We start from the raw sequence: 57671 nt of genomic DNA, 5'->3' as shown, positions 1-57671 counted from the left end.
GAACTTTACCGACAACCGTAAAGGCACCGCCCCGGTATACACCCTTCCCGAATTTTTTTGGAGCGATTTCAAATCCAACCTCACCCAGGACCAAAAAGAAATGCTCATGGCCGCCATCCAAGAAAAAGCCGCCAGTCCCAAGTTTGAAGGCGCGATTTTTGTCCTCGGCACCATGTGTACCGCCCAACCTCCCGAAAGCTTAACCGCGCTGCGACCGCAAGACTTACACATGCTTCAGGACCAATTGGGCAGTGATGAGTGCGATCTTAGTGCCGCCTATCAGGAGGCGATGGGGCCGGAGGTCGAGAATTGCGAACAGTACCGCAACGAACCACGAGCGTTGCTCGCCACCGTGGGCGACATGCTCAACGCGCGCCTCGACGCGTTAAACATCCCCCGCGATACGCCACCCGAAAGATTAGGCGAATTCAATTTCAATCGCGAACAAGAGTTGGCCACGATTGTTGAGACCGTTAAGAAAATGGCCACCCACCGCGACGCGCTCAAAACACTGGCATTCATGCCCAAGGGGAGTTACCTCAGCTCATCTAAAATAGAAACTTTCCGTCAAAAAGTCGCCAAAAAGGATTGGCCGGGCGCCCGTAAGCTACTCAAAAAAGGCCTGGCACCGAGTTTCAAACAAAAGGACCTCGACAATCTCATCAGTAAAGATCTCCGGGCCATCAACGACTTCTTCCAAACCTTCGGTTCTAGCAAGAGCAATTTCTCCAAGCTGGCGAACACCTTTCGCAAGTTCTATTATCCCAACTCGGCGACCATGCCCGAACGAGAGGTTTACGAGGAACGGGTAAGCCGCCAAGAGGCCAAGGCTCAATCCATACTCAGAATGCGTTCACCCGGCGACATGTACAAGCTAACGGAAAACCAATCGATGGTTATTGAAGGCGGCAAAGGCGGCAAAATGGAAACGGTCACCAAACTGTTCCCGTCCAAAGCCGACACCCCTTCCTACTTTTCAAACCGTTTATCCAACCTGCTCATCCCGGAAAAGCTCCAAAGCTCAAGCATCAAAGCCAACCCCGAACAGAACAGCAGCGATCTCGGTGACCAAATCAACGAAGCGGGCATCACCGCGGATGATTTTGTGTTCGACAGCCCCAAAACGGGCGTCAAACTCGGGGTCGTTATTTGCAGTGACTACACCAACCAGGTTTACAAAGCGTTTTTCGACGAGGACAACAAAGACCGCATCGACCACCTCCAAATCGTTGCCGCCGGCGTCCCCAGCCTCAAAACCGACATTGGCTCGTCCAAAACCTCCATCGGCTTAAACGACGGCGCGGACGGCAGCTCGCAGTTCATCCGCTCGGACTCCGAAATCAACAACAAACGCGACATTTCAACAGACGTGGTCGAATACAACCCCCAAACCCAAGAATTTACCATCTTTTCCCAATCTCAAGAGTTCACCAAAAAACCACTGGATCTGGAGAACAAGAGCTATGCCGTCGGGGTAAGCCAACCCATCCACCTCAGTGACGGCGATGAATCGTCCATTGGCTCTTTCGACGAAAACACCAACAAAGGAACCATCAACTTGATGGAAAAACTGATCATAGACAGCGAGACCTCCATCAGCCTTTGGCAAGAACAGTTGGCCGAGGTCGACGGCTTACTTGAGCGCATGAAAGAACCCATGTCTGTCATTGAACCCAGGGAAGAGTTAATCGACAAGGATAACTTCCAGAAGCAGAAGTTCCTGAAACAGAACGAACAGGGCATCTGGGAGTCCAAGGTCGATCACGAAAAGTTGACTCAAGAAATGGTCAAACCCCGTGAACTCATGGCGGACATCATCGGCGTCGTGAACCAGGACGTGTTTTTATTGAGTGGCAACAACAACCAACCGTTCAAACCAAACGAACGCCTCGAAGTCCGCACGAGGTTGCAAGAGCTCAAACACACACTTGAGGCCAACATCGACGACAGCTTCAAGGTGATAGAGCACAACAAAAAAATGCTGGATCGCATTGATGTAGATCGCATCCGCGCCAAGATTCATCAAAACGATTTCGTCTAATCAACAGACGCAATTCAACGCCCCTCTCTCCCACGCCGGCTTTTCACGCCGGCGTGGCCGGACCCACCGACCTCGCCGGGATCACGAAGCGGCAGCACCACCCTCGGACTTTTTAAACCGAGACCCGCCGCGGGCCCCGCCATGCCCAAAGAACCCCGCCGAGCCTATCGGGCCTAGGAACAAACCGCGCACCAAATCAAGGTTCGCATCAGCCCCGCCCCGGGTTTTTTACAGGAGAAGTTCCCATGCAAGCAGCAGTCGAAACCGTGAATCAGTGGTTGGTCAACATGAGTCGCGATTGGGAGACCCCCGTTACCTTAGACGAAGAAGGCGCTTGTGCGATCAGCGCCGCCAACGGGTTCACCCTCGAACTCTACGTTGTTTCCGCCATGGAACGTTGTTTTATGAACCTTCACTTAATGGACATGCCTATCGAGAATCGCGAGGGTTTTTATGAACAGGTTCTCGCCATGAACATGCACCAACAAGAGACCCACGGCGCCACCCTTGCCGTTGACCCCAAAAACAAAAGCGTGCTGTTGTGTTATTCGCAAATGGTCGCCTCCTTAACCGCCGAGGACTTCCAAAACCTGCTGCAAAACCTGCTCAGCACCGCCGAAACCTTGGTATCCCAATTAAAAACCTTCCAAAGAGAACAACCCCAAGCATTCACCGAACCTCACACACGTTCGGCAACAGCACCCCGGCCGGATCACCCGACACCGGCCCAACCGGCCCCTTTCTCCCAATTCATGCAGTTGGTCTAACCACCGAAGCGGCCCCGCGCCTGCCAGGTCGCCACCCTTCTTCCAACAGCACCCACCATTGGCAGAATCCCCCGGTTCGTCTAAGATCGCCGGGGGGTTCCACACTTCATGTCGCCAAAGATTTTGAAATTTACCGTGCTTGCCGTCGCCGTAATCATCAGCATCGCGGCGATGGTTTCGACAGCAACCAAAGCGCAAGGCACCCAGCAACGCGATGACCGCATGAAGGTCAAAGCCGGCGACGACCTCAACTGGAAACACCCCGATTTTGATGACGGCGATTGGCTCGGCTACCGCGCCTGGCAAATCAAAACCGGGGCATACCGCGGCAACCTCTGGGTGCGACAAACCCTCGCGTTGGAACCCAACAGCGACCGCGAGGTGTTCGTGCTGGCCGCCACCGGCTCAAGCGAAATTTATTTCAACGGCGAATTGATCGGCCGCAACGGCGTGGTTGGCGACGACGCCGCCGAGGAAGAACCCGGTTCCCTGCTCTTCCATTGCACCATCCCCAAGCACCTCCGCCAGGCCGACAACCAGATCGCCATCCGGTTTTCAAACCACCGCGGGGTGGGTCGCTTTTACCTGCTTGGCGGCGGTGTCGGCAGTTTGCCCGACGTCCTTGCCTTCACCCGCATTTCAATGTTCCCGTTCCTCTTCCTCGCCGTGTTCATCGTCATCGCCATTTATTTTGCGGTACTCTGGATCCTCAACCGCGACCGACCGTCCTACGCCGTTTTTGCCGCGATCTGCGCACTCACCGCCTGCTTGCTCTTTGCCGAAAGCCTACGTGCCCTGGGTTACCCATACCATTGGCACGGCTACCGGTTACGCCTGATCGCCACCCTCTCGGCGGGGCTTGCCGCCCTGCTTCCGTTGTTGTTCATCCTGCGCCACGACCTGGCGCGATATTGGCTCCTCGGCATACCGCTGGGGATGGCCGTCGCGGCCGCGCGCTTCCACCGTCATCCCGACGAATTCGCGTTCGGCCAATTCATCGCGGCCCTCCTCTTTGCCCAACTCGCCGTGTGTGTCGCCTACCACCGCGGCAAAACCAACGCGCTCCTCGGCGTCATCGCCGTCAGCCAAGCCCTCTTGATTCTGTGCCTGACCGGTATGTCTTTTATGGAGCAGGGGCTGTTTGTCAGTATCACCATTCTGATCGTAATCATCTTGATTTCGCTTGGGCTGCAAATCAGACGCGAACGCGTGTTGTACCAGGAAACCCGTTTGCGTTCCGCACGCCTGCAAATCGAGCTGCTCAAAAAACACCTGCAACCCCATTTCATGCTCAACACCTTAACCGCGGTGATGGAATGGCTTGAGCGCGAACCCAAAACCGGCGTGGCCTTCATCGCCTCACTCGCCGAGGAAATGAAGATGCTCAACCGCATGGCCGACCAAACCCTGGTCAGTCTGGAGGACGAATGCCTGCTGTGCCGCCGCCACCTCGATCTGCTGACCTACCGCACCGGCGAATGTTATGCCTTTGAAACGGATTACCAAAACCCCGATTTGCAGATTCCGCCCGCACTGCTGCTGACCCTGGTGGAGAACGGGATCAGTTATGCGCTGGACGAAGGCACGGTGCGTTTTGAATTGCATCAGCGCCTCACCGAAACGCGCACCATCGAAATGATCTTCCGGGCCGTCGGGGTCACCATCAACACGGAGGCAAACGACGACGGGACCGGCGGCAAATACATCAAAGCCCGTTTGGAAGAGAGCTTCCCCGGACGCTGGCAGCTCGAAGCAAGCGGTCAAGACCAAACCTGGACCACGCACATCACCCTCAAAGGAGCCCCATGAACATCCTCATCGTGGAAGACGAACGCATCATCGCGGAGCGTTTGGCCCGTTTTGTCAAAGCGGAATTGGGCACGGCGCGCCACCATCTCGACATGGTGCCCAGCCTGGCCGCGGCACGGGCCCGCACCCACACCCAGCCCTGGAGCCTGGTATTCCTCGACTTGAACCTCAAAGGTGGCGACGGTTTCGACCTGCTCAAAGACGCGGTGGCCGCTTCCTTCCACACGGTGGTTGTCTCAGCCTATACCGACCGCGCCTTCGAGGCGTTCCAATACGGGGTGTTTGATTTCATCGGCAAACCGTTTGATCAAGCCCGAATCGCCAAAACCCTCAACGCGTTCACCACCAACCAGCGCGGTCAAGCCGACACCCGCGTGCTGGCCGTCAAAAAAGGCCGCGAACTGATCCTGGTGCCGTTGGAAGAAATTCGCTTCATCAAAGCCGCCAACAACTACAGCGAGCTGCACCTGGTTTCCGGCGCCGAGGAACTGCACAACAAGCCATTGGAACAACTGGAACGCTTGTTACCCAAGGCCTGGCTACGCGTTCACAAATCCTACATCGTGCCCAAACACCGCATTCGCGCCTGGCAATCGGTCGCGAGCGGTACCCAAGTCGAACTCGACGACGGCGAACGCATTCCCGTCAGCCGCCGCCGCTACCTCAAATTCAAACAAGCGTGGCTAACCTAACCCCGGCCGGCATACCGCCGCGAGACCAAACCGGCCGCGGATTCGTAGGAACGGTGGCCGGTGCCCCTCCTGGGCACACCGAGGGCGGACGGCGGTTTCATCTGTGAAAAGAACGCCGTTTGATTTCCTCGCCAGACGGTAAGGCTTGGACAACCGCTTTTACCTTTCGCGAATCCGCCTTTTCATCAGGCGGGGAAACCCATTAGCTGGGTGGGAACCGTGTCGCTAATTCGTCGATGATTTCTTCAATGACGTCGAATTCATTATCGGGAATACCACCTTTAATCAAATCATCCAGCCAGTTACTTCTTAGGGCCTTCCCTTCATTGACTTTACTAAAAGCCTCTAACCGCAACTTGGACCAACTGGTTGCCCCCAGCTTTTCATCAATCATGTTTATTAGGGCTTCCATATAAGGATCGTCGCCCGGCCGCGCCTGCTCCGCCTTCAACCAGGCCAGGTTATCCCCTTCCACCGTGTCCATGCGATTGCCTTGGCCGCTTGGTTCCGTAAACACCGTATCCTCAAAGGACATATGGGACAACAGGCAGTTGGTGAACACGGGTTTGACAAAACGGCAGCCGCGAAACATCAACGACAGCCTTCGCTTGTCCATTTCACCAATTTCGGGATACGGCCACAGCTCGCTCATACGGTTGCGAATCATGCGGTTGCGCCGGTTTGGCTGCACGAACAAGGCCTCCAGCTTCACGTTTTCAAACGTACAGTTGATGAATAGGGTTTCAGCCGGATTGTAGCGTTTCAGCGTGACGTTTTTAAAACGACAGTTTTCGAAACGATTCTGCGGTGAGATCATTTCCTCAAGCACCAGATCTTCAAACACACAATCCTTCCACAAGTTGGAGGCGCCCCAAAAATGGTGTTTCGCCTTCAACTTGCGGAAAACACTTCGCTCAAAAACGCATTCGATGAAATCGGGGCGAATGCGTGTTCCGGCCAGGACAATATCCTCAAACCATAGGCCGGCCAACACCTCCCGGCGCTTAGACCAGTTGTCAGCGCTAATATCGGTCGGTCCATCCGAAAGAGGCGGCAGAATCTCGCGGACCCTGCCTTCGTGATTCAAAAACTGATCAATCATTTTAAACGCAACCTGTAATAAAGTGGCACCGGTGTGAGGCCGGTGGTGGAGGAGATATCCAGGAATTGACTGGTGTTATCATAGTGACCTTTGCTGTTTTTAAAAGGCTTGATGTCGTAAAAGTTTTGGTATCGGCTGTTGCGACCAAAAGCATAATCCGGTTTCCTGAAATTCACCAAACTCCGCAGCGGGGCGGCGATTCGAGGTTCAATGTCCAAATTCCTCAGGAAACCGCCGGCCTTGGCCTGCTTGACAAAGTGGAAATTTAGGCTGTGGAAACGTGTACCGGCCGCGGCTCGGTTGCCTTGGTGCAAGCGGTGCCGCGTCATGCGTACCTGATTGCGCACGTAATCGCTGTTGCCGGTCACCTTACCGCGAACCAAACGTTCACCGTGGCGACGAATCGATTTTAGGATGGCGACATCAGCCTGGGTCGCCTCACCCAAACTGTTGATGCGTTTGTGCAGCGCACTGGCGCGCGGCGAAGGTCGCGAAAGATTGAGGTCGTAACGCGGCGGCGGTATCCTCGGTCCGGCGGGCCGGACGGCGTTACCCCTACCCCCACCCAAAAAGTTGAGGTAATAGAAGGGATCGGTAAGGGCTTCGCCCCAAGCATCGCCCAGGAATGAGAAATACTCGGACAGGTTGCCGCTAAACAGACTGTTGGAAGCCATCCATGTACTGACTTCCCAGTCGGCCGCATAAGCCGGGTCGAAAAAGGGATCGATCGTCAGCGCCAGACCGGCGGCTTTAAAGGCTTCCAAGCCACCGTTTTCCGGCGTCACCAACCAGTCGATGGTGCGACGCTGGGTATTAAAAACGGTGTAGAACAGCAGTTGGCCGGTGCGTTGGTCTCTGTTCTGGTACAGGCGATAACCGTAGCGTTCAAACCATTGGTCGGCCAAGGGCGTGGGCAGGGTCAGAATCTGGTGACCCTTCTCGCGCAGATACTCGCTTAACTTGTGAGAACCCGCCCCGGGAACCACGTCCCGACCGTCGGGATCACTAAAACGGATGGGGTTGGCGGCCGCATAGGCGTAGGGCTCGTCGAAACTACTGGGATCGAACAAGTCCAGCGGGCGCGTATCGGTGTTGAGAAAATGGCCCAAACGCGGCTGATAAAAGCGGTTGTGCATGTAGACCAGGCCGGTCTCGGCATCCGCCACGTGGCCGGAAAGGCCTTGAACGGGCAGGTCCGCCACCTGATCCGGCGGCAGTTGAAAGCCGAATTCGGGTACTTGACCGGAACCACCGTGCGGGGGACCGCGCGACGGATGGGGCGCCAATAACTCACCCCAAGGGTTGAAGGGCGTGTAATAGGTTCGGCCCGTATCGGCCTGATGGTAGGCGAACGGCGTCCCCAAGTGGTCGGCCAGAATGAAGTAGTCAAAACCGGATCCGGTCAAATCCTTGACGAAGGCGGGTCCGAGCGGGCCGTAGCCAAAGGCGTGGGTCCACACGGGGTTGAGCCCGTTTTCCAGGTAACCCGCGGCAACCACGCGCGAGCCCTGATAGACGTAAATCAGATCACGCGCGGGTTCACCGTTGCCGCGAATGCCGCGTTTCACACGACGGTCATAGACGTCGTAGGTGAAGGTTTCGGTATAGTTACCGGCTTCCGGGTTACTGATTTCACGTAACTTGCGGGTATTGTCGTAGGCGTAGGTTACGTTCTCACCAAAAATACCGCTGGTTGCCTGCAAGTTGCCGTCACCGTCGTAGCTCAGGGCCAAGCTTTGACCATCGCGCTCCAGCGATCCGGTCCTGGCGGTCATGGCCGCGTCGGCGTTGTTGGTTTGTTGCAATACCGGGGTGCCGTCCACGGATCGTGACATCCCGCCAATCAGGCTTTCAGCCAAGTTGCCGTAGGACTCCACAATGGTTTGCAGCGAACAGTCGGAACAATCTCCGTCGGAAACCCCGTCCCCGGCGGCACGTTCGATTTGAATCGATACCAACTGATCGTTCTCGTAAGTGGGTGTCAGCACTTCGCGGAATCGCGGCCCTTGACGCAAAACGCGGTCGATTTGGTCCAACGCGGCGTCGGGTCGCTGGGACCAATCCAGTTCCAGCGCGTAACCACCGCCGCGCAGGCCGGTCAAGCGATCTTGATCGTCCCATGCCGCAATCAGCGGATCCAGGTCACAACCGTCGCATTGCCACTGAACCTGTCTCGGATTGCCGCCGTTGTAATCGCTGTAATTCACGCGAAGATCGTCGGCCTGGACGTAGCTGGTGCGACCTTCGTTGTCGTAACCATAAACCAGCGACGGCCCACCTTCCACTTCCAAGCGGGTGACATTGCCGTCGGCATCGTAGCTGAAATGCTGCACCACGCCGTTGGGGTCGGTGTACTGCTTAATGCGGTTGGTTGTGGTGGTGGCGGCTTTGGCGGTCACGTCGTCCGAGGTGTATTCAAACGACGAATCGCCGTCTAAATTGCTGCTGACTTGAGCAATGCGCTGCTCGCCGTCGTAAGCCACGTCTTTTTGGTCCGACCAAGGGCCGGGCGCCGGATCGATTCGCTCCAAACGACCGTTTTCGTAGACGTAGGTCTCGCGCGGCAGGTTGTCGCGCAGAACCCGCGTCAGGCGCCCCATGGGATCGTATTCAAATTGATAGTCGGCCAAGCCGGGACGACGCACCTCGGTCACTTTGCCGTTTTGGTTGACATCCATCGAAACGCCGTTGGGCATTTCCAGAACGGCAACCTGATCACCAGAGAACAAGTTCAATTCAGGGCCGCTACCCAAGCGCATGGTCGCCGGTGCACCCCACTTATTGGGTTGGAAATGAACCATCGCCCGATTGCCGGTGCGGTACCCGGTCAGGTCACCTTTGGCGTCGGCGGTCACTTCAATATCCGAGCCGCCGAACCGACTGGCGGTGACCGATGCCACGCCGCCACGCGGGTGATAAGCCAGCGAAAGCGAACCGAAACCGGCCAAGCTGATGCGGCCGGGCTGACCGTAGGCGTTGTGCTCGGAAAGCGTCATCGCGTGGGGACCGCCGGTAATCCGCGTCAGATTGCCGCCCTCGTAATGGTAGCGGTACGACTGCTGATCGTTATCAACTTGGGTCACGCGGAAATCGGCGTCGCGCCGCACCGACAAACGCACCAGACCGTTCTCGCGAACCTGACGAATATGGCCCATGGCGTCATAGGAAACGCTGTGGTTGCTCCCCGCAATGTCCACCGACATGGTGTTGCCCGCGTTTTGCGCCTGGTAGGTCGCATTTTCACCGGTCATACTGGTGGCTTGATCGGCCAACCCGGACGCGGCCTCTTGTTGATAACCGCCGCTCGCATCGCCCTGCGCCAGGGTGTACGAAACGTCCTGGGCGGTGGTATCAACCGTTACCGAATCGCCCAGCCAGGTGTTCAAGCGGGTTTTGCCTTCGCCCTCGGACTTATCAACCACCACAACGCTGTCGCCGCCGGCGGTATTCTCGCCGTCCATGGTGAGGGTTCGCGGCATGGGTGTGCCGGAGAAGTAATCGACGTTGTAATCCTGATCGTGGATGTTGTTGCCGCCAATGACCCGTCCGTAAATATCGTAACGGTATTCGGCCACGGTGCCGTCGCTGTCTTCGGTCCGCGTTTGACGGCCCAGGGTGTCGTAGGTCACGGTGCGGGTGAAGGTCCCGGTGTACTGAGTGGGTTTCCCCCAACGATTGAGTGAACCCAGGTCGGCCAAAAGCGAGAAGTCGCCTTCCCATCCGCCCAAATCTTCACCGGTCGATGAGAACAAACGCGAACTCACCAGTTCGGCGCCCCGCTCCACTTCCTGGAACTGAAAACCCTTGCCGCCACCGTCGCCGATTTTGTTGGTCATCGCGGTGACGGTCAGCGGTTGATCCAATCCGGCGCCGCTAATCACGGTGCGTTTGCGCAAGCCGGCTTGATCCAAAATGTTGGTGGTTTCGGTGATGTTGCGGATGCCGTCCTGAATGCTGCTGGACCGATCACTGCCGTATGTAAAGGTCACCTGACGATTCCCGTCGCCGCCCAGCAATCGTTTGGTGATGACACGGCCCCAGGCATCGTAAGCAAACTGAACCACACCCAAACCTTCTTCCTCGGCTTGCACGGTGCGACCCATGTTGTCGGTCACCAAAGCCAGGGTTCGGGATTGGCCGAAACGCGTGCGCACGGCGGCCGTGATGCGTGGGGTGAAGTCGGGTGCTTTGGTATAGCGATGGGTGACGGTGTAGTCGGTTTCCTCGACGGGTTGTTCGGAATCATCGTCATACACGGCACGGTAGCGATCCACATTGGCGGCAAGGTCGCGAATGCGTGTCAAACGACCCAACGCGTCGTAGGTGTAGGTATAGGTTAAGGTCTGGTCCGCATAAGATTCGCTCTGTTCAACCAACCAACCGCGGTCGTTGAACTTCTTCACCACAACCTGACCGGAACCGGTTTCGGTGGTGGTGGCCACCTGCAACCCATCCCGATAGGCATAAGCCATTTGGTAGGTCACCCCACCCATGTAGGTCATGGTGCCCGCGCGGCCAAGATCGTCGTAGTTGGAGAAAGCGGTGTGGACACCCATTTCGGTCGATTCAACCATATCGCCCATGTTATTGAGTGACATGGAGGTCTGCGCGTCTTGCAGGGTTTCGCTGATCGGCACGCGGGTGGTGACGCCGTTGGTCGCGGCATAACCCAGACCGGTCAAACCGTAAAACCGCGTGGTGGCGGCTTTTTTCTCAAAACCTTGGATATCCGTGGTTTGGTAAACCACCCCGGAAGCGGAGAACCGCTCTTCAAAGGTATTGCCGTCCGCGCTGGTACGACGACCTTGAGCATTGAGGGTAATCGCAAAGGATTTGCCCGAGGGATCGGTGAAACGCGAGGCTTCCATCTCAAAACCGGGACTGCCGTTTTGGTATTCCCAGGATTGTTCGCCGCCGTTGCGTTCGTGTTTGGTAAGCCGGCCTTTGGTGTCGTATTCAAAGGTCTGGCTCAAGCGGGAATCGGCGGTGAGGAAGTGGGCGAAGACACCCGCTTCGTCGCCGGCCTGACGCGTCCAGGTGAGGGTGAAGGTATTGCCGCCCGGCTGTGTGACCCGGCTGAGGTACTGGTTATCCTGGAAGGCGAAACTCACACCCTGCGAATAACTTTGGGCGGCGGCGGCCAGGGTTGCCCCCACCATGAGGCCGGATTGACCCCGCGAGGTGGTGAGGTTTTGGTTGCCGTAAGGGGTCGTGATGCTCCCGATTTTCTTGCCGCCGGCATCGCTGTAGGTAAAGGTGGTCTCGGCATCGCCGCGCGAAATAGACGTGAGGCGTTTGGGCACAAACTCACCCAACTTCAGGTCGGCGTGCAGCGGTTCCCAGACATAAGCAAGCGGACGTTGGCCGTTGCGGCGCACCTCGGTCAGGTAACCGTCGTCGTCGTAAACGTAGCTGAGCTGCATGCCGTCGGGCAGAATATTGCCGACCACCAAACGGCCCGTGGCTTTGTTTTCATAGCTGAGCGTGGCGCTGCGTCGGCCCGCATCGGCAACGGTTTCAATGATTTCCAAAGGACGCGCGACGGCTTTACCGTCGGTTTGGAACTTAAGCGAGTTGCTCCAGCGCTGGTCTTCCTGTTTCAGCAAAATGGTTTCGCCGATAAAACCGGCCGGTGCCTCGGAAGTGGCCGGCGTGAAACGCAGCAGCGGGTAACGCATGGCGTCGGGGTCGTCCTGGGCGCCGGGCGAACCGGCCACCCCGTTGACGTTTTCGAAAACGGCGGCGTAGTCGGGAAGGTCGGCTTTGGCTTTTAGAACATAAGCCATGCTGAAGTCATGGGTCAGGGTCCAGTTGGCCCCTTCTTTGACCAACTCGGCGGACAGGTGGTTGGTTGCCCGCGCCGCACGCCCTTCTTCTCTGGGTTCGAAGGACACTTGGAAAAAGCCGGGTTGTTCCAGAACCAGACGCGGGTGGGCGTTTTCGGGTCCGTGGGGCGCCGCGCTTAGTTGCCCGACGTCCCACCACACCGGCATGGCGGCCTGCAACATCTGTCCATTAACCATGCCGCCGCCGAAGGCCCCGGTTTCAAACAAGAAATCGCTGTTGTGGGCGCGCATGGGCGTGAGGTTGAGGCGAGGGTCCCCGTTGGAAAGCACATGGTCCTGCTCGTTAACTTGGGGCATGGCGGCCAAGACATCAACGGAACCCATGCTGCGATAGGCATCGATGTAGCGCGTGTCGGGGTAACGGTAGGCCACCACAAACTGCGCTTCATCTTCGGCCAACAAGCGACCGTCTTGCTCAATTTTGTACTTCAACTCAAAAGCAATGAACCCTTCTTCGCGCAACCGTCGGCGGTTGGGTTCCTGGCTGAAGAAGGTCTCGCGCAGCTTGGTGGTGCTGAAGTAGCTGTAGGTGGGGCCGTGTACATCGGTGCGTTCAATACTATATAGATTGTTGCCGCCCAGTTCGGCGACGTCCACGGTGATATCCGCTTCATCGGCGACCTCGATGGCGAAGCTCCCTTGCTCCATCACAAAGGCGGCTTGATCGTCCAGCGGCATATCGGTGGCGTAAAACACCATGTGTTTGGCGTACTTGAAACTTGACCCCAAAGGCGTCGCCGCGGAACCACCGTCTTCGACGGGATTCATCCAATCATTGAGGTCCATGTACTCCCAACCGGCGGCGCGGTACTTCACCGGCGCAACCGGGGTACGGCTCAAACTGCGCCCACCCGTATCGTGGCTGTAGAGGTTGCCGCTGATAAAGGTCAACCGCGAAGGCGCCCGTTCCTCGGCCGGGAACATGAAGGCGAGGTGTTCGAAACCGGACTGGTCTTCCGCTTCCGGTGTCTCGAGGAAGGCACGCACATCCAACATGGAAAAACGATTGTCCAAGCCGGAGACGGCCAAAAGACCGGTTTCCGCATCCAAGGCAATGGAATACAGGCCGCCGCCGAAAGGCAGCGACTTGATGGGTTGAATGCCGGTGGTGCTCATGTCCCCTTCACGAGGTACCTCGTAGAAGTGAATCTGGTTGGGCGTTACGGACCGATCGGTAAAGACGGCCAGATCGATTTCGCGGAAACCCTCAACGGGATCGCGGTAAGCGAAACCCGAAACCGCGCTGTTGTAATTGATCATGCCGTGGGGGCCGCCCACATACTCGGTCCTGGCCACCAAACGCGCGTCGTAGTCGGGGTCGCCCGACGGCATGGCCAAACCGGGGAACGGCGGCAATTCGCTTAAATCGAAATCGAAAATGGCGGGATGGCCGTAACCGCTTACCAAAAAGGCCGGTTTCACCTGCACAAAGTCGCCGTCGTTTTCACGACGGGCAAAGGTGGTAATCGCGGAGGCGTCGCCCGGCAGCGGGTAACGGGCTACCAGACCCAGGTTTTGAATCTCGGATTCAAAATCCAGACGGTTGCCGCCGGCGGCGCCGACGACCGCGTCGTAGTTCTCCATGGTCTCGACCACGTCCACGATCAAGGTACTAGCGGGCACAATCGGTTCGCCGGCCATATAGCCAAACCGTTTGTAGCCCAAAATCACATAACTGCCCATTTTGGCGGTAGCGTACACCAAACCCGGCTCAATACTGGGCAGGTCAAACAGCTCGTCAAAACCACCGCCGTTGAAGCGGTAGAAACTCATGTTGGAGACATCGCTCGGGAAACGCTGCCAGGTGGCGACCAAAATGGAACCGGCCGGGATTTGGTCCAGGGCCTCGTCGCCGCCGGCGGCGATACCGGTGCCGGTCTCTTCCAACTCACTGGGCAGGAAGATTTCCATGCGCACATAGGCGTCCATCCAACCTTTGCGCAGTTGGTAGGAACCCACGGTCGCCATGGGATCATAGGCGTTACGGGTATCGTACACGTCGATGGTGAAGTGGTCTTGCTGCCAATCTTCGGTAACGATCAAGGTCAGGTTGCGCACACCCTTCACGATGGTTCGGTGGGTCGCGTTAAGGCGGTCCACCTCGCGGAACTCGGTCGTGCGGAAGGAGGCTTCAAAAACTTCTTCCGGGGCCGTGTCCTCGCGGTCGGTCACGCCGTCCACCACAACCGTATGGACGGTGTCGAAGTTAAGCGCTTCAACCGGCACGGCATAAATAATGAATGCTTCGCCGTCGCCCTCAATCAGCGTCCCGTTTTGATCGTAGTAACGCAGGGCCAAATCACCCGTGCCGTCGTTTAAGCGAATGGTGGTGTTGTTGATGTTTTTTACCGGTTCGCTAAAGGCAATGGCAATGCTGTCCCCGACCAGCACATCCTCGGCTTCGTCTTCCGGTTTCACCGACAAAACGAAGGGCGGTGCGCCCGGGATATCGGGCAGGGGTCCGTTGCCCACAATCATGAATCGTTCGTTGAGGGTGTTTTGGGTGTCGTGAACGGAGGTCACCGTGGCGGCAGCCGTCACCACCCCGCCCAACTCCACCGCGCCGGCGGGGAAGGTCCAGGTGATGGTGCTGCCTTCAATTTGTGGATCGCCGGGTTCGGGTAAACCGGAAACCACCAGGCGCGGTTCGGGATCCAAGCTGAGTGCCAAGCTGCTGCTCAAGGTGTAACGCAATTGGAGCAAGGCGTCGGCAACCACGCGGCGATTGTTGCGCAGTTCTTCGCTGCGCGCCGTGTCGACCACGAAGGCACCGTCCTGCAGGCTGCCCACTTCCCAGCGGCTGCGCAATTGCGGCGGGGGCGGGTTGCCCAAATCGACCTGGTGCTGCAGCGGATCAAATTCGGCGTTGCGAATATGATAGTTGAGGATACTGAAGCCGGAACTCACATTGGCGTTACCCCGTTGGCGAATATCCACCACAACACTCTGGGCGGTGGCGGGATCCACGGCACGCATGGAGGCAATCGGCCCGAAGTAGTTGCAGTTGGCGCGACCCGTGGCGTCGGCGACACCCATCAGACGGTAAGACGGCGGTCCGTTGTTTGGGTGGAACACACCGTAGACGTGGGTGCCCGGCAAGGGGTAATACCCGGAGCGCAAGTGATCCTGGTGCCAGCCGTGGCTCTCAAAGGGCGGAGCTTCCAAAGGCGGCTGCACGGCCACCGCGGCCCGCTGACAATTGACATAGTCGTAGATGGGATGTTCGGAAGGGTTCAAAGGCGCTTGGGAAGACATGATGCCGGTAAAAACCTGGGAGCCGACGGGATCGGAGGCCTGGGTGCCGGTCATGGCGTTGACCTCGATCACCAACATCATTTGAACCAAGTTGAACCGTTTACCCTGGCCGGTATTGCGGCCGGCGAAACGTCTTTTGCCCGCCGGTTCGCCGTTTTCGATGTTAAACGCATCGTGGAACCGGACCAGGGTCTGTTCGCTCAGTTGGTCCGGCCGCGTGGGGTCGGCGGCCAGTTGGAAACCGGGATGGAAGGTCATCGCCACCATCGAACGGCCGTTGTAGGCGTCCAATTCCTTTTCCACCATCAGGCGCGCCTTAAAGGTGGGCAGCGGTCCGCTGACCGGTTCCATCACAAAACCTTGGACGAATTCCATGGCCGGCGCGGCTTCCAAGGCCGCGGTTTCGCCGATGCGGGCGGCTGCGCCGGCGGCGTCGGCGGCGGTTAAACGTACTTCGCTGTTGAACCCGGAAGAGACCTCGTCCATGCGCAACACCAATTCGTCGTTGATGCGCAGGGCAAAGGGCTGCGAACCCAGCAGGAAGGTGTCGGGCCCGGTTTGGGTCAGACCGATCAACCGTTGATGGGTGTTGCCCAAGGGGTCGGTCGCCCGCAGTTCAACGGCTTCGCCGCGTACGGCGGGAACCGCCAAGTGCAGGCTGTCGCCGATCAAGGTGGTGGTGACCCCGGCACCGGTTTCGGGGTTAAACACACTTAATTGGGTGCCCGGCGCAAAGGCTTCACCGGGCGCGGTCAGGTACAAACCGTCGCTTTCACTGGAAAGATAAAAAGCGCTCAGGTCCAGGGCACGCGGCACGGCGGCTTGGACGGTGGTAAAGGAGAATTGCGCCGGCGCGGCCAAGGAATCGCCGTCGCGGCCGCGCATGGCCTCGCTTACCGTCAGGGTGTGCACGGTCGCGGCGGCCAAGGTTTGCAGCGGCAGCACGCGCAATACGTAGCGACCGGGTTCGGCAATGATTTCCAAAGGCACATCGGCGCCGCCGCCGTTGAGTGAAATCGCACTTGCCAAAAGGTCGCGATCGCTGCTGACCGGTTGGTTGAATTCCAGCGTGATGGTGGGCATGGCCACCACGTGCACCTGATCGGCGCCGGGATTGTGACGAACCAGAGTCAAGTTACGCAAACCCAGGACAATATCTTGACCGGTGAGTTGGTCTTGACCCTGGGTCGCGGGCAATTGCAGGGAACCCGAAGCACGCGGCGAATCGGCCGTGGCCGTCACCTCTTGCGGCGTGGTCATGTGCGGCACGGCCAGACGGTACCCGCCGGCGGCATCGCCGCGCGCGGACCAGGGGAATCCGGCATGGTCGACATAAGCGCCGACACTTGGCGCCCCTTCATAACGCACGACACCACTTACTTCGCACAGTGCGTAGTCCAAGGCCACCACGGTGTAACGGCCGCTTTGGGTAATGTCCGCCGAGGTACCGACGTTGGTCCATCGGCCGTTGTTTTGGGTCAAGCGGCCGACATACAACCGCCGTGGGTCGCCTTCTTCGCGGCGCAGCAGAATGACGGACACCGCGTTGATGTCGTTTAAACTGAGTTCGGCCGAACGATCAAGCTCGCCGCCCACTTCCAAGTGGAAGCCACCAAGCCAGGTCGCGCGGGGCGGCAGTTCCAAACCTTCGTCGGCGGCAAATTCGGCATGGGCCACGCGTGGCCCGTCGGCGGCGGCCGACAAGTCCAGGTCCAGGTTGCCAAAGCTCCAGGCGGCATCGGCGGCAAAACCGGCTTGGCTCTCCCCGCCCGCCACGCTGACAAAATCAATTTCGGCGCGTTGCGTATTGTCCTGTTGCAACGGAATCCGGGCGCGCACATTCAAGCGACCGCCCAACAGATCGGGTCGATCCTGGGAACCGAAGCGGTAGCTGTAGGTAAAGAAGTCCAGCGGGTAGGCCGGGCCGGTCACGGTTTGGTCGTAGCGATCATGGGTTTCGGTCGCCCAGACGCGGGCGCGGCTGCCGGAAAGCAGACCGCCGGCCGTGGCGACGTTGCAGGTGAACAGGGTTTGCGGCTCATCGAGAATCGAGGCGCGCGCCGGAATGGTGACCGAATCGGCCAAGGTGGAAGCAGGCACGACCAAATCGGCGCCGCGCTGAACCAGGTCGTTGACGGCGGGTCGGACCACACCGGACCAGCTATCGATGAGGGCGGCGGTGTAGCTACCGTCGCCGGCGGGAAGGTCGGCGGTGACGGTGCCGCCTGCAGCCGAAGCCACGGCAAGGACACGCCAGCCGTCTGCTTCCAAGTTCAGGAAATACAGGGCGGTGCCATCGGGCAACAAGGGTTGGTTCAAGGTCCAGGTGAGGGTTCCCGCCGTGGCGAGGCCGGTTAATTCAAAAGCGGCGACGGGGGCGTAACCCAGAGGCAGCAGGGCGGCCAAACCCTGATCGGACACCTCGGTAAAGCCGGCGCTTCCGGGCAGAACCACGCTAAAGCCGTCGCCCTGAACGGTACCGGAAGTCGGACTGCCGCGCGCACTCAGGCGCAGGTCGGGCACGCGCCAGGCATCGCGATCGGCCGTCATGGTACGCCGCAGACTTGCGTAGGCGGCGCTCGGACCGTTGACGGTGATGGGGAACCCGTGGACGTAGGTTTCGTAAAAACCGTCCGCATCGGTGGTGACGGTGGTGGTCCCCTCGGGCGAGATCACATCCAGCGAAGCCCCGGCCACGGGGTAGCTGGTCGCATCGTTCAAAACACGGCCGTGAACATAATGAGGAAAACTCACCTGAATGGTGCCTTGGGCCTGAACCTGATTGCCGAAGCGGTCGTGGGCCACGGCTAAAACCGGGATAGCGCGTTGCAAACCCGATTGAACGGCGTCGGCGGTGTGCTCGTTGCCGTTTTCGCCCTGGTAAACACTGAGGCCGTTGATAAACAGTTCAACCCGGGTAACATCTTCAGCGGGGTTGAGGCCGACGCGCACTTGGTAAGCGGCGCCCGGGCGAATTTGATCCGGGTGATCCAAGCTGATTTGCGGCCCTTCGCCCTGGTAATGGACCGTAATCGAAGCCTCGCCGGAGCGACCAAACCGGTCCAAAGCCGTGTAGGTCAGCGTATTGGCGCCTTGCTGCAAAGTAACACCGCTTTCATTGAAACGGCCTTGAACCAGCGCAACCGGATTGCCGCCGCGGCTGAGGGCCGGCGTTTCGTCGTAAAGGTCGTTGACGGTACCGCTTATTTCAATCTGAGCTTGATTGGTGGTGAAGCCGTCGTCCGGCGAGAGAATGGTAACGACCGGCGGGCTGTTGTCCAGATAGAGATCCAACTTGGCCTGACCCGGCAGCCATCCCTCGCGTTGGGCGCGGAATAAAAACGTATTGACACCCCCGCCCAAGGTGACCGGGTAGCTGAAGTTGCCACCGGCGTCGGTGGTGACGGCTTGGCCCTGTTGGGTCAGAACGGCGTCGGCCGGTTGAACCGTCCCCGTAATGGTTTGTTGCGGTTGATCGAAGAGATCGCGGTGGGCCGGGCTCGTCAGGGTAATCACCACCTGATCCAGGTCGGCAAGGTCGATCACCGGAATCGTCTGGGTGGTTTCGCCGCGATGGTCGAATTCGTCAATACCGTGCGCGATCAGGGTATAGGACGTTAACGCCTCATCGTCGGGAACAGTTATTTCAAATGAGGCTTCCCCGGCGTTTTGCTCCGTCAAATCGGTGCCGTTGACGCGGAGACCGACCCGGTTGACGGTGGATGCATCTTGGGTCGTCACACGAATGGTGTGGCTGAGACCGCGAACCAAACGGGCCGGCGCGTCAATCGCGACCACGGGCGCGGTGGTGTCGACGTAAATGGTGCGCTGTACGCTGTCGCCTTGGGCGCCGGCGAGGGTACCGTTCATGGTCAGCAGATGTTCACCGTCGGCGGGCGCAACCGTTGCGGTCCATGCCGCACCGTCGCGCTGCACGGGTGCGCCGTCGACGTCGACCACCGCCTCGGCGGGATCCACGCTTCCGGCGAGGGCGACGGGCAAAACACCGAAGCGGGCGTTATCGGCAGGTTGATCCACGGTCAGGGTGACGTTGTTGGGTCGGATTTGCACGGTACCGGAGGCGACCCCGCTGTTGCCCGCGCGATCAAAAACGCGCACCAACAGTTCGGTTACCGTGCCGGCCTGGTCAGCGGTGGTGGCAACGCTTAATTGGGTGGTGCCGTCGTCGCTGAATTCTTGAATCGCGTTGCCGTCCTGCTCAATGACCTGACGAACGATTGGGTTGGTTTCAACCAAGGTCCACGCCATGGCAATCGCCTGACCGGCCACCACGGATTCGGGGAGGTCGAGGGTCACTTGCGGCGGCGTGATGTCGCGAACAACGGTTCGCTGGTCTTGATCGCTTTGACCTTCGCGCGTGGCGGCGGCGGTGAGGGTGATCGCGCCTTCACCGTCCAAAGCGAGGGTGTGGGTCCAGCCGGTTCCCGTGACAAGCGTGTCTTCGCCGTTCAGCGTAACCGGTGTGTCCGCGGGCGAAATCGTACCGGCAACGGTGATCTCACCTTCATTGGTCCAGGTCCCGTCCGCCGGCTCGGTCATCACAACATCCACCGGACGCGCTTGAATCGCGACGGTGCGTTCCAATTGGGCCTGGTTACCGGCGGCGTCGGTGGCAGTGAGTTCGTAAACAAGGGTGGTGACGGTTTCATCCAAGGTCGCGGTCGCATCGCCGCTTCCGTTGGGCTCCGTTGCGACGGTCTCACCGGCGCGCAGCAACAACGTGTCACCGAGGCCGTTGGCATCAGAAACCGTCCAGCTATAGGCATAATCGGCACCGCGCACCACTTCCGTCGGAACCGTCAGTTCCAATTCGGGCGGGGTAATGTCGCGCTGAATGGTCCGTTGATCTTGATCACTGACACCTTCGCGCGTCGCCACCGCTGTCAAGGTGACGGCACCTTCCTCGGTCAAGACAAGGGTATGGGTCCAGGTCGAACCGGTCACCGCGGCCGCTTCCCCGTTCAGGGTGACCGGCGTGTCGGCGGGCGCCACGGTTCCGCCCACGACCAAGCTATCGGCATTGGTCAGCGTGCCTTCTTCGGGCGTGGTAATCGCCACATCCACCGGGCGCGCTTGAATCGCCACGGTGCGTTCCAATTGGGCTTGGTTGCCGGCGGCGTCGCGGGCGCTGAGCTGATACACAATGGTGGTTACAGATTCGTCCAAGGTCGCGGTCGCATTGCCGCCGCCGTTGGGTTCGCTGCTTAGGCTAACGCCGTCCCGCGCCAACAGGGTTTCGCTGAGGCCGGCGGCGTCGGTTACCGTCCAGGTGTAGGCATAATCGGCACCACGCACCACTTCCGTCGGAACGGTCAGTTCCAATTCGGGCGGGGTAATGTCGCGCTGAATGGTCCGTTGATCTTGATCACTGACACCTTCGCGGGTCGCCGTCGCCGTCAGCGTGATATCGCCTTCACCGGACAAAGCTAACGTATGGGTCCAGGTCGACCCGGTCACCGCGGCCGCTTCCCCGTTCAGGGTGACCGGCGTGTCGGCGGGCGCCACGGTTCCGCCGACGACCACCGTATCGGCGTTGGTCAGCATGCCTTCGTCGGGCGTGGTAATCGCCACATCCACCGGGCGCGCTTGAATCGCCACGGTACGTTCCAATTGAGCCTGGTTGCCGGCGGCGTCGCGGGCGCTGAGCTGGAACACAATGGTGGTGACGTTTTCGTCCAAGGTGGCGACGGCGTTGCCGCTGCCGTTGGGCACCGCGCCGGCGACCGCGCCGTCGCGTAAAAGCAAGGTTTCGCTAAGACCGCTGAGATCCGAGGCCGACCAACTGTAGGCGTAATCAGCACCGCGCACAACGGTGGCGGGAAGATCCAAGTTCAGCTGGGGCGGCGTGATGTCGCGGGTGACGGCTACCGCGTCTTGGGCACTGCCGCCGCGACTGGAAACCGCCGCAACCAGTTCGATGGGACCTTCCCCGGTCAAGGGAAGTGTCAGCGACCAGGTCGTTCCATCGACCAAAGCCGGGATCCCGTTTACAGCCACGGCGGCGTCGGCCGGGGTCACCGTTCCGCGCACCAACACCTCCGCGGCGTTGGTTAAGGCACCGTCAGCCGGCGCATGGATCGCAATCGTCGGCGCGGGAAAATTCAGCGTAACCGTGTGGCGTGTGGTCGGTGCGCCGTGGCCGGCGGCATCTTCGGCGTCGATTTCAATCAGAACGGCATCATAAGCCGGGTCGACGGGAACAAGGGTGCGGTGTTCGCCGATCAGATCACTGGAAACCACCTGACCGTTAACGCGGACGGCCCCGGTGACGGCACTAACCGCGTCGCTAATCTGCCAGGAGAACACCAATTCCTCACCGGCAAGATGGGTATCCGGCGCGGTTAAAACGATTTGCGGCGGCAAGGTATCCACGATGATGTTGCGGGTAACACTTTGGGTTTGACCGTTCCAATTCGCCGTAACTTCAACCGTTTGCGCCCCTTGATCCGGGCTAATCGCCGTAACCCAGGCAGCGTTACCGCCGCCCAGACTGGTTCCCTGCACCCTTACCTCGGCGGCGTCGGGTGTAACCGAACCGGAAACAGTCATGGGCAGCACCGTGATCAAGGCACCTTCGCCGGGTGCGGTGACGGTCAGCGACAGGTTGACGGCGCAAACGCCTGAGTCATCGGCGGTATCGGCGTCGGCGGGTGTCACGGTGCCGTTGTTGGTGACGCCGGTACAGGCGGTGAGCCAATGATGCCCCGGCGCGGTGGTACCGCCCGCAAGCAAATAGGCACCGCTGCCGATGGTAATGCCGCCTTGGCGCGCACGCAAGCGCGAGGTGCCCCCCGCGCCGTTGCGACCGGCATGGTCGATCAACCTGGCCCCGGGAACACCGGCTTGAAGCGTAATGTTGTCGGCGGCGTCCAGCACCACCCGCGCCTCGGCGTTGTTGTCGTTGCCGTTGTCCAAGGCATAACCGGAAAGAATTAAGTCCCCACTTTGAGAAACCAGGGTGATGTGGCCGCCGGTTGCGCCGGCCAAATTGGGTTTGGTTTTCACGGCGACGGTGCCGTGCTGTCGGGCCGGATCAAAAGCCGGCAAAAGCAAACCCATGCGCATCAAGCCGTCGTTTTTGCCGCGCATGGCAGCGGCGGTGGTCGGATCGATCCCCGGCGCCACGCCGTTTTTGGTTTTGGCACTGGGTGGTTTCACCAGCAGGCCCAAGGCCCAGCCTTCGGCTTGGGGCGCGGTGAGTTGCGGCCAGGTCAAACCCGGCGCATGGATTTCAAAGGAAACCGACTCGTGAACCGGATCTTGCGGCCAGGTTTCGCCCAGTTCCACCGCCAAGTCCCAGCCGCCGGGCGGTTGCATCCAAAACCCACCCACGGCATTGACACTGTTGGCGTTAAGCGTCCATTTGTTGACGATATCGCCGTGAAAACGCAGTGCTTCCAACAAGGCTTCATTGCCGAGGTTGGCAAAAAAGGCTTCGATATCGCCCGCACCCGGCGCCACCGACAAGGCAACCTGAACACCGTTGCCGGAAGCCAAGTTGGTCAGGGTCACCGTCACCGGTACGGTCGCGGCCAGGCCGCGCATTTCGGCATTCAGCGTGGTGGTAAAGGAAGGCGCGCTCGTGTTGCGCGTGCCGGTGTAACCGAGAACCCGCACTTCTTCGCGGGCTTGCAGGTGAACGGCCCCCGCCACGGGAACCCCGACGCTCCGAACACTGACGCCGGAGGCCACGACCCGATCGGCTTCGGTGCCCAGCACCCGCGTCCCGTCAATATGGAGACGGCCGCCGAAACTGATGATTTGCATTTCGGGCGCACGACCGTTTTCGAACCAGGCATCAACCAAGCCGTCGATGTTCAGATCGCCGCCGTCGCCAAAGACCAACAGGCTCAAGTCAGCAACACCTTGTTGGGCGCCTTTGAGCAGAACCCGCCCGCTTGCGCCGATGTGCAGATCGCCGGTATGGGTGCCCAGCAACAGGTTGCCGGCCGTGCCCCAGGTGCCCTGCACTTGGTTGGCCACGGTCCCCGCCACGCTAAGCCCGTCACGGGCGTAAAGGGTTAAGGCGCCGGTATCGGCATGGGTACTCTCCACGCGCACGGCGGCACCCGCATCGACCTGAACGGAACAAGCGGTACGGATGGTTAAACCCGGTGAAACCCGACTGTTGGGCCGGTTTCCGGGAAGCGTGCCGACGCTGATCAACGCATTGTTGGTGACCAACAGGCGTTTGCCGCCCAGGTCAAAGACGGCCCGCCAATTTTGAGGGTCGTCGCCGGATTTTTCGTAGCTGAAGTACGGCGCCAAATCGGCGTCGCCGCTGTAGACGGGCACGTCGGCGCTGAAGTCTACGGTCGCGTTCTCATCAACCACCACCGTATCGCCGTCGCAGGAGGCGGTTTGCGCCAACCACGTCTGCGCGGCCGCAAACCGCTCCGGCGGCAAGGCGGGCGCCTGATCGGCGGGCGGGTCTTGAGCGAAAAGTGGTGCAAAGAGAAGCAGGGAGCACAAGAAAAGGGAAGCTACGTGTTGCGTCATACAAAAATCCGAAAAAGTAAGGTTCGAAAGGGTTTGTTTGGTACAGGAAAAGGAACGCGCCGCGTTGTTTGGGTAACGGATGATGGATTTCATCGGGCACCTCCGGCCGTGCGCAACTCAAGCGAAGCCGGTTGATCTCCCGGATCGGGCGGCTCGGCCAGCTGTAAGTAAAGCGTGTCCGAATCGCCGTCGGCGGCTTGCAGAATACGCACCGGCTTGCCGTTGAGGCGCAACCACATACCGGCCACGTCGGCGGCGCGCAGGCGCGTTTGAATCGCCAAGCCGCGCTCGCCCTGTTGGGTCATTTGTTGCAAACCAATGGTTCGCCGTGGTGCCGGGGGCGTTCCCGTCAATCGGCCGCCGCGGTACTCGGTCGCCGCGATCACAAACTCGGTGCCGGGTTCGACAAAAACCAGCGAGCCCTGGGTTTCGACGCGGTTGCCGGTGACAATACGGCCGGTGAAGTGGGCCGAATCACGCGCATGGACGGCGACGCGACCGCCGCCCGCGTAGACCCGTCGACTTTCAAAGCGCTGATCGGCCACACCACCCGCAACATCCACGGTCCCGTTGCCGCTGAATTGGCCGACGCGCAGCAGCACCGAACCACCGGAGGAGCGGTTCACGCCCCGCGCGCTGATACGGCCGTCCAGATGTAACCGGGCGGCGCCGAGGTGCAAGACCCCGCCACCCGCGGAGCCGTTGCCCGGCAAAGTGGGATAGACCGGGGACCCGTAAAGATCGGCGGGTTGGGCACGAACATGGAACCCAAAGGGCAAACCGCCGTGCGCGCCGTTTCCGGGACGACGGGCAACGCCGTCCAAACGGATGCTGCTTTCGCCGCCGATGTTGAGTTCTCCTGCAACATCAATCGAAAGCAACACATCGGAGCCCGCGGATAAGCTGGTAAGACTGCTCGCCTGGTTTAACCTCAGCGACGGCGCCTCTAAGCGACGTGTTTGCAGATGGGTGCCTTCCAACGAGACCGGTTCGGCAAAAACCACGTGGTCCCCACGGAACACGGCATCGACGAGACGACCGCCCGGCGCGCGCAGCGTGCCGGCGAAGGTGGCACCGTCGGCGGAAAGGTATTCCAAGCGGGATTGTCCAATCAGGCGGGTTTCGCCGTTCCCTCGCCCCACCCTGCCGGCGAGGACCAGTTCACCGGCGTCCAGGAACAACAAGGCGTCGTCAGAACCCGTTGGGTTACCGGTCAGGACACCGGCCTGAGCCACGGAGACCCAATCGGCGCGCAGCGAAGCGACCTGAACCGAACCGGCCTGAATGGTCAGTTCGCCGACACGTAGCGTTGCTTCGTGATACTCGGGCACGGCATGAACCACCAAACGACCCCCGTTTACCGAAATCGTTTGCGCGGTGAGCGTGTCGTCCGCAATCAGACGCGCCTTGGGTGGGATGACAATCGCGCCGAAGCGCGCGCGTTTTTTCAGGTGGCGCGTTTCCCCTTCCCGCAGGATCAAATCGCCTTGGGTCGGGATGTCAACCGGCGCCTGGAATGCTTTGGCGGGCGGGGTTTGAATGACGCGTTTGGAAGGTTCGGTCCCGAATTCTTCCACAAAGGTCGCATCCAGTACCGCGCCGTCCTCCACAATCATGTCTTGTGTGTACACGAACCCGTCAACGGTGCGTAGGTTGGCGCCGCCGCGTACTTCAATCACATCCAACAAGTGGTAGCCCTGCAGGGACTCACCCTCGTCCACCACCGGGTTTTCGGCCAGAATCAGTTGATCCGTCGTATTGGCAATCACTTGCGTCGATCCGCTCAACCAACGCACCCGCAATCCGGCGAGGGCGTTGAATTCGGCAAAATTCCCCTCCAGCGTGCCGTTTTCCGGCGGCACTTCCAAGAACAGGGAACCGAACCCTGGCAAGGTCGTCGAACCGGCGCGGGTGGGAACACCGCGATTGTCCACCACCAGACGGCCGTTGGGCCAAGTGCTGTTGCGATAGAAAACCGTACCCGCCCCGGCGTTGCTGTACTCGCGATTGACATCGGAATGGCCGCCATAAGCCGTCACGGCCCCTTCGTATGCATCCAAATCTTCAACATGCAGCGCAATGCGCCCGCCGCCGCCGGCTTCCCAATAGCTGTGGCCGCCGTCGGCGCTGATGTTGCCGCTCCCGCTTAAGACATCGCCGCGCAGGTAGATGGAACCGCCCGCGCCTTGGCTCGAACCGTTGACGTCCAAGTCCCCGTTGAGGGTTAAGGTGGTGAAACGCAGATCCAGGGCGCCACCCGCATCGGGGGTGGTGTTGTGGGAACGACCGTGGGTCTCGGGCTGATAGAGGTTGCCCAAGGTCGAAGCCGTATCGTATTCGTAATTGCCGCCGTACCCGCCATGGCTGGAACGGTAGCGGTTGTCGCTGTTGTCGGCGCGACCGCGGTCGCGGCTGAAGATGCGGCAACCGGCGTCGACGGTCATGGTGTCGGCCTGAAGCGGGACATCCAATTCCAAGGTCGCATTGTTGCGCAGCTCAAGGCTGACGGGATTCAGGGACACCTGCAGGTTCATCTGATAGTTGTCCAGAATCAGATGGTCCAAACCGGGGTCCGCGTAAAGCGTAAAGCTGCCGTTGGTGAAGGTACTGTCGGCGGGTACGTCCAACCAGGCCGCATCCACCGAACCACTTTCAAAGACAAAGTAGTCCAACACGCGCAGGGCGTCGTCGGTTTTCAGTTGCGCCCCGCCGCGTACTTCCAACACATCCAGAATGTGCAGGCCTTGGAAGGAATCGCCTTCACCCATGAGTGGGAAGGTCCCCTCGGCCGGATAAATTTGATCGGTGGTGTGGTCACCGACCCGCACTTCGCTGCCGTCGGTGAAAATCAGGAACAGGCCGTTCAAACCGCCGAATTCCGGGAAATTCTCACCGTCGATGACACTGCCGCCGGTGGGTTCCGCCGGTACCACTTCACCCACGCCGGGTAAGAAGGTGGAACCCGCCCGCGACTCAATGCCGCGGTTGTCCACAACCAAACGACCGTTGGGCCAAGTGCTGTTGCGGTAGAACACCGTGCCCGCCCCGGCATTGCTGTAGGCGCGGTTGACGTCGGCGTGACCGCCGTAAGCGCTGACCGCCCCACTGTAACCGTCCAAATCTTCCACGTGTAGGGCAATGCGACCGCCGCCGCCGGCCTCCCAGTAGGTATTGCCGCCGTCGGCGCTGATGTTACCCGCACCGGTTAATTGATTGCCGCGCAGCAACACCGAACCACCGGAACCCTGACTGGATCCGCTTACATCCAACGTGCCGTCCAGGGTCAGCGTGTCGAAGGTCAGCTCGATCGCACCGCCCGCATCGGCGGTGGTGTTGAACGAACGGCCGGCCGTGGTCGGCGTGTAGAGGTTGCCCAGCGTCGTTGCCGTATCGTAATCAAAGTTGCCGCCGTAACCGCCGTGGCTGGAGCGGAAGCGGTTCCCCGTATTATCCGCCTGACCGCGATCACGACTGAAAATGGTGGTGCCGGCACCGACCGTGATGGTGCCCGCGTTCATCGGTGCATGCAGCTCCAGGGTGGCGCCATTGCGCAGTTCTAAATCGGCAAGGTCCACCGGGAAGCGCAGATCCAATTGGAAATTATCCAAAATCAAACGGTCGAGGCCGGGATCGGTGTACAAGGTCATGGCACCGTTGGTCAGCTCGCTGTCGGCGGGCAATTCCAAACCGGCGGCTTCAATACTGCCGCTTTCGAAAATGAACTGCTGCAAAACGCGAATGCTGTCAGCGGTTTTCAATTGGCCGTTGCCGCGAATTTCCAGCACATCCAAGATGTGCAAACCACGGAAGCCTTGACCTTCGTCAACCAGCGGGAAACTGCCCGAGGCGGGGAACAGTTCCGTTTCGCCGTGGTTGCCGACCGCGACTTCGCTGCCGTCCTCGAAGACGAGGTACAAACCGCCGAGGGCGCCGAACGGCGGAAAGTTTTCCCCATGAATCACAGCCCCGCCGGTCGGCTCGGCCGGAATAACCTCACCCAAACCTGGCAGTTTGGTGGATCCGGGACGCGTATCCAAGCCGTTGTTGTCCACAATCAGCCGGCCGTTGGGCCAGGTGCTGTTGCGGTAGAACACCGTACCCGCGCCGGCGTGGCTGTACTGACGGTTGGCGTCGGCACGACCACCCCAGGCTGTCACACGACCCTCAAAGGCGTTGAGGTCTTCAACGTGGATGGCGACACGACCGCCGCCACCCGTTTCCCAGTAGGTTTGGCCGCCGTTGGCGTTGATGTTGCCGCCGCCGTCAAGGGTGTCGCCCTGCAAATAAATCGAGCCGCCCGCGCCTTGACCGGTGCCCGCGGCATCCAGGTCCCCGTTGAGCGTGAGCGTGTTGAAGCTGAGCTGCAACGCCCCGCCCGCACCGACCGTGGTGTTGTGGGAACGACCATGCGTGGTGGGCGTGTAGAGGTTACCCAGGGTTTCCACGCCTTCAAAATCGAAGTTGCCGCCGTAACCGCCGTGGCTGGCACGGAACCGGTTACCGCTGTTTTCGGCCGATCCGCCGTCGCGCGCCAAGATGGTGCAGCCATGATCGACGGTGATGGTGTCGGCACTTAAAGGCGCGTTCAGTTCAAGGGTGGCACCATTGCGCAGTTGCAGGTTGGTTGTCGCGATGGGAACTCGCGCCACCAATTGGAAGTTGTCCAGGGTCAGGTTGCTCAGCCCGGGATCGGTGTAAAGCGTCATGCTGCCGTTAGCCAGCTCACTGCCGACGGGTACTTCCAACGCGGCCGCTTCCACACTGCCGCTTTCAAAGATGAATTCGTCGAGTACGCGAATGGTGTCGACCGTCTTGAGTTGGGCGTTCCCGCGGATTTCCAACACGTCGAAGATGTGCAAGCCGCGATAGCTTTGGCCCTCGTCGACGAAGGGGAAACTGCCGGAAGCCGCGAACAGTTCGTTTTCGGTGTGATCGCCGATCGCGATTTCACTGCCGTCTTCAAACACCAGGTAGAGGTTGCTCAGCCCGCTGAAGGCCGGGAAGTTTTCCCCGTAGATGGGTCCATCACCGGTGGGTTCCAAGGCAATCACTTCGCCGAGACCTGGCAATTCGGTGGTGCCGGGGCGCGTGTCCAAACCGTTGTTGTCAATGACCAAACGACCGTTGGGCCAGGTGCTGTTGCGGTAGAACACCGTGCCCGCACCCGCGTTGCTGTATTGGCGGTTGGCATCGGCACGACCGCCCAAAGCACTGACTTGACCTTCGAAAGCCGTCAGTTCTTCAACGTGAATGGCGATGCGGCCGCCGCCGCCCGTCTCCCAATAGGTCTTACCCCCGTCGGCGCTGATGCTGCCACCGCCGGTAAGGGTTCCGCCGCGCAGCAAAATTGCGCCGCCCGCACCCCGGCCACTGCCGTCTGCATCCAAACGGCCGTTGAGCACCAGCGTATCGAAACGCAGTTCCATGGCACCGCCTGCATCGGGCGTGTTGTTGTGGGAACGGCCGGAGGTGGTCGGTTCATAGAGGTTGCCAAAGGTCACCGCCGCCGACAGATCGAAGTTTCCGCCGTAACCACCGTGGCCGGAACGGTAAACATTACCGGGGTTTTCGGCCAGACCGCGATCTCGCGCAATGATGCTGCTGCCCGCGTCAACGGTCAGGGTTTCGCTGACCGTGATCGACGCTTTGGGTTCCAGCGTGCTGTCACCGCTGAGATGCAAGCTGTCCAAATTCCACGGGAAGTGGCTCACCAGGTTAAAGGAATTCAGGGTGAGTTGACCGAGACCGGGATCGGTAAAGAGTTCAATGGAACCCTCGGTGAATGGGGCCTCGGCGGGTAGTTCCAGACCGGCGGCATCGATACTGCCGCCCGCGAGGATCACGGTTTGCAAGACGCGAATATGGTCGTCGGTTTTAAGGTGCGCGTTGCCGCGTACTTCCAAGACATCAAATAGGTGCAGGCCGTGGTAGCGATCACCCGGGTTCAGATCGGGGAACGGCAGGTCGGGCTCGGCGGCGGTGAGTTGGTGCTCGCCGTGGTCGCCGATTAAGACTTCGCCGTCGTCAAAAACCGCCCACATGCCGGCCAAGCCGTTGAGCAGGGGGAAGTTGTCGCCGTCCAAGGTCTGTCCGCCGCCCGTGGCAACGGCCACCTCCCGTTGGCCCAGTGCAACCAATTCGGTGGTGGTGTAACGACTGGCCAAATCGTTGTTGTCCACGGTTAAGTAACCGTTGGGCCAGATGTCCGAACGACGGTAAACCGTGCCGGCGCCGCCGTTGTAGTTCTGGGTGTTGATCGTGGTTTGGCCGCCGTGGGCATGCACCGCGCCGGCGAATTCGGCCTGATCGTTAACCCACAGCGCAATGCGTCCACCGCCGGCGCCGTTCCAGTAATCGTTGCCGCCGTCGGCGCTAATCGTGCCGCTACCGGTGAGCGTCTCCCCTTCCAAAAGCACCGAACCACCGCTGCTTTGGCCGTTACGACCGTTGGCGTTGATGCTCCCGGTAAGGTTGAGGCTGGTGAAGTTGAGGCGAATGGCGCCGCCCGCGTCGGTGCCCACCCCGTTGGTGGCAGGACGGTACATGTTGCCGTAAGGCGGCGAGTCTTCCAAGGGTCGGTTGCCGCCGCGGCCGCCGTGGCCGGCTTGCCAGATGTTTTCGGGGTTAAAACTTTGGCCGTTGTCGTGGGCCAAAATGGAACCGGCGATTTGCATTTGTGGCGCGTTGATGATCAACCGCGCGTCGTCGGTGCCGGCGGGGGTTTGGATGATCCCTTGGCCGGAAACGTTGAGGTCGTCGGTTGTTAAGGTACCGTTCATCGTGATGGAACCGGAGAGCACGCTGACCTCGGCCGCGGTGACGTCGCTGTCGGTCACCAAGGTGGCGCCGTTAATCAGCGAGATGCGACTCACATCCACGGGATAGTGGATGATCAGGTGGAAGTTGTCCAACTCCAGGCGGGTGTAGCCGGGATCTTCGAACAGTTCAATGCTGCCGTTTTGCAGATTGCCGTCGACGGGAACGTCCAGGTCGGGGGTGTCGATGGTACCGTCACCCATCACGAATTCCTGTAGGACCCGCACACCGTCGATGGTGCGCAAATTGGCGCCGCCGCTGATTTCCAAAACATCCAAAATGTGGACGCCGGAGTAGGTGTCCCCTTCGACTAAGGCCGGGAAGGGGTTGCCCGCCGGCGCGCTTAAGGCGTCGGATCCGTGGCTTGCGATCGGCACCGTGCTTTCATCGGCAAACAACAGGTGCAAACCGGTGAGGCTGCTGAAGGTGGGGAAATTGGATCCGGCAATCACGTCGCCACCGGTGTCGCCGACCGCGGTTCGTTCGCCGAGACCCGGCAATTCGGTAGAACCCGTCGGACTGGGGGTGCCGTTGTTGTTCACCACCAAACGTCCGTTGGGCCAGCGCGCGGAATCGCGGTAGAAAACCGTCCCCGCGCCGGCGTTGTAAAGCGGGTGATCCACGCTAAACAAGCCGCCGAAGGCGGTCGCGGTGCCGCTGAAGCCGGCCTGATCGGCAACCAGGACCGCAATCCGTCCGCCGCCGCCGGTATATACATAACCGCCCGAACCATTGGCGCTTAAGCTACCACCGCCGCTGAGGCTGTTGCCTTCCAACAGGATGGAACCGCCGGAAGCGTAGTGTTCGCTGCCGTCGACGTTGACGGCACCCGTGTGCGTTAAGCTGTCGAAACGCAGATGGACCCGACCGCCGGGGCGCAGGTCGGCATTTTGGCCGGTGCCGTTGGTTTGCGGTTGGTACAGGGAACCATAGGTGTCGACTTGGCTGTAGTCCAACCCGTTGGGTGCGCCGCCGTAACCGCCGTGGCTGGTGTTGTAACGCCCGCCCGGGTTGTCGCTGTTGCCGTTGTACAGGGCCTGGATGGTACCGGCAATTTCCATTTCGGTAACGTCCAACATCAGGCCGGCGTCGGCCGTATCGCTCGGCGTGCGAATGGTGCCGGCGGCGCTCAGGTTCAACGATTGACCGCTGAGCGTGCCATTGAGAATCAGTTCACCGTCGTTAATCACGGTCGTTTGCGCCTGCATCGAAACCGTACTTGTCAAGGACGACCCGTTGCTGAGTGTCAGGTTGGTGAGGTTGAGTGGGAAGTGAACGGTAAGGTGGAAACCGTCCAAGTTGAGTTCGGTCAAACCCGGATCGGCAAAAAGCGTCAAGGCGCCGTTGGTGAAGCTGAATCCCGGCGGCAAGCTCAATTCGCCCGCATCAACGGAACCACTGTCTACCACCAAGGTGTTGTTGACCTGAAGCGCGTCGAGGGTTTTGAGGTTGGCGTTGCCGCGCACCACCAACTCATCCAGGATGTGCAGACCCGAATAGGGTTCGCCGCCGGCCAGTACCGGGAAGGTGCTGCCGGAAACCGGTGTCAACTCGGTCGCCGTATGGGTATCAATCGCCACGCTGCTTCCGTCGCCGAAACGAACGTACAAGCCGGTGAGGCCGCTAAAGGCAGGGAAATCAGTCCCCGCGATCACGCCGCCGCCGGTATCGCCGTCGGCCGTGCGTTCACCCAAACCGGGTAACTCGGTGGAGCCGGTCCGCGTCTCGGTGCCGTTGTTGTCCAGCACCAGACGACCGTTGGGCCAGGTGCTGTTGCGGTAGAACACCGTACCCGCGCCGCCTTGGTAGTTGGGACTGGCGACCGTGTTGCGGCCGCCAAAGGCCGTGACCGCGCCGGTGTACCCGTTCAGGTCCTCCACCATCACGGCCACACGACCGCCGCCGCCCGCATAAATGCTGGTGGCGGCACCGTTCGCGCGGATGTCGCCGCTACCGGTTAAGGTTTGTCCGTTAAGCATCACGGAACCGCCCGCACCGCTTTGCACGGTGCCGTCGGCATTGATTTCGCCGCTGAGGTCCAGGGTCGTGAAGCTGAGGCGAATGCGACCGCCCGCTTCGTCGGAGGAACGACCGCTCGCACCGTTGGTATTGGGTTGGTAAAGGCTGCCGAAGGTCGTGTGGACGTCAAAGTTGGTGTCGCTACCGCCGTAACCACCATGGCTGGAACGGTAGCGGTTGCCGTCGTTCCAGCCGTTTGGATTGTGGTGAGCGCGGATAACACCCGCCACGTTCATGACCGGCACTTCAATGCCAAGGCCGGCGTCGGCCTGACCGAGCGGGGTGCGAATGACGCCGTTTTCGGCAACGGTCAGCGTTTCACCCGCCAAGGTACCGTTGATAATGACTTCACCCTCCACCACGTCGATCGCCGCCGCGTAGATGTCGGAATCCGTGGTCAGGGTCGAACCGTTGGTCAAACGCAAGTTGGTCAGATCCATGGGGAAATGCACGGTGAGGTGGAAGTTGTCGAGTTCGATGTTGGTGTAACCGGGATCCACAAACAGTTCGATGGAGCCGTCGCTGAGGACCGTGTCGCTGGGTACTTGGAAGTCGGGCACATCTACGCTTCCGTCACCCAGAATGAAGTCTTCCAAAACGCGAATGGCGTCGATGGATTTGAGGTTCACCTTGCCGCGAATCTCCAACACGTCGAAGATGTGCAGGCCGGAGTAGGCCTCGCCCTCGGCGAGTTCGGGAAAACGCAGGCCTTCGCGCGGCAAAAGCTGTGTCGGTGTGTGGCTGCCGATTGCGACCTCGGAGCCGTCGGGGAACACGGCGTACAGGCCGGCCAAGTCGTTAAATTCGGGATACCCAAAGCCGTCAATCACATCACCGCCGGTGGCCGATTCGGCAGTGCGATTGCCCAATCCCGGCAGCAGCGTCGAACCGGGCCGGGTTTCGATGTCGTTGTTGTCCAACACCAAACGACCGTTGGGCCAGGTGCTGTTGCGGTAGAACACCGTACCCGCGCCGCCCCAGTAGTTGGGACTGGCGACGCCGTTTTTGCCACCGAAGGCGGTTACGGGACCGCTGAATCCGTCGACGTTTTCAACCAGCAGCGCGATGCGACCGCCGCCGCCCGCGTAGATACTGGTGGCGGCGCCGTTGGCGCTGATGCCGCCGTCACCGGTTAGGGTTTGGCCGGACAACAGGACCGAACCGCCCGCCGCTTGTTCCAAACGGCCGTTGGCATCGATGGTACCGGTGAGGTTGAGGTTGGTGAACTGCATGCGGATGCGGCCGCCCGGTGCGTCACTCAGGCCGTCGCCGGAACCGGCGGTATCCGGTTGGTACAGGTTGCCGTAGGTTCGATGGACGGCAAAATCTGTTTGGAAGCCGCCGAAACCACCGTGACTGCCGCGGAAGCGGTTGTCGTGGTTGGTGGCATTGGCGTTGTGATGGGCACGCACGGCACCGGCGATGTCGATGTCGGTGACGTCGATGGTAAAACCGCCGTCGCGCACACCGGCGATGGTACGCACCACCCCGTCGGGACCGACGATCAGGCTGTCGCCACGCAAGGTGCCTTGCAACACCAGGTCCCCGTCAGTCACCCGCGTCACGTCGGCGTTGACGACGGCATCGTTGGTCAGCGAGGCGCCGTTGTTCAAATTCAGTTCGGTCAACTGCATCTCAAAGTGCGTCGTCAGTTGGAAATTGTTTAATTCCAGCGAGGTAAAGCCAGGATCTTGGTAGAGCTCCATTGCGCCGTCGGTGAATTGGAAGTCGGCGGGTAAGGCGAGGTTGGGCACATCGAGGGTGCCGCCGTCGACAATCAAATCCTGCACAATGCGAATCGCGTCAATGGATTGCAGCTGGGCACCACCGCGCACTTCCAGAACATCCAAGATGTGTAAACCGGAATAAGTGTCGCCTTGAGCCAAAACGGGGAAGCTACCGCCGGAAACCGGTTGCAGTTGGGTTTCGCTGTTTTCGGCAATCGCCACTTCGCTGCCGTCGGCGAACACCACGTACAACCCACCCAACCCGTTGAGGGCGGGGAAATCGCTGCCCAGCAGTTCACCACCGCCGGTGGCCGTCTCGGCCGTACGTTGCCCCAATCCGGGCAACGGCGTGGCGAGCGGTCGCGTGATCGTGCCGTTGTTGTCCAAAACCAAACGGCCGTTGGGCAGGTCGTCGGTGCGGTAGAAAACCGTGCCCGCGCCGCCTTGGTAATCCACGCTGGCAACACCGGTCGGACCGCCGAACGCCGTGGCGTTGCCGCTGAAGCCGTTGATGTCGTTGACCAACACGCCGATACGGCCGCCGCCCGCCGACCAAATACTGGTCGCCGAACCATTGGCATTTAAGGTACCGGTGCCGCTGAGGTTGTTGCCTTCCAACAGAATCGAGCCGCCCGCACCGTGGCGATAAGTACCGTTGACGTTCACCGCACCGTTCAGGTCCAAGGTCCCAAAGCTCAGGCGAATCCGACCACCGGGACGATGGCCGGTGGTGTTGCCGGCGCCGTTAGTCACAGGCCGGTAAAGGTTCCCGAAGGTTTTGTGAACCGCGTAGTCCACCTGGTAGCCGCCCAAACCACCGTGGCTGCCGTAGTAGGCATTGTCGCCGTTGGCCGAGTTGCCGTTGTCATGGGCGCGAACCTCACCATCGATGGTCATCGCATCGGCGTGCAGGTGCAGACCCGCGTCCACCACACCTTCCGGGGTGGCAACCACGGCCGCCGACGCCACGTCCAAAGCCGACGCGGTTACACTGCCGTTGACGATCAGGTCACCACCCAACAGGGTGACGTTTCCGTTGAAATCAAGGTTGCCGGTGACGCGGACTTGGTAACCTTCGGTGACAGCCAAATCGCCAAGCCCGACAAAGTCGCCGATCAAGTGGCCGCCGCCGTGAATGGTGAACGCCGCGGCCGAAACGTCCAAGCTTTGGTCGCCGGCTTCCAGGGTGGCGTTCGCCAGGCTGATTTCGCCGCCCGGATGGAAGTTGTTCATAAGGAAGTGGGCGTGGTCGCGTATTTCCAGTTCGTCGACACGATAGTCGACAAACAGCAGGTCGCCGTCTTCAAAGGTGCCAAAGCCGGCTTCCGGCTCACTGAACAATTTGGTTTCGCTTTGGTTATCCACCACACCCGCTTCCGACTCGGCACCTTGGCGATAAGCGCGCATGCCCAGGAAGGCGTCAAGCCCCAGCAAAGGCGGGTCCAGGAAGCTGAGCACTTGGCGCGTCACATTGCTTTGGGTTTCGCTCGAAACAAAAACATGCTCGCCGACGCGGCGGTTTTCCAAAGTTGGGATCAGGCTGGTGTTGGTGCCGGAGGCTTCGGGGTGGTTGGCGAACACCAAGCGATCGCGATAACCACGGGATTGATCGGGATCGGCAGTCCAGAAGTAAACGGAACCGGCACCGGCGCCGCGGCCGCCGAAGGCCGTCACCGTGCCACCGAACGCACCGTAAAGGGCGATGCGGCCACCACCGCCACCACCGGCGTTGGAAGAAGCGTAGTCGCCGGCGTAACCGTTGGCCGAGATATGACCTTTGCCGAACATTTCACCGGTGAGCCAAATACTGCCGCCACTGCCGCTCAAACCCCGGTTCCCGTGATGGGAATCGGCACTAATGCGGCCGAGCACCCACACCTCGGAAGCAGCGACACGCAGGGCGCCACCACCCAAACCGGAACCTGGCTGTTGGGGGCGGAACGGCGAACCGTAAATCAAACGCGTATCGGTCGTACCTTGACCCAAACCGGCGTGGCTGGCGCGCCAGCCACTGTGACCGTGGCCCGGCGCCATGTTGGGGTAACCCATGCCGTCCAAGTCGATGCGGCTGCCGTAATCCACCACCAAGCGACCGTTGAGTTCCAGGTTGGTACCGGCCGGATTGTCGCCGTTGCTGTCGGTAGCGGTTTGGCCGAGGCTTGCCCCGTTGACCAGAATCAGGTCGGCGAAGGCATGTTCGCCGTCGATTTGGTGCGCGCCGCCCGCCAGCACGATGGTTTTGCCCTCGTGATCGCGGTTCCAGGTCTCCAGTGTCAGCACGTTGGCCGCATTGAAGATTTCGGCGTCCGCCGGCAGCGGCAGGTTGTTAACCCGTGCAATGGCCGTGGTGGGGTTGCCGCCCAAATCCGTGACGGTCAGTTCCACCAACAAATCGTCCGCGGCACGCATGGCCTCGGTTAAGGTGTACGCCGTTTCAATCAAAGCGGAGGTACCGCTGAGCACGGTGTCGTAAACCGGCTCGCCGTTAATCGTGACCGAGGCGTTTTCCAAACCGTCCTCGTCCTCGGCGCGTCCGGCAATGTGCAATTGCAGGCCGTCTGTCAGGGCCAAAGGCAGGGACAGATCGTGCTCCGGCGCCAACAGCGTGACGGCGGGGCCGCCGATGCTGCTGATCGGGCTGATCACCAGATCACGGGACAGGGTGGTCGACAAACCGCGAACATTAAACGCGGTGACGCTTAAGGTCATCACCCGCGCCTGGCTGACGCCCGGTGCCGTAATGGTGAAACCGTAGGGATAACTGGTGTTGCTTCCTTGCGGAACACCGTCCAGCTCGGCTTCAACGCGGTCGATGCCGGCGGGATCGTGAACGCTGACCTCGACTTGGATGCTGTCCCCTTCAATGAAGGCGGCCCCGTTTTGCGGTTGGTTCATCGTCAGTTCGGGACCCTCGCCGCCAAATACAACCTCCGTCGTACCGCTGACACGGCTGACTTGGCCGCGATGGTCTTCGACTTCCAAGGTGTAGGTCAGCGTTCCTTCGGGTGTGGTCGCAGGAATGCCGAGGCCGATGTTGCTGTCATGGGTGGCGCGGTAAACGAATTGGCGAGAGGTTTGGGTGAGCACACCGCCATAAATGAGGCGGTACTCGCGAATTTGGCGGTCGTCCCGCGCGGTCATACGCACGCGCGGCGTCACGGCCAAGTCGTAGGCGGCAGGCACGTTAAAGGCCAGGATTTCCGGCGCCGTATCGCGCTGCATGGTACGCACGCCTAAGTCGGCCGTCGCGCTGTCCACTTCATAAGTGAACTGGATGTATTGCAGCCCGTCACCGCTTTCAGCGGCCAAAGTGTAGCTGCCGTAAGGCACGCGGGTGAAGGCAAAACCGCCGTCGTCGGCGGTGACGGCGCTGAAGTTAAACCCGTTGCCCGTCATGCCGAGGGTCAGACCCACCGCGGGATTGCCGTCGGCATCGTGCAAAATACCGACGAGGTCGCCGGCCGGGCTCAGCAGGATGGGGACATTGACCGTTTGACCGTGATCGCTCAAGGTTCCCGCGGCGAAACCGCGCCGCTCACTGGTCGGCTGGTAGGCGGTCAATTCAAAGGAACGCGCCAACACATCGGTTAAGGTGAAACTTCCGTCGGCGGCACTGACGGTTTGGCGACGGAACACATCCGGCAAACCGGCAAAACTCAGCGTCACCTCGGCGTCGGCAATCGGCGTCGTGCCGTCGTTGTCGTAAACAACACCGACCACGGTGCCGGCACCTTCCAACACCATGTCGCCGACCGCAACGCTTTCGCCGTTGCGATCCAAGGCACGCGGTTGCAGGAAAGCGTGGCGGCCGTTGACGTGGGCCGTCAGTTGATGGTTACCCAAAGGCAGGAAGTCAAACAGGAAGGTGCCGTCCGGTCCGGTGTGTTCACCCTCCTCCCCGATTTCAATCCGTGTCCCGGATACCGGTTGGCCGCCGTCGTCGATCAGGCGACCCGTGTAAGCACCGTACTGGTGCAGGGAAAGCACCACATTTTGGTTAACCGCGCCACCGGCAAGGTAGTGGAGGCGGGTGCCGTAAATGTCGCCACGCGCCCGCAAGGTGTGGGCTTCAATGGAGACCCCGCTGAAGACCACACGGCCTTCGGCATCGGTATTTTGCCAGCCGCCGCGATCCAGGCTGACCTGTCCGACGAAGGGCTGATTGTTGCGCCGCACGTCCACGGTCAAGGTGATGCCGCCCAAATCAACATTGAGGTTAAAGCTGCGCCGCACCGAGGCGCCGGCAAGGTTGGCCGTTTCCACTTCGAGTTCGTTGGCCCCGATCAAGAAGGCGTCGGGTAATCGGTCCAGCGTGGCACGAATCGAGGTTTGGTCCGTGTGAAACAGCGGCGTAATCTCGCTGCCGTTGACCCAAACCCGCGTCGCGGCGGGGTTCACCTCGGATTGAGCATCGCTTTCCTCAATTTGGAAGCTGAGTTCAAAAGGCAGCGCCGAAACGGTAGCGCCTTCGTCGGCAAAGGCGAGGCTGGGCGGCGTGGTATCCAGGTAAAGCGTCCCCAGGTCGCGATCACCGGTGAGGGTACCCAGCGGCAAGACGCGGGAGAACGCGCCGTAGGAAAGCATCAAATCGGTGTCGCCGTCATCGGGCACGCCGTCCAACACAAAATCGCCGGCGGCGTTGAGGGTTACCGAACGAGAAATGCCGTTGTAGACGAACCGCACCCACGGCGGCGCGGGTGGATCCCGCAACAGAATCGCCGTACCGCTCACCGAATGGGTGGCGCCGGTTACGATGGGTAAGGTATTAACGCCCGCGCTGAGCAAACCACTGGTCGCGCCGGTGGTCCAGCCGTTATTGAGGCTATAAGTCAGACTGTAGGGACCGGGTTCCAAACCGTTGAATTCAAAACTGCCGTCCGGCTGAATGCGGTAGGTACTGAGGCGACCATTTTGGGTCAGTGACACACTGCCTACATGATAGGGATCATTGTCGCCGTCGCTGATGGTACCCAGTATCCAGGCACGGGTGCGCAGGGTCAGGTTTGCCAAATCCAAATCTTGGTTGGGCATGGTGAACGCCAGTGTGTAGCTGCCGGTCAAGGCGGCGTCTTCAGCCACCAGCTGGTAATCGCCGGGGTACACGTGTTGGATGCGGAAATACCCGTCGGGATCGGACTCGGCGGCGTAAATCAGTTCGGGATCCAGGTGGGGATTGGGGTTGGGACGCCACAGTTCCACCAGACCGCCGGCAACCGGATTGAAATCGCTGGTGTCCATCAAGCGCCCGGTCAGCTCGAAGCTGGGTTGGAAGGTGATGTCTTGGGTCAGGGTCGCGCCGTCACCATCGGCCACGACCGTGAAGGTCTCACTGGTTTTGGCGAACTTGCGATCGTGGGCCGACAGTTCCCAGGTACCCAGCGGGATTTGGTTAAAGCTGTAGGTGCCGTCGCCCAGGATCAGGGTGGAAAAGGTTTCGTCCAGTTCGGGAATCGCCAGCGTGACACTGCCCGTCCGCAGAGTCGATCCGTCGTGGTAGCTAACGCTGCCGCTCACGCCGGCGACGCCGCTCAAGGTCAGCTCCAAACCGTTGATCGGTTGCGGCAGTCCGTCGACAATCTCGATTTGCACCCCATGCGCGACCTTGCGCTCGCTGTCGGCGGCTTTGGCATAAATCGTCGTTTCACCGTCCAGAATGGGGCTGAGATAAAACTCGCCCAGTTCGTCGGCCTGCACCAACAGGTAATAAGGACTGGTAACCCAAACGGAGGCGCCCACCGCCGGGGTGCCGTCGCTGAGGCGCACGGTGCCGGTAACAAAAGTCGAGGCGCGGAAGGTCAGGTCTTCCACATGCTCTTGGCCGTGGTTGTCGAGGGTCACCGTCCGGTTGGCAACCTCCTGGGTTTGTTGGTTATAAGCGGTGATTTGGATGGGCACCCCGGTGGGCATTCCGCCCGCGCGGTAATACCCTTCGCCGTCGGTGGTAATGGTAATGCGGTCGCGAATGCCGTTGAGGCGGTATTCGAAATTCACGTGCACCGGTTGGCTGAGCGGGCTACCCGTGGTGTCGCGCACATGGCCGGAGATCGAACCCCAGCCGTTGAAGCGCACCGAACGGGCCGCCGGGTCGGGGTCGGCGTCGGTCAAGGTAAAGCGACCGGAAAGCGGGGCCGACTGTGTCGGATGACTGCCGCTGATGCGGTAGGTTCCCACTGGTAAATCCGCCAAGCGCGCGATGCCGTTTTCATCCGTATAAGCACTGTTGCCCACCACCTGGCGGTAATCCAGGTTCTCGGCGGTGACCAGCATTTGGCTTACCGGCAAGCCGTCGGCGCTTTCGACAAAAAGGTCGACGTCGAACAGTTTGCCGAAGTGAATGTCAAAGGGCGTTACCGTAAAGGCCTGCTCCAGGGTAACCCCGGTTTTGACCTTGCCGATGACCGACGGCGACGCGGCACTGATTTCGTAATCGCCCAAAGCCAGGTTGCGGAAGCGGTAGCGGCCCTCGGCGTCGGAGCCGGTAATGATTTTCAGGCCGCGGCGAACCAAGGTAATTTGGGCGTTGGGCACCGGATTGCCCTCGTGCAGTACCAAACCCTCTAAATCGCCGACTGGATCGAGCCGCAGGGTGACGTCCGCAATGGGTTGGTAAGGGCTGGTGGTTACTTCCAAGTTGCCTTGCAAGGCCGTCGCCGGATCGGTGCCGTTGAGGCGGTAGGTGCGCATGGGCAGGTCGGGGAAGCTGAAACGGCCTTCCTCGCCCGGCTCGCTGCTGGTCAGGCGTTGCTGCAACAGGCGATTAAATGCCAACAACTGGATTTCGGCGTCGGGGATGGGGTTGTCTTGATGGGTCAGGAACAGGCCGTCGATACGCGAAGATGCCTCTAACTTGACCGTCAACGGCACCGTGCCGCCGTCCACCGGAATCACGTAGGAACGCAGGCCCACCAGGCCGTTGCCGCTGCTGACGCGCACGGTGAAGGGACCGGTGGGAATATCGCCGAAGTCCAAGCTGCGTTGGGTCGCGGTAATTTGGCCGGTTTCGCGCACCGGTTCTTCGCCCATCTCGCCAAACAAGCCGGGTTCGGTGGGCGGTACAAAATAAACGTCGCGGTAACTCACTTCCACGGCCGCCGCATCCACCGGCGTACCGTCGCCGTTGACGACCGAAATACGTGCCGTCCCCTTGGTACGCAAAATCATGTCGTAGCGGAAGTTGAGGTCCTGGTGCAGGTCCATCCAAGCCGTGTCGTAGAGACCGCTGTCGGGATGGCCGGCAATAATGTTGAGACGCACCGGATCATCGGTTTGCACCAGGTTCTCAAAGCGATAGTTGCCCTCGGCGTCGGTGGCCACACGGGCCTCGATGCCCGGACCTTGAGCCTGAACCACGGTGCCTTCGGGGGCCGGCGTGACACCGTCCGTATCAAACACACGGCCAAACAGGTTGGCGGGTTCCAGGCTGTCGGGGAAAACCAGCGTGATGGTGCGTGGTTCGGCGCCGTCGGCCGCTTCCTCAAGCACGCCGCTAAAGACGTCGGTTTCGCCCAGCAACCCGCTTTCGCCCCAAACTTCGAAATTGCCGATGTTCAGGTTGCGAATGATGACTTCGCCATTGGCATCGGTGAACTGATTGATGTGGGTCAGCTTCAGTGAAGGCAAACCGAGGGCCAGGGTAAAGTCTTCGGGCCGCATGCTTTTGACACTGACCTTGGCCACGACCGGTTGACCGGACTCGTTGACCAGGCGCACGCGTAAATCGGCGGTCGCCCATTGCTGCAGCAACAGATCTTGGGCGCCGGTATCGCCCACGGACAGGTTCTCAAGCGCGGCGATGTGGGGCCAATCAACCGTGGTAATCGCATAAGTTCCCGGCTCGGGAAGGGTTGCCGTCCAGTAACCCTGCGCATCGGTTTGGGCAATGGGCACGATGATCATGGGGTACGGTGGGTTGTAAATATCGGCAAAAGCCTTGGGATTGCCGTCGGCATCCACGAAGCGCCCGGAAATGGTAATGCGTTCGCGCAGTTCAATAATGAGGTCGTCGCGGCTGGGAACATCCAACACCAGAGAAAAGGTGCCGGAACCGTAATCGTCGTGTTCGGCGCGAACCGTGATGTTGGTCCCCTGCTCAACGTATTGGAACAGGAAGCGCCCGTCGGCACCGGTGACCGTGAGCTGGCCGCCCGCCGTCACCCGCGCCCCTTCGACCGGGTTACCGAATCGGTTGCGCACCAAACCGCCCACGCTGCCCGTCGGCGGCGGTGTGCCGTCGTACTCGTGGTTTTCGGTCAGTTGATCGTCGGGGTTGACCACCATCAACCGTTCGAAATAGCGGTAGTTGAGATCCCAAACCCACCAGTAACCATTGCCCGCCGGCACGTCTTCCAACGTGTAACGCCCGTCGGCGTCGGTGGTGGTAATCACCGAGTAAGGATAGTCTTCACCGCCCAGTCGGATATGGCCCACCAGGCCGTTCTGCTGCACAAAAGCCACGATCGCGTTTTCACGCGGCCGGATCGTGCCGTTGTCGTTCACCGTAATGCGCCCGCTGATGTCGCCGCTGGGGTTGTCGATCACCACATCCACCGTCAGCGGCGAATTGGTTTGGGTCAGGTAGCCGGACGCGTAGCCGACAATGCCGGCGTTGGCGGACTTCACCAGAATCTGACCGACTTCCAAATCGACCGCGCGGTAAAAGCCGTTTTCGTCGGTTTCGGTAATCACGGCCGATTGCTGATTGTTTTGGTTGACCGCGTAAACCGCGGCGCCGCTGATGGGCGCCCCCTCGGCGTCCCGCACGTAACCACGCACTTCGCCCTGTTGCAGGAAGGCGAATTCGGCGATCAGGTTTTGACCCGCGCCGGCCGGATGGAACTCGCGTTCTTCGTAGCGGCCGTCCTCCAACAGCACCCCGATCTTGAGGGTGCGCAGGTCCATTTCGTCTTTAACGGCAAAGGCCGGAAAGGGCGAGTACGGGAAAAAGAAGCGGCCTTCCTCGTCCAAGCTAATCGTTTCAAAAATCCGCCATTCGCCGGGTTCCGTTTCTTCCAGATTTAGGCTGGGGTTGGTCCAGTCCCGTTTCCAGTGGAAAATTTTGGCCTTGCTAAGATCGCTGCGATTGCGGTCCACCACGCGGCCGGTAATGGAACAACCGATGTACCAAGGCGAGCCTTCGATGGTACCGGATTGGGTCGACAGCGATTCGCCGGACTTGGCGCGGGGGTCGCGGATCTCGTAGCTGATGGGATGGTAGGGACCCAGGGGCATGCGCGAACTGACGATCAGGTTGAGACCGTCCCGTTGCAGTTTGGCATCTACCGCCGGTCTACCGTTGATGAAAACATGCTCCTCGATAGGGTCCAGGCTGTTCAAATCCAGCGGTTTGGTAAACGTAATGAGGAAATCGCGGCCGTAGATGTCGGCGCTGGGCAAAATCTGGGGATCCATGTGACGGATCTGCAGCATTTCAAACGCTTTGGGCGCCACCGCCACACCCTCGCGGTTTTGCGGCAAACCCCCACCCGGCAGCAAACGCATGCGCCGTTCGGCCGGATCGAAGCCGATATCCAAGGTTGCAGAAAAGGCTACATTGCCGCTTTCGCTAAGCAACATACCGCCCTCGCCGTCCGGGTAAACGGCGGCCAGACTGACGGCGGCACGATCGCCCCCGCGAGGGCGCACTTGGAGGCGCGGCGTTTCAGAAACACCGTGCAGCCAGAAAAGCGTTTTGGTCGGGGTGAGCGGCAACAGGGCGCTGTAGGGCGTCGTGCGATTGGCGGCAAGGGTTTGGTTCACATCGTTGAGGTAGAGGTCAACCGGCACCGAACTTTCCAGCATCACCGCGAACACATGAGGCGTCTCTTCGTTTTCGCGAGCCAGCAGGCGCACCAATTCATCCGGGCTCTGACCGCCCAGTGTTTCGTTAAACGCCTGGGCAAACGCCGTTTCAGGATTGTCGGTGCCCGCCATAATTTGGGCGCGGCGCACGCGGTCCAAGGGTTCGTATTCGCGCACGCCTCGGGTCCACAAGCTGAACAGGCGCACCAACTGCTCCCCGTCGCTGAAACCCATGCTGCCGATGCGGGCCGCAAACACGGCCAATTCGTTGAATTCCCGCACCGCGGGCGCGGAAACCGGCAACAACCCGTCGGGTACTTCCTCCGGGGTTGCTTGAGAAACGTCCAAACCGGCCTTGGCGTATTGACGAATCGCATTGGTCAGAACCACGGGGAACTCGGCGTGAAACACCTCGGGAAAGTTCACCACATAAGGTGAAATGCGTTGACCGATTTCGCCAACACCGACCCGCAGGTTCAAAGCGCCCTGAACGGCGCCGTCCACTTTGAAGTAACTGGAAATGACCGTACCCGACAGCAGCGAGCGCAACCGATAAACCACTTGACCCGTACCGCCGACGGCAATGCTCCCCGGCGATTGGACCGGGTGGGTTTCGAAGAGTTCGCAGCCGACCAAGGTATCGGGATCCAGCGTAACCGAGAATCCCTCCAGCGGGATTTCGCCCCGGTTATCGATGTTCATGATCAGGTTGTACACTTCGTTTTCAGCCACCGCGTCCGGGTGCTCAAAAGTGACCGAAAACTCGGGGCTGCGCACGAAGATTTGGCCGCGCGTGAGGGTGCTAACTTCTTGGGTCTCCTGCGGCAGTTGCAGGTTGCCGGTCACTTCCACTTCCACATCGTACATGCCGGGAATATTGCCGATCACCACGTAACTCGCCTCGGCCTTTTCGGTCGGCAAAATGAATTCGCGATCGTCGGCCGTTTCCAGTTCACCGTCTTCACCCGGATGCAGCATGGGTTTGATCACCGATTCTTTCACCGTCAGCGGGTTGCCGTAACGGGTGGGATCGGGCAGACGCAAGCGTGCCTGCAAACGGTTGACACGCACATCAAACCCCTCGGGTGCGGCGTTAAGCACCAAACAGGTCACGTCAAAATGCGATTTGAGGTAGTTGAAGTTACCGGGAATCAGAATCAAGCCCGGCATGTAACTTTGAGATGCGGGTGGATCGGGCGAGGCGCCCAAAGGGATGTTGTAATCGTCGCCGCTAAACGGAAAGGTGAGCAAGCGGACATAGGGTTTAAACGGGTCCTGCAGAATCACGGGCTGAAAAGCTTCGCTGTTTTTCTTGGGGAAGGCCACCGGCACGGAGACGTTTTCTTCCTTGGAGCCGATCATCAGCGCCATTTCGAACTCAACCGTGTAGTAATCCTCGTCGCTGAACAGGTAACCCCGATCAATCAGGTCCTGTTGGGAAAGCGGTGTGACCTGTACCTCGGAAACCAGAAAATTCTCGGCCACCTGGATTTCGGCCGCGGCCGGTTCGGAGAACGCGATTAAGTTGTCGCCTCGGGTCAGGCGCACGTTAACCAGTCGGAAAACGCCTTCCGCGGCAAACAAGGAGCGCGGTAACAAAATGCGGCCCTCTTGAGCGGGCACGTCCACCTGGTGCGGGGCGCTGAGGCCCGGACCGGTGAGCGCGGCTTGAAAACGCATTTCGGGCGAAAAACCACCGTCGTTGGAAAGCTGAAACACAATGTCGGGACCCTCGGGATCCAACAACACGGCTTGGCGCTCCGGCTCCAATCGCAAACCGCTTTTTTCCTGCACGAAAACGGTGCGGGTCAGCGAGTCGCCGGGTGCTTGGCAAAAAGTCAGCAAAATCCAAAGGAATGGCATGTGGATGCTCCCAAAAAATAATGAAGGCGCGATTCGCGCACGTCGATGGTTTACCCCCGGCCGCACCTAGGGCGGGCACGGAGGTCGAGGAGCATCCGGGTTTGGAACGAAAAGAGGTCTAGGAAGAAACCGGTAAGCAAAACCAAAGCGACACGCATCGGGTGATTCGAAGGGGTTTTTTATATGCTAATGAAGATAAAAGGCAACATTCGGAGGAAAACCATACCCAGACCCTAAAAACATGAGCCCGTCGGCCTAAACAGCCGAAAATCCGAATCTGCCGAAATAAACAGAGCGCACGTAACTTGGCGCGAGCAAGAGAATTACCCCGAGTCGAAACAAAAGGACTGAATGTAGCCCTTCGGACCCGAAAAATCACCCCATAATAATAAACGGCGGCGTAATTGTCACCTCAATTAGACGTTTGGTGCCCTATGCCAGTCGTCATGTTGAAGCCTTGGCGCAACGAAGAAAGGAATAAGCTGTGGCGATTTTGCACGATTATTGCTGGCGATCTGCGTGAGATTGCCCGCACGCAAACGCCTGAAAACGCAGCATGAAAGGCAAAAAACTAAGCGATGGCAACCCAATAAATTCCGAGGATGCGGCGAGAAAACGCGATGGGGAGACTTGGGCTCGTCGGATGGCAAATTCATCCACCAACGGGCCCCATTTTTTGCGCTACCCGGGGTCACCCCTGTGATTTCCCATAAAAACACCGTACGGCCGAGGATTGATTGGGTGGCCCGTGCAAGGATCCACACGCCGCCGGGGCCGACCCATCCTGAGTGAAACATGAGCCGGCGGCATGGTTGCTTTACCGGATCGTCTCCACGCGCTCACGGCGCCGGCGTTGGCACCTAAGCCGGCGCCTTAATCCAACTCAGTCGGTATAGGGAAATACGCGAATCCGCCTGGGCACCCTATAAGATTGGTTAACCCCGAAGGCGATTACCGCTGAGAGCCCTCATAATACTCAATTGGCCAGGTGCACGGATCCCACACGAATCCAACACGTTGCACAAGCCTGTCCCCCCATTCCCTTTTGGCGTTGCACAAGCCTGTCCCCCATTCCCTTTTGGGACTCAGGCTCGCTAACCGGCGCCTTCTTTCGCATTTCGCCATGGTCGGTTGGGACGCAAGTTCGCTAACCGAAACCTTCTTTCGCATTTCGCCATGGTCGGTTGGGACGCAAGTTCGCGAACCGGTGGCAAGGTGAAACCTTGCCGGATTTCATCCCATGGTTGGCAACGCGTTGCACAAGCCTGTCCCCCCATTCGTCCCCCCATTCCCTTTTGGGACTCAGGCTCGCTAACCGGTGGCAAGGTGAAGCCTTACCGGATTTCAGCCCATGGTTGGTTGGGACGCGGGCTCGCTCACCGGTGCCTCCTCACGCATATCGTCATGGTTGGTTGGGACGCAAGTTCGCGAACCGGTGGCAAGGTGAAGCCTTGCCGGATTTCAGCCCATGGTTGACAACCGGCGTGAAACTGCCGGTTGCCAACCATGGGTATGCGGCCGGTTCCAAAAAATGCTCTGAAAGAGCATCGGTTCATCCCACACCAATCCAACACGTTACACAAGCCTGTCCCCCCATTCCTTTTGGGACTCAGGCTCGCTAACCGAAACCTTCTTTCGCATTTCGCCATGGTTGGTTGGGACGCAAGTTCGCGAACCGGTGGCAAGGTGAAGCCTTGCCGGATTTCAGCCCATGGTTGGCAACCGGCGTGTAACTGCCGGTTGCCAACCATGGGTATGCGGCCGGTTCCAAAAAATGCTCTGAAAGAGCATCGGTTCATCCCACACCAATCCAACACGTTACACAAGCCTGTCCCCCCATTCCCCACGCGGGTCATTCCGCCACGGCGATGAGGTTGTCGTCCACCACCCGATCAATCAATTTATGATACGGATCAATCCCTACAAAACGCGGTTCTTGATCGACCGTGAAATGCAGGGTGCTTTCCTCACCCGCTAGTTCCCGCTTCTCCAGGAAGATCACATCCTTATCGCTGAAACGGTCGTCGCTCGGATCGCGCCGAAACAACCCGATGTCGACGGGTAGGTCAAAATCGGTCCGCGTTTCGTTGCCCACCGCATCCGCGTAGAGCTTGGCAGCGCGAACATCGAGGGTTACATCAAAGCGCCCGTCCTCCCGAGCCGCTACCCTAACCCCCTTGGCTTCAAGGTCGTACAGGGTAATCTTTTCAAACCAATCGACGATCAACCCCTCGTAGGCGGGACCGGCTTCCTCCCGCAACAAATTCAGGAAATCGCGACTGGTGGCATAAGGCCGTGATTGGTAACCACGCAGCGCGATCAAACGCCGCAGCACCCGGTTTACCCGTTCCGCCCCCAGGTAATCGCGCAACGCATACATCACCAGCGAACCCTTGCGGTAATGAATGTAATCCTGGCTTTCCACCCAAGCCAACGGCAGCTCGCCCTCGGGATCCTCGGCGCGACCGCGTAAATAGCGATCCAGCTCCAAACCCAAGAACTTGTGGATCATGTTGCGGCCGTATTTCTGTTCCATCACCAGCAACGCGCTGTACTGGGACAAGGTCTCGTTGAGAAAATCGGCCCCCTGACAATCGGCGGGGGTCACCTGGTGCCCCCACCACTGGTGCGCGATTTCGTGGGCGGTCACGTAATAAGGGATGTCGATGTCACCGGCCTCAACCTGGGCCACAAAACCCAATGCCTCGGAATAGGGAATCATCCCGGCAAAGGACTGCGCGAAGGAACGATAAGCGGGAAATTCGACAATGCGCAGGTGCTTGTGGGGATAAGGGCTGTAGATCTCAGAGAACAACGCCAAACTGTCTTTCACCGCCGCGCTCATGCGCGCCACGTTGTAGGTGTGCGGTGCATGGTGGTAAATCTCGACCGCCACATCCCCCCATTGATCGCGAACGACCTGGTAATCAGCGGACAGGTACGCGGTGAAATGCATCATCGGGCGTTCCATGCGGTACACGAAGGTGTTGCGCCCGTTTTCCGTCCAGCGTTCCGTCAGCTCACCCGGTGCCAGCGCGATTTGGTCGTCGCTGGTCGAAATCCGCGTGCGAAATTGGATGAAATCGCTGTCGCCGCGGTTCACACCGGTATCGTGGTTGCGTGGATTTTCCAACTTCGGCCGGCCTGGCAACGGCTCGAGACCGAAGTCGCGACGATCCGCGGCATCCTGCACATAAAGGTCGGGATTCACACCCAGGTAGGGCATCAGCCGGCTGTCTCTCAAAAAAGTCCCGTTGCGAACCAAATGCACATCGGGCCGACCCGAGGTGAAACCGCGCTGCTGCAGCACCGTCTCAAAACGAAGGGTACGCTGCTCGCCCGGCATCATCGCCGGCACCATGGTTAAGGTGACGAAGTTAAAGACAGGGTCGCGTTCCCGCTCCCAGCCCCCCTCCAAGGAGAGCGCGGCGATCTCCAGCCGGCTGGAGAAATGGACATGAAGCTCGGACACGGCCTGCTCGGTTTTGTTCTCGAGTAGGTAAAAACCACGGGACTCCACCCGACCCCGGTCAGGATAAATCGCAACCTCGGTATCGACCTCGATAATCCGCGGGATCGGTTGGCCGAGAAACGGACGGGTTCGCTTTTCGAAGGCAACCCGGCGCGCCGTCGCCTCTTGCGTGGTTAGGTGCTCGTTCAACACATTGGTGTTCACGAAAATGAAGCCGCCGCACAAGGCCGACACCGCCAGCGACCCCAAGGCAGGCGCCGCGTTGCGTCGATGCAACAGGCGTCGCAGTCGAAGGCGCATGGGTTGCTCAATCCCGCGTGGCCACAAGGCGTAGGTCGCCACCAGGAGCAAACCCGCGATGCCGCCCCAATAACCTTGCAGCCACATCACCGCGACGCGAAACCGACCCGACCCGTTCATGTCCGAATAAGGGGCGGAGAAACCACCCAACCCGTATTTAAGCAGCGGATGTTCCGAACCCAGTAAATCGTTCATGCCGACACTCACCAGGATGAACAGCCCCAATAACAGCATGCCGACCAACCGATTGGGGGCAATGACGTGAAAGAAACAGGCAAGAATCGCCAGGCAAAGGTAACGCACGACGTACAACAGGAAAATGCGCTCGAGGTACAGCGTCCACTCCGGCACCACCGTCCCGCTGTACAGTTGATAAGCCACCGCGAGCGTCACCCCGAGCGCCAACACCGAAACCATCATCAACAGCAAGGCGATTAACTTGGCCGTCACCAACACCCCATTGGCAACCGGCAGGGTGTCCACCAGTGGGTCAACCCCCACCGCCCGTTCACGCTGGATCATTTCGGCGCTGTAAAACCCGAGAATCGCCAGCAGCGCCCAACCATTGGAACCAATCACCGCGGCAATCATCAGCCGGGTCAGCGGGTAGGCGTTCACCCCGTACAACACCTCGCGTTCCAAAAGCGAGACCGCAACCAGAACAGCACTCAGCAAAAGCACCAACAGAAAAGGCGGGCTGACCAAGGTTTCCCGGATTTCAAAAAGGGCGCGGTGAAGCAGTTGCGCCTGTCGCGCGCGACGGTCCCAAGCCTGCCGAACAGTGGGCCGCTTGAAGAGGTGGGCGTTGGGGGCTGTGTCCGAGGCGTCAACCGCTTTCGGCGCCCGGTGCTTGACGCGAAACGAAAAAGAAACCAAAGCGACGCCGTAACCCAACGCGGCCAACCCAAACCACAGCAACCGGTTGGCAAGCAGCGACCGGTCAAAGGGCAACAGCCGGTGGTTGCGTTCCGCGGCGGTCCAATAAGCGGTCACCTCTTCCAAACCGCGGTGCATAAACGGATCCCACAAGGGACTGGCCAGATTGGTCTCACTCACCACCAAATACAACACCAAAACCGCCAGAGCGGTAACGTAGGTCGCGATCAAACTTCGGGTTAACGCCGCCACCGAAAAAATAAAACTCGCCGTCACCAACACGGACGGCACCAAAAACACAAAAAACACCGTTCCATAATGACTGACGCGAAGCGGCAACAGCGAGGACTCGTCCACCCAAGGCATCAAGCAACCGAGCATCATGCCCAGCGGCGCCGCGGCCAACACCGTCACCAGCGCCCCGAACGCCCCGAGGAACCGGCCCCCGAGGAACGCCCCCTTGGGAATCGGCAAAGCATAAAGGATGCCGTCAAAACCGGAATCCAAATCTTTCAAAAGGGTGCTCGCCATGAACGAGGGCACGATGAAGATCGAGAACACCCCCAAAACGATGTGGGTCATCATGATCATATAGGGGGCGTTAATAAAAACCTGTCCGCCTCTGGCCGTCCCGATAAATTCGCCGCTGTTGGCGGTGAGCAGAAAAAACAAACCCAGCAGCACCCCGAACAGCACGGTGAAGGACGAGGAATGGGTCATGTAGCGGTATTCCTGTTTCGCAATGGTCAACATCATTCGGCGTCTCCTTTCATCAAACCGCTTGCCGTGCGCGGGATTGTTCACCTTTTAAAGCCGAAAAATACACATCGGCGAGGTTGGCCTCGGCTGGGTCGAAATCGGGGCCGGGTCGGTCGGCCGCGATCACCCGCACCAGGGTGCGCCCCGCAAACAGGTGGCTGGAAATCACATGAAACGCATGCTCGATGCGGCTTTTTTCGCTTTTGTCGATGTGTTTGGTCCACACGCGCCCGTTCAAGCGCTGGATCAATTCGGCCGGTTTCCCCTGCACCAACACCCGACCTGCAGCCAGGATCGCCATTGAGGCGCACAACTCGGTAACGTCCTCAATGATGTGGGTGGAGAGCAGAACCACGCGGTCCTCGCCAATCTCGGCCAACAGGTTGTGGAAGCGGTTGCGTTCTTCCGGGTCCAACCCCGCCGTGGGTTCGTCGACAATGATCAGCTTGGGGTCGCCGATCAGGGCTTGGGCGATCCCAAACCGGCGCCGCATGCCGCCGGAAAAGGTAGCGACGCGTTTGTGGCGCACCCCGTACAGGTTGGTTTCCGCCAACAAATGATCGACGATGTTTTTCCGTTCGCGACGGTCTGAAAACCCTTTGAGCACGGCCAGGTGGTCGAGCAGGTGGTAGGCTGAACCCCGCGGATAAACCCCAAAATCCTGCGGCAGGTAACCCAAAACACGGCGCAAGGCCATGGGTTCCTCCAGCACGTCGATGCCGTCGAAGGAAACCGCGCCTTGGGTAGGTTGTTGCAGGGTGGCGATGCTCCGCATCAACGACGATTTGCCCGCGCCGTTGGGGCCCAATAACCCAAACATGCCCTTTTCGATGGTGAGGGTAACCCCTTTTAAAGCCTGAACCCCGTTGGGATAGGTGTGGGTGACGTTCTGAATCGATAACATAAGCCTGTCTCCTTGGGTTTCGCGGCATGACCCTCGGCCGGATCGCGAAACGCGTTGGATCGAATCGGCGTCGGTTGACAACCCAACCGAGCAAAGCGAAGATCCTCGATACTCAAGAAAACACGGCAAACCCATCCCGGCCCGTGATAACCCGGTGAACGGTCCAAAACCAGGGTGAACGGTTCACGGGAACAAACTTCATTCCGCGATTGGTTGGCCTCGTTGGCGCGTTTCGGTCTCCAATTCGCAGTGATTTCACTCAGAGTGGGAGAGATCATCTTAGATAATTTCCGGCATGACCTTAGCCCGCATTTCTCACAAGGATTCGTCGCGAGAAGCTGAAAGCCTTGTGAGTACGAAGATTACGACCGAGAGACGGCGCAGGGGTCCGACCATTCGGCGTAGCAGCGCTACGGCGAAGACGGCTCGACCGAGTAATGCGGAAGGCCGCCCCCTCGCAATCACATGGGTTTCTGCTTCGTAGCAGAATTCCTTGTGAGAAATGCGGGCTAGGGAAAAACGGGCTGCTCTAGTTTTCCCTCAATCCTGCAGGTAGAAACGGTAAGATCAAAAAAGCACACTCCCAATGGGTTCTGGTACCAATCATAGCCTCGCGTTACACGAGGCAGCTCATCGAAACCCAGAGCCCTCCGATTATCTCTGACAAGAAAAAACGGACTTTTGTAAAACTTCAATCCTCATCCTCGTTATTATTCGTGGTTTAATTAAGGAGCGATTAACCGCCATGCTTCAATTGGCTGGCAGATTCTTGCATTCTTTCATTCTTGTATCACTCAATTTAGCCTTCAGATTATTAAAAATACCGAGGTGCATCTTGTTAGTTTACTTTTTAATAATGTCATGTACTTTTACCCCTGAAGCCCCATTTCAGTTTAAGTTATGCGAAGGGAAGCCGGCTTCCTTTGGAACAATATTGAATGGGAGTAGTGAAACAAAAGCTGTTTTATCACTACTAATTGACACGAACTCGTCTAACCAATGCGTCATAAGAACGGAGGAACATCTTGGCAAAACTAAGTTCATCGGCTTTCGAATAATCACGAGCGACGGCAAGAACCTCGCTGATTTCGGTTTGCAACTAAGAGACGCCCCTCTTTCAGAAAAGCACCAAAGAAAACTTATTAGGAAATGGAACAGGTGGCTTAAGTAAGCACTTCAACTTCCGAACCGTTCAATTGATTTTTATAGCATTCAGCTTCAACGGCTTTAGCTCAGCCTCTTCATCTTCAAAGTAGTAAACGCCTGCCTCAAACGAAACCAGCTCCACATCAAGATAAACTGGCTTACTTTTTGATTTAGACACAAATTTTGTTTCAAAATACATCGGTACTAACTGACCACCTCTTTGTTTTAACTGCGCTAAAACAACCAAAAATCCATCTCTGTATGGAAGTACATTTTTCAAAACAACCAATTGATCTGTCGTCGTACTCAGAGGATGATAAACGGCTTCATCCTGAAAATCGACCACATACAGCCCAAACCTATAGTGATACAAAAATGCAAAATCATCTACGATGTAATGAGCACCAAGGAAGTAATCATCGTTTTCCTGTGAATAACCATCCCGAGGAATGCGCACAGCCTTTTTGTCGTCGCCAAAATACCAAAGCGCTTCCGGCCCCTTATACAGGAGACTTTTTCCTTTTCCGGCAATTACATATGACGGGTAATAAGACCATTCTTCGCCATAAACTTCAATATTCAAAGTTCTGTCGCGCTCTAGATCTTGCACCCAAAGTTCTCCATCAACAATCCAAGCATTCGCCTTGCTCGAAATCTCTTTATCTCTTGACGCATCTTTCGTCCCAATAGCTTTTTTAAAGCTACCATCAACACTATATACTTCAAAACGCGGATATTCATACCCGACACCAACTCTAAGATTGGTATTATGTACTACATGAGCGCATTCTCCTAACACAAGAAAAAACCAAAACATACAGCTCCACCTATAACAAAAGGACTGAGCCATGTGGACTCAGCCCGGTTTCACCTATCAAGTTTCAATTCACAATAGGCTCAAAGCACCAAAACTCTTCCAACCACAAAACACAATCAACATAAAGCATTTATGAATAAAACCCATTTAAGCTCTGATCGATCCAAGGCTCAAAGAATCAAAAATACCTTCCCTACTTCTTTTTCTTAGCGGCAATGAGGTCTTGACCCAGCGATACAGCTTGTCGTGATCCGAGCACGTTGGGGATCATAATTATTAATCATTCTCCAACCAGCTTGCCCTGAACCAATCCCTCCTGTATTACCAACACCGGGATTATCTTGTGGATCCAACTCTTCTCGAGTAGTTTGAGCCTCAACAGGAAAGAAAACCATAGAAACAAGGCTCAGCATTAAAATCTTCTTCATCAAAATCACTATTCACCTCACTAAATAAAAAACTCACGCTACACACTAAACATCTTTTTCCAGATCGTCCACCCAATTTAACACTCCCCATCCTGCTTTCTTGACTTAGTAATTTCAATTAAAACCTATAAAAAACCTCCTGAGTCAACACATCATCAACATTCAAAAAAAGGCAGCAAGCAATTCATAACAAAAGTCAACTTCAAAACACTTCACAAGGCTTAATTTTTCATGACCTTATACCTAAGAGGCGCGATAAGCGCGAGGAATTTTGGTTAAAGATCTGGAGCGAAATGGCTTGAAAGGGCGGACCGGGGTCGCGCACGACGCGCACCCGTTAGTCCTGGGCTTTTTCACAGGCCATTGGAGCCCAGAGGCTTAGCCATAATCACCGCGTCAGCGCTTCTTAGGTTTAAAAGCTACGGGCTGGAAAGAACAGGCTTAAGGAATGAATTTGTAGCCGATGCCGTAGACCGTGATGAAGTGGCGCGGGCGGCGTGGATCCGTTTCCAGTTTTTGGCGCAGCCAGGATAGATGGACGTCGACCGTGCGGGTGGCCACCTCGGCGTCGAAACCCCAGACCGCGTCCAGCAGGTGCTCGCGCGTGAGCAGTTCCTTCGGATGATCGATAAAGTACAGCAACAGTTGGTACAGGCGCGCGCTTAAGAGGACCACCTCGCCCGCTTTGCGAATGACCACCTCGCGCCGGTCGACCTCCACGTCCCCGAACCGGTCCCGCTTGGGTACCGCCGCCGTGCCTGGCGCGCCGCGTTGGTGACGCCGGGTAAGTGCTTCCATTCTGGCCAAAAGTTCGGCTGTTTCGAAGGGTTTGGTGAGGTAATCGTCGGCCCCGAGCTTGAGGCCGACCACCTTGTCGGTGAGCTGATCGCGCGCGGTTAACATCAGAATCGGCGTGTCCGTGCCGGCGGCGCGCAGGTCGCGGCAAACCTCGAACCCACTTTTGCCCGGTAGCATCAGGTCGAGCAGGATCAGGTCGAAGGGACCCGCGTCACGGGCCGCCGCTTCGCCGCGAACCCCGTCCGCCAGATGGGTGACCTGGTAGCCCTCGGCCTCGAGTCGGTCGCTCAAGGTTAAGGCCAGGCCGGGTTCGTCTTCGATTAACAGGATGTGCTGTTTCATGGGTTCGGCGCTCCCGGTCGCGGCAGCCAAACCGAGAAGGTGGTGCCGCGCTGTTCGTTGCTTTGGTGGTTGATGCGGCCGCGCGCGTTTTCCACCAGCTTACGGACCAAACTCAGACCCAGTCCGGTGCCCTGAATTTGGTCTTTGCGCGCCCGGTCGCCGCGGTAGAACTGTTCGTAGATGCGGCGGCGTTCGCGTTTGGGAATCCCGAAACCATGGTCGGTCACGTTGATTTGCAGGCCGGCGCGCTGTTGTTCCCGCGCGGGCGCCACGGCGATTTCCACGGTGCGCCCGCTGGGGCCAAATTTGATCGCGTTGCTGATCAGGTTCCGCAAAATGGTGTGCAGTGCCTCCGGTTCAATCGCGACCGCGGCCGGGGTGTCCGCGCATTCGATGCGCAGTTTGCAGCGTTTGCCCTCCAGCAACAAGGCCAATTCTTGTTCCACCTGCGTCAAACTCGCGGCCACATCGGCGCGGGCGTTGGCGGGTGGTAGGCCTTCGCCAAACAATTTGCTGTACTGCAACACCTGCATCACCATGGTTCCCAAGCGCGCGCTTTCTTGTTTAATCAGCCGACCGTAGGCGACCACCTTGTCCGGGTCTTTGACCGTCGCATCAGCCAGATTTTCGCCCGCCATCCCGATGGTGGCCAACGGCGTTCGCAACTCGTGGCTGAAGGCGGCCATCATCGCCGCCTGCTGTTCCGCCAAAGCCTTGGCGCGGCGCAGGTAGGTGTAAAAAGCCGCAAAAGCCAGCAGCAGAAACAAGAAACTGAGCAAGGCCGGCAAGCCGTCGCGCAGGCGATCTTCCCACGCGAGGGCACCCATGGGTCCGGCGGCGAGCCCGGTTTCCAAGCGCAAAACCCCCTGGCTGGAAAAATGAAACGCGCCTGTTTCGGGTGTAAAAAAAGGGTTGCGCCAGTCGACCCCCGTTTCGCTTCGAAACGGGGACGCGACGCGGGCCGGTGGATAAAAATGGGTGCTCCCGTCGGCAACCAAATCAGCGGCGCCGGCCACGGATTCACCACACGCGGCGTTTCGTACCTGGGTGTCAAAGACGGCGTGATTGGGCAGGGCCAGCGCGTAACACCACGGCAAAAACCTTTGGTCGAAATGGGCTTGGTTCCAAACCACCGCCACCAAGGTAGACGCCGCGTCACCGTCGTGCAGCAACAAGGGCGGCAACCCCGTTAACGGACCCCTGCCGTAAACCCATGCTTTGAGTCGGCCATCCAAGGGACGGCGCGCCGTCGTTGCCGGTGCCAATTGGATGGCTGAATCGCGGGTGTCCGGGTCAATCAGCCAAATCGTTTCAACCAAGGCCGGGTGCTTCAAGCCGCGCCACGCTTCGCGAAGGCGTTGCGGATGGGAGCCCGCCGCTTTGAAGGAAGCCTCAACCAGCGACAGGCGGTGGTCAATCTCGGCCGCAAACAAGAAGGTGGCCTTTTGTAATTGGTTGGCGCGCTCCTGTGCCTTAGTCAGGTGAAGTTGCTGCAACCAATAAATTTGTAACCCCGCTACCACGAACAAAATCGCGGCCGGCCCGGCGGCCCACCACCATTTCAGCATGCTTGC

13 protein-coding genes (1 of these 13 cut by a window edge) are annotated in these 57671 nt (G+C 59.2%); 4 read left to right on the top strand and 9 right to left on the bottom strand.

Features of this window, described 5'->3' with window-relative positions; genetic code table 11:
* From J3U88_RS13555 to J3U88_RS13540, 4 genes are all read left to right on the top strand, one after another.
* Nucleotides 1-2041, top strand: the 3' portion of a protein-coding gene (locus J3U88_RS13555) for a hypothetical protein (protein WP_207859362.1). Its footprint begins 185 nt before the window's first position; the window shows 2041 of its 2226 coding nt (coding positions 186-2226); its start codon lies beyond the left edge, outside the window; its stop codon occupies nucleotides 2039-2041.
* A 245-nt stretch (nucleotides 2042-2286) separates the two neighbouring features.
* Nucleotides 2287-2808, top strand: a complete 522-nt coding sequence (locus J3U88_RS13550) for a CesT family type III secretion system chaperone (protein WP_207859360.1) — start codon at nucleotides 2287-2289, stop codon at nucleotides 2806-2808.
* Between the two features lie 108 nt (nucleotides 2809-2916).
* A complete protein-coding gene (locus tag J3U88_RS13545; protein WP_207859358.1) occupies nucleotides 2917-4617 on the top strand; it encodes a histidine kinase in 1701 nt (566 codons plus the stop codon).
* Nucleotides 4614-5309 carry a LytR/AlgR family response regulator transcription factor gene (locus tag J3U88_RS13540; protein ID WP_207859357.1) on the top strand — a complete coding sequence of 232 codons (696 nt, stop codon included), beginning with the start codon at nucleotides 4614-4616 and terminating at the stop codon, nucleotides 5307-5309. The genes J3U88_RS13545 and J3U88_RS13540 overlap by 4 nt, the downstream gene beginning before the upstream one ends.
* 202 nt (nucleotides 5310-5511) lie before the next feature.
* On the opposite strand, the gene J3U88_RS13535 is transcribed toward J3U88_RS13540, so the two are convergent.
* From J3U88_RS13535 to J3U88_RS13495, 9 genes are all read right to left on the bottom strand, one after another.
* Nucleotides 5512-6153 (bottom strand): hypothetical protein, encoded by a 642-nt coding sequence (locus J3U88_RS13535; protein WP_207859356.1) that lies wholly within the window; start codon nucleotides 6151-6153, stop codon nucleotides 5512-5514.
* Nucleotides 6154-6407: 254 nt separating this feature from the next.
* On the bottom strand, nucleotides 6408-24125 hold the full coding sequence (locus J3U88_RS13530) for an Ig-like domain-containing protein (protein ID WP_207859354.1): 17718 nt from the start codon (nucleotides 24123-24125) through the stop codon (nucleotides 6408-6410).
* Nucleotides 24122-46255 (bottom strand): carboxypeptidase regulatory-like domain-containing protein, encoded by a 22134-nt coding sequence (locus J3U88_RS13525; RefSeq protein WP_207859353.1) that lies wholly within the window; start codon nucleotides 46253-46255, stop codon nucleotides 24122-24124. The genes J3U88_RS13530 and J3U88_RS13525 overlap by 4 nt, the downstream gene beginning before the upstream one ends.
* 1852 nt (nucleotides 46256-48107) lie before the next feature.
* Nucleotides 48108-51659 carry a M1 family aminopeptidase gene (locus J3U88_RS13520; protein ID WP_207859352.1) on the bottom strand — a complete coding sequence of 1184 codons (3552 nt, stop codon included), beginning with the start codon at nucleotides 51657-51659 and terminating at the stop codon, nucleotides 48108-48110.
* A 16-nt stretch (nucleotides 51660-51675) separates the two neighbouring features.
* Nucleotides 51676-52566 carry an ABC transporter ATP-binding protein gene (locus tag J3U88_RS13515; protein ID WP_207859351.1) on the bottom strand — a complete coding sequence of 297 codons (891 nt, stop codon included), beginning with the start codon at nucleotides 52564-52566 and terminating at the stop codon, nucleotides 51676-51678.
* Nucleotides 52567-53758: 1192 nt separating this feature from the next.
* Nucleotides 53759-54529 carry a hypothetical protein gene (locus J3U88_RS13510; protein WP_207859350.1) on the bottom strand — a complete coding sequence of 257 codons (771 nt, stop codon included), beginning with the start codon at nucleotides 54527-54529 and terminating at the stop codon, nucleotides 53759-53761.
* Between the two features lie 206 nt (nucleotides 54530-54735).
* Nucleotides 54736-54966, bottom strand: coding sequence for a hypothetical protein (locus J3U88_RS13505; RefSeq protein WP_207859349.1), 231 nt, complete (start codon nucleotides 54964-54966; stop codon nucleotides 54736-54738).
* 432 nt (nucleotides 54967-55398) lie between these two features.
* Nucleotides 55399-56097, bottom strand: a complete 699-nt coding sequence (locus tag J3U88_RS13500) for a response regulator transcription factor (RefSeq protein ID WP_207859348.1) — start codon at nucleotides 56095-56097, stop codon at nucleotides 55399-55401.
* Nucleotides 56094-57665 (bottom strand): sensor histidine kinase, encoded by a 1572-nt coding sequence (locus J3U88_RS13495; RefSeq protein WP_207859347.1) that lies wholly within the window; start codon nucleotides 57663-57665, stop codon nucleotides 56094-56096. Before J3U88_RS13495 ends, J3U88_RS13500 begins: the two co-directional genes overlap by 4 nt.
* Nucleotides 57666-57671: the final 6 nt, after the last annotated feature.

It is taken from the genome of Acanthopleuribacter pedis (assembly GCF_017377855.1).
GTDB classification, from domain to species: domain Bacteria; phylum Acidobacteriota; class Holophagae; order Acanthopleuribacterales; family Acanthopleuribacteraceae; genus Acanthopleuribacter; species Acanthopleuribacter pedis.
This window is presented reverse-complemented; position numbering and strand designations above follow the sequence as displayed.

What these genes read in the sequence shown, in the direction of transcription:
- J3U88_RS13550 (WP_207859360.1), top strand. Translation starts at nt 2,287, where the DNA reads ATGCAAGCAGCAGTCGAAACCGTGAATCAGTGGTTGGTCAACATGAGT.
- J3U88_RS13545 (WP_207859358.1), top strand. Translation starts at nt 2,917, where the DNA reads ATGTCGCCAAAGATTTTGAAATTTACCGTGCTTGCCGTCGCCGTAATC.
- J3U88_RS13540 (WP_207859357.1), top strand. Translation starts at nt 4,614, where the DNA reads ATGAACATCCTCATCGTGGAAGACGAACGCATCATCGCGGAGCGTTTG.
- J3U88_RS13530 (WP_207859354.1), bottom strand. Translation starts at nt 24,125, where the DNA reads ATGAAATCCATCATCCGTTACCCAAACAACGCGGCGCGTTCCTTTTCC.
- J3U88_RS13525 (WP_207859353.1), bottom strand. Translation starts at nt 46,255, where the DNA reads ATGCCATTCCTTTGGATTTTGCTGACTTTTTGCCAAGCACCCGGCGAC.
- J3U88_RS13520 (WP_207859352.1), bottom strand. Translation starts at nt 51,659, where the DNA reads ATGATGTTGACCATTGCGAAACAGGAATACCGCTACATGACCCATTCC.
- J3U88_RS13515 (WP_207859351.1), bottom strand. Translation starts at nt 52,566, where the DNA reads ATGTTATCGATTCAGAACGTCACCCACACCTATCCCAACGGGGTTCAG.
- J3U88_RS13510 (WP_207859350.1), bottom strand. Translation starts at nt 54,529, where the DNA reads ATGTTTTGGTTTTTTCTTGTGTTAGGAGAATGCGCTCATGTAGTACAT.
- J3U88_RS13500 (WP_207859348.1), bottom strand. Translation starts at nt 56,097, where the DNA reads ATGAAACAGCACATCCTGTTAATCGAAGACGAACCCGGCCTGGCCTTA.
- J3U88_RS13495 (WP_207859347.1), bottom strand. Translation starts at nt 57,665, where the DNA reads ATGCTGAAATGGTGGTGGGCCGCCGGGCCGGCCGCGATTTTGTTCGTG.